The organism is Amycolatopsis sp. NPDC005003 (genome assembly GCF_053600695.1).
In genome coordinates this window covers 286715-327311 of the sequence record NZ_JBSGAI010000004.1, presented here as the reverse complement: position 1 = coordinate 327311, position 40597 = coordinate 286715, and the positions used below count along the sequence as shown (strand labels likewise).

General features: G+C 72.1%; 33 protein-coding genes and 1 pseudogene. 25 read left to right on the top strand and 9 right to left on the bottom strand.

Annotated elements, in window-relative coordinates; all coding sequences use genetic code 11:
- Together ACWED2_RS07370 and ACWED2_RS07365 are read right to left on the bottom strand one after the other, a co-directional pair.
- Positions 1-224, bottom strand: a pseudogene (locus tag ACWED2_RS07370) (hypothetical protein); the annotation flags it as partial.
- 159 nt (positions 225-383) lie between these two features.
- Positions 384-1079: a winged helix-turn-helix transcriptional regulator gene (locus ACWED2_RS07365; RefSeq protein ID WP_449689577.1), complete on the bottom strand. Its 696-nt coding sequence runs from the start codon at positions 1077-1079 to the stop codon at positions 384-386.
- A 314-nt stretch (positions 1080-1393) separates the two neighbouring features.
- Between ACWED2_RS07365 and ACWED2_RS07360 the strand changes: the two genes are divergently transcribed.
- Genes ACWED2_RS07360 through ACWED2_RS07350 form a run of 3 tightly spaced genes read left to right on the top strand, consistent with a single transcriptional unit; the run spans position 1394 to position 6549 of the window.
- On the top strand, positions 1394-3709 hold the full coding sequence (locus tag ACWED2_RS07360; protein ID WP_449689576.1) for a TOMM precursor leader peptide-binding protein: 2316 nt from the start codon (positions 1394-1396) through the stop codon (positions 3707-3709).
- Positions 3710-3753: 44 nt separating this feature from the next.
- Complete coding sequence (locus tag ACWED2_RS07355) at positions 3754-5199, top strand: SagB/ThcOx family dehydrogenase (RefSeq protein WP_449689575.1); 1446 nt, start codon at positions 3754-3756, stop codon at positions 5197-5199.
- Positions 5200-5256: 57 nt separating this feature from the next.
- Complete coding sequence (locus ACWED2_RS07350; protein WP_449689574.1) at positions 5257-6549, top strand: sensor histidine kinase; 1293 nt, start codon at positions 5257-5259, stop codon at positions 6547-6549.
- Positions 6550-6556: 7 nt separating this feature from the next.
- Here the strand turns inward: ACWED2_RS07350 and ACWED2_RS07345 are convergent, their stop codons facing one another.
- A complete protein-coding gene (locus tag ACWED2_RS07345) occupies positions 6557-7162 on the bottom strand; it encodes a response regulator transcription factor (protein WP_449689573.1) in 606 nt (201 codons plus the stop codon).
- 201 nt (positions 7163-7363) lie between these two features.
- Positions 7364-8116, bottom strand: a complete 753-nt coding sequence (locus ACWED2_RS07340) for a helix-turn-helix domain-containing protein (RefSeq protein WP_449689572.1) — start codon at positions 8114-8116, stop codon at positions 7364-7366.
- 457 nt (positions 8117-8573) lie between these two features.
- On the opposite strand from ACWED2_RS07340, the gene ACWED2_RS07335 reads away from it, so the two are divergent.
- On the top strand, positions 8574-8753 hold the full coding sequence (locus ACWED2_RS07335; protein WP_449689571.1) for a hypothetical protein: 180 nt from the start codon (positions 8574-8576) through the stop codon (positions 8751-8753).
- Between the two features lie 292 nt (positions 8754-9045).
- A complete protein-coding gene (locus ACWED2_RS07330; RefSeq protein WP_449689570.1) occupies positions 9046-9651 on the top strand; it encodes a response regulator transcription factor in 606 nt (201 codons plus the stop codon).
- Between the two features lie 43 nt (positions 9652-9694).
- Here the strand turns inward: ACWED2_RS07330 and ACWED2_RS07325 are convergent, their stop codons facing one another.
- On the bottom strand, positions 9695-12073 hold the full coding sequence (locus ACWED2_RS07325; protein WP_449689569.1) for a sensor histidine kinase: 2379 nt from the start codon (positions 12071-12073) through the stop codon (positions 9695-9697).
- A 157-nt stretch (positions 12074-12230) separates the two neighbouring features.
- Positions 12231-12746 carry a DUF899 family protein gene (locus ACWED2_RS07320; protein ID WP_449689568.1) on the bottom strand — a complete coding sequence of 172 codons (516 nt, stop codon included), beginning with the start codon at positions 12744-12746 and terminating at the stop codon, positions 12231-12233.
- A gap of 285 nt (positions 12747-13031) precedes the next feature.
- Here ACWED2_RS07320 and ACWED2_RS07315 point away from each other — a divergent pair, with 285 nt between their 5' ends.
- Entirely contained in the window at positions 13032-13652 is a 621-nt protein-coding gene (locus tag ACWED2_RS07315) for an L-threonylcarbamoyladenylate synthase (protein ID WP_449689567.1), read from the top strand.
- Between the two features lie 6 nt (positions 13653-13658).
- On the opposite strand, the gene ACWED2_RS07310 is transcribed toward ACWED2_RS07315, so the two are convergent.
- Positions 13659-14324, bottom strand: a complete 666-nt coding sequence (locus tag ACWED2_RS07310) for a maleylpyruvate isomerase family mycothiol-dependent enzyme (RefSeq protein ID WP_449689566.1) — start codon at positions 14322-14324, stop codon at positions 13659-13661.
- A 146-nt stretch (positions 14325-14470) separates the two neighbouring features.
- On the opposite strand from ACWED2_RS07310, the gene ACWED2_RS07305 reads away from it, so the two are divergent.
- Positions 14471-14854: a YciI family protein gene (locus ACWED2_RS07305; protein ID WP_449689565.1), complete on the top strand. Its 384-nt coding sequence runs from the start codon at positions 14471-14473 to the stop codon at positions 14852-14854.
- 1 nt (position 14855) lies between these two features.
- Positions 14856-16088, top strand: coding sequence for an RNA polymerase sigma factor (locus ACWED2_RS07300; protein ID WP_449689564.1), 1233 nt, complete (start codon positions 14856-14858; stop codon positions 16086-16088).
- Positions 16089-16146: 58 nt separating this feature from the next.
- Here the strand turns inward: ACWED2_RS07300 and ACWED2_RS07295 are convergent, their stop codons facing one another.
- Both ACWED2_RS07295 and ACWED2_RS07290 read right to left on the bottom strand, forming a co-directional pair.
- A complete protein-coding gene (locus ACWED2_RS07295) occupies positions 16147-16845 on the bottom strand; it encodes a winged helix-turn-helix transcriptional regulator (RefSeq protein ID WP_449689563.1) in 699 nt (232 codons plus the stop codon).
- 61 nt (positions 16846-16906) lie between these two features.
- Positions 16907-17722 (bottom strand): AfsR/SARP family transcriptional regulator, encoded by an 816-nt coding sequence (locus ACWED2_RS07290; RefSeq protein ID WP_449689562.1) that lies wholly within the window; start codon positions 17720-17722, stop codon positions 16907-16909.
- A 483-nt stretch (positions 17723-18205) separates the two neighbouring features.
- Here ACWED2_RS07290 and ACWED2_RS07285 point away from each other — a divergent pair, with 483 nt between their 5' ends.
- From ACWED2_RS07285 to ACWED2_RS07205, 17 genes are all read left to right on the top strand, one after another.
- Positions 18206-19111, top strand: coding sequence for a helix-turn-helix transcriptional regulator (locus ACWED2_RS07285; RefSeq protein WP_449689561.1), 906 nt, complete (start codon positions 18206-18208; stop codon positions 19109-19111).
- 29 nt (positions 19112-19140) lie between these two features.
- A complete protein-coding gene (locus ACWED2_RS07280) occupies positions 19141-20136 on the top strand; it encodes a DUF1702 family protein (protein ID WP_449689560.1) in 996 nt (331 codons plus the stop codon).
- Positions 20137-20232: 96 nt separating this feature from the next.
- The gene (locus tag ACWED2_RS07275; protein WP_449689559.1) at positions 20233-21216 is read left to right on the top strand and encodes a DUF1702 family protein; all 984 of its coding nucleotides are present in this window, start codon (positions 20233-20235) and stop codon (positions 21214-21216) included.
- Positions 21213-23186, top strand: a complete 1974-nt coding sequence (locus ACWED2_RS07270) for a CRTAC1 family protein (RefSeq protein WP_449689558.1) — start codon at positions 21213-21215, stop codon at positions 23184-23186. The genes ACWED2_RS07275 and ACWED2_RS07270 overlap by 4 nt, the downstream gene beginning before the upstream one ends.
- 1 nt (position 23187) lies before the next feature.
- Positions 23188-24192: an enediyne biosynthesis protein gene (locus ACWED2_RS07265; RefSeq protein ID WP_449689557.1), complete on the top strand. Its 1005-nt coding sequence runs from the start codon at positions 23188-23190 to the stop codon at positions 24190-24192.
- On the top strand, positions 24189-25565 hold the full coding sequence (locus ACWED2_RS07260) for a cytochrome P450 (RefSeq protein WP_449689556.1): 1377 nt from the start codon (positions 24189-24191) through the stop codon (positions 25563-25565). The genes ACWED2_RS07265 and ACWED2_RS07260 overlap by 4 nt, the downstream gene beginning before the upstream one ends.
- 35 nt (positions 25566-25600) lie before the next feature.
- Positions 25601-26170 carry a DUF5987 family protein gene (locus ACWED2_RS07255; protein ID WP_449689555.1) on the top strand — a complete coding sequence of 190 codons (570 nt, stop codon included), beginning with the start codon at positions 25601-25603 and terminating at the stop codon, positions 26168-26170.
- Entirely contained in the window at positions 26167-27819 is a 1653-nt protein-coding gene (locus ACWED2_RS07250; RefSeq protein WP_449689554.1) for a GMC family oxidoreductase N-terminal domain-containing protein, read from the top strand. Before ACWED2_RS07255 ends, ACWED2_RS07250 begins: the two co-directional genes overlap by 4 nt.
- Positions 27820-27960: 141 nt before the next feature.
- Complete coding sequence (locus tag ACWED2_RS07245; RefSeq protein WP_449689553.1) at positions 27961-29019, top strand: carboxymuconolactone decarboxylase family protein; 1059 nt, start codon at positions 27961-27963, stop codon at positions 29017-29019.
- Positions 29020-29241: 222 nt separating this feature from the next.
- Positions 29242-30039: a TIGR03084 family metal-binding protein gene (locus ACWED2_RS07240; RefSeq protein ID WP_449689552.1), complete on the top strand. Its 798-nt coding sequence runs from the start codon at positions 29242-29244 to the stop codon at positions 30037-30039.
- A gap of 252 nt (positions 30040-30291) precedes the next feature.
- Positions 30292-36117 (top strand): type I polyketide synthase, encoded by a 5826-nt coding sequence (locus ACWED2_RS07235; RefSeq protein ID WP_449689551.1) that lies wholly within the window; start codon positions 30292-30294, stop codon positions 36115-36117.
- Positions 36118-36119: 2 nt separating this feature from the next.
- The gene (locus ACWED2_RS07230) at positions 36120-36569 is read left to right on the top strand and encodes an acyl-CoA thioesterase (protein ID WP_449689550.1); all 450 of its coding nucleotides are present in this window, start codon (positions 36120-36122) and stop codon (positions 36567-36569) included.
- Between the two features lie 2 nt (positions 36570-36571).
- Positions 36572-37135, top strand: a complete 564-nt coding sequence (locus ACWED2_RS07225; RefSeq protein WP_449689549.1) for a flavin reductase family protein — start codon at positions 36572-36574, stop codon at positions 37133-37135.
- Positions 37136-37148: 13 nt separating this feature from the next.
- Complete coding sequence (locus ACWED2_RS07220; protein ID WP_449689548.1) at positions 37149-38213, top strand: SDR family NAD(P)-dependent oxidoreductase; 1065 nt, start codon at positions 37149-37151, stop codon at positions 38211-38213.
- Positions 38214-38331: 118 nt separating this feature from the next.
- Positions 38332-38517, top strand: a complete 186-nt coding sequence (locus ACWED2_RS07215) for a DUF6222 family protein (RefSeq protein WP_449689547.1) — start codon at positions 38332-38334, stop codon at positions 38515-38517.
- Complete coding sequence (locus tag ACWED2_RS07210) at positions 38514-40226, top strand: acyl-CoA carboxylase subunit beta (protein ID WP_449689546.1); 1713 nt, start codon at positions 38514-38516, stop codon at positions 40224-40226. The genes ACWED2_RS07215 and ACWED2_RS07210 overlap by 4 nt, the downstream gene beginning before the upstream one ends.
- 19 nt (positions 40227-40245) lie before the next feature.
- Positions 40246-40431, top strand: coding sequence for an acyl-CoA carboxylase epsilon subunit (locus ACWED2_RS07205; RefSeq protein ID WP_449689545.1), 186 nt, complete (start codon positions 40246-40248; stop codon positions 40429-40431).
- Positions 40432-40597 lie beyond the last annotated feature (166 nt).

The window sequence follows — 40597 nt, the reverse complement described above, 5'->3', positions numbered from 1 at the left end:
TAGTGCAGCCATTCCTGCGAAATCAGCCACGGGAACGGCATCCCGAGCACCCCACGCGCCTTCGGCGCCGGCCAGCCCAGCGCGTAGATCTGGACGGCCTGCACGATGTGCTCGGCCCAGTGGGCGATCACGATCACCATGAACACCGCGAGCGCGCGGTGGTGCCACCGGCTGTTGAGCTGACCGAGGAACCCGGACGGACGAGCGAGTTCGGACGTCGACATGGTGACCCCAGTTTCCCTAAGCGGCAAGAACGTTGATGCGTCGACGATATCCGGTCGGCGCGGTGGCCCTGTTACTCCGAATTGCTGATCTGCGGGGAGAATTGCGCTGCCGGTCGCCTCCCGGTCCCGGCGGCGGCACTGACGCCGGGACCGGGAGCGTCAGTGCAGTGCCAGTCCGGTGGCGCGATCCGGGGCCGGCGGGATGTGGAACAGGCGGGTGAACAACTCGAGGTGGGCCGGGTCGCCGTCGATGCGGACCTTGCCGCTGTCGAGGGCGTCCCGGGCGGACAGGTTCCCGTTGAGCAGGTCGAGGATCGCCGGGCCCTGCGGCTCGATCACCAGGTCGGCGGCGGGCAACGCGCCCGAGGAGGCCTTGAGCGAGCCGTTGTCGACCATCGCGTGCACGATGATCTCGCCGCCGAGGTGGTGCAGCTCGTAGTTGACGCGCACGCCGGCCGCGGCCTCCTCCTGGAAGGTCGTGTACAGCGAGATGATCGCGGTGTCGAGGGTGAAAACGTCGTCGGGCCGCGGGTAGGTGAGCGAGCGGGCACCCCACAGGCCGAGGTCGAGGACGATGTGGTCGAGTTCGCAACCGTATTCGGTCAGTTCGTAGACGACACCGGCGTCGAGCTGCGACAGCACGCGGCGCCGGACGACACCGCACTCCTCGAGTTCGTTCAGCCGGGAGGTCAGGATGCTGACGGGGATCCGCGGCAGGGTGCGCTGCAGGTCGGTGAACCGCTTCGGGCCGAGCATGAGGTCACGCACGACGAGCAGCGACCACCGTTCGCCGACGATCTCGAGCGCCCGGGCCAGGCCGCAGAACTGTCCGTAGGTGCGAGCGGAAGTAGGCATACTCGGGTCCTCACTTGTCTCGGTGTGCCGGACCGGGCGCCGCCCGATTCGCGCGGGGCCGCGAGGTCGGTTACGGTCCCCGTGACGCCGCGAGGGCCCGCGCTGCCGGGTCGCCCCGGGCGTCGTCGTCTACGGTGACGGTTCGCCGCCGTGCCCGGCCAGTGCGCGGTACACGGCCCGCATGTGCGTTTCTCACGCCGGACCATGCGTTTCGCACGACTTCCCCGTGCTCACGGCACTGGTCGAGTTGACGTCGCCTGGAGCACGATTCCCTGGTCTCTCGTCCCGCCCATCGACGACTGGCAGGAGAGCCGATGCGCACGGCAGCAGTGGACGCTCCGGTCCCGGACCACGGCGCCGGGTCGGCGCCGGTACCCCCGCGGGCCCCGGCATTCCGGCGGCACCTGCGAGCGGAGGTCCACTCGGGCAAGGGCGCGTACTTGTTCTCCGAGCAGGGCGTGATCGCCATGCGCGGGGAGAAGATCGAGTCGCTGGCCGCGCTGCTGGACGGCACGCACGACCTCGACCGGCTGCTGCGCGGGCGCCCCGGCGGCATGGCGCCGCAGGAGGTGGCCGCCCTGCTGGCCCAGCTCGTCGACGCCGGCCTGGTGACGTTGCGCAGCCGGCGCGAGGACACCCGGGCCGGCGACGAGCGCGCGCTGGCCTACTGGGACGCCTGCGGCGTCGACGCCGACGTGGTGGCCGCACGGCAGGGCACCGTGCGGCTGGCCGCGGTCGGGGACAGCGCCGACGGCATCGAGGCGGGCGCGGTCGGCCGGGCGCTGGCCGGCGCCGGCCTCGAAGTGGTTCCCCCGGACGCCGGCGCCGCCGACCTGTCGGTGGTGCTGTGCGCCGACTACCTCGACCCGCGGCTGGCCCGCGTCGACGCGGAACACCGGCGCGCGGGGCGGCCGTGGCTGCTGGCGCGCCCGTTCGGCGCCCAGGTGTGGATCGGGCCGGTGCTGCAGCCCGGCGGCGCGTGCTGGCGCTGCCTGACCCACCGGCTGTGGGGCCACCGCCACGCTGAGGCGTGCGTCCAGGAGGAGCTCGGCCACGCCGGCCCGGCGCGCCGCCCGGTCTCGGCGCTGCCGCCCCTCACCTCGGCCGCGGCACACCTCATCGCGCTGGAAGCGGTCAAGTGGGTGGCCGGTTACCGCCACCACGGCCAGCAGTGCGTGTGGACGCTGGACACGCTCGACCTGCAGGGCAGGCTGCACGAACTGCGCCGTCGCCCGCAGTGCCCCTGTTGCGGCGACCCGTGGCTGGTCGCGTGGCGTTCGACGCGCCCGGTCGCGCTGCAGCCGGCCAAGAAGGCGACGACCGGGGGCGGCGGGCACCGCACGGCGACACCGGCGCAGATGCTCGAACGGCACCGGCACCTCGTCAGCCCGGTGACCGGGATCATCAAGGAGATCCAGCCCGATCCGGCCGCGCCCCCGTTCGCCAACGCCTACCGCTCCGGGCCCAACGTCGCCCGCGGTGTCACCGGCATGGCCGCGTTGCGCGCCGGGCTGCGCTCCGAGAGCGGCGGCAAGGGCGTCAGCCCGCTCGACGCGGAGGTCAGCGCGCTCTGCGAAGCCGCGGAACGGTTTTCCGGCAACTTCCAGGGCGACGAACTGCGCATCCGCGGCTCGTACGAGGAGCTGGGCGAGGAAGCGCTCCACCCCAACGAGTGCATGCTCTTCGCCGACCGGCAATACCGGGACCGGGCCGCCTGGAACGCCGCGCACGGGCCGTTCCAGCAGGTCTGCGAGCCGTTCGACCCGACGGCCCGGATCGACTGGACGCCGGTGTGGTCGCGGTCGGGGCGCCGCCGCCTCCTGCCGACGTCCTACCTGTACTACGGAACTCCGCGCGAAGGCGCGGCGCGCGGGGTGCGGGCCGACTCGAACGGCGCCGCGGCCGGCAGCAGCCTGGAGGACGCCATCCTGCAGGGCACGCTGGAGCTCGTCGAACGCGATGCCGTCGCGTTGTGGTGGTACAACCGGACGCCGGTGCCGGGGGTCGACCTCGCGTCCTTCGCCGACCCGTGGCTGGACGAGATGTCCGGCAGCTACGCGGGGATCGGCCGGGAGTTCTGGGTCCTCGACGTGACCAGCGACCTGGACATCCCGGTGACCGTCGCGTTGTCGCGGCGGGTCGACGGCCCGCACGAGGAGATCATGCTGGGCTTCGGCGCGCACCTCGACCCGCGGATCGCGGTGCGCCGCGCGGTGACCGAGCTCAACCAGATGCTGCCGATCGTGCGGTCCTCTGGCCACGAGCTCGACGACCCGGACGCGCGGCGCTGGCTCGAGTACGCCACCGTCGCCAACCAGCCCTACCTGCGGCCGGCGGCCGGGCAGCGGATGCGGACCGCGGCGGACTTCCGGTTCGTGAACCGGGCGGACGTCCGCGACGACGTCGAGGCCCTCGGCGCGGTGTTCGACCGCGCCGGCCTGGACCTGCTGGTGCTCGACCAGACGCGGCCCGACGTCGGGATCCCGGTGGTCAAGGTGCTCGCACCGGGGCTGCGCCCGTTCTGGACCCGGTTCGCGCCCGGCCGGCTCTTCGACGTCCCGGTCCGGCTCGGCCGGCTCGACGCACCGATCCCGTACGAGCGCCTCAACCCGTTCCCGATGTTCCTCTGAACGCCCCCGGCGCTCGGTTTTCGCTGTTGCTTGAGGAGTTGGCCTTGCCTGCTTATCCCCCGGAGGGGAACCCGGAGACCGTCCGGCTCTGGTCCCTCACCGAAGACACTCTGCTGGAGGCGGGGGACGACGACACGCTCGTCGCGATCACCTGGTGGGGCGAGTACGAGCTGGCGGACATCCCCCGGCCGGTCCGCGAGTCGCTGGGCCGGATGGCGCTCGGCCCGGTTTCGATGGGCAACTTCGCGTCGGCGAGCGGCGGGGTCGAGGCGTGGGCGGGCGTGCTGCGCAACGTCCTCAACCGGCTCTCCGGCTCGGTCGTGCACTCGCTGGCGCTGACCGACGGCCGCGGGCCCGTGCTCTCGGCGATCCCGGTGACCCAGTCGCCGATCTTCCCGACCGACCCGGTGCCGCCCGGAAGGCTGATCAAGCTGTCGCGCTACTCGGCGATGCGGCCGAACGACGGCGGCCTGCTCCTCGAGTCACCCCGGGCCCGGTACCGGGTCGCGCTGCTGCGCTCGCCCGCGGTGACCGTGGCGTCGTCGCTGGCCGGCCCGGTCACCGTCGCGCAGGTCGCCGAGACCACCGGGCTGGCCGAGCCGCTCGTCGCCGACCTCGTCGCGTTCCTGGTGGCCGCGGGCGTGGTTCTGGTGGCCGACGACTGGGCGGCCTTCGCCGAGGACACCGACGCCGAACTGGCCGTCTGGTCGCCCGAAGACCTGATGTTCCACACCCGCAGCCGGACGTGGCAGAAGGGCGGGCAGCGGGAGGCGAACCGAGGGTGGGCCGAGCCGCCGGTGGTCAAGCAGATCACCGCCGGGCCGACCTTCCCGCTGCACCGCCCGGACCAGGCGGCGCTGCGGGCCACCGACCCGACGCTGACGAAGTTGCTCGAGCAGGAGCACAGCTGCCCCGAGGTCACCGACCGGGCCCTGTCCGCGGAGCAGGTCGGAGACCTGCTCTACCGGGCGGCGCGGGTGCGCTCGATCGGACCGGCCTACCTGCCCGGCGGGCCCGGTCACGAGGCGTCCCAGCGGCCGTACTTCAGCATCGCCTGCCTGTACGAGCTCGAGATCTACGTGGTGATCAACCGCTGCACGGGCTTGGGGCGGGGGATCTACCACTACGACCCGCTGTGGCACACGCTGACGCTGATCAACGACGACATGGGCGTCCTGGACGCCATGCTCGACGTGGCGATGATCGGGGCCGGCAGCCATCGCAGGCCCTCGGTGCTGCTGACGATGACCGCGCGGATGTCGCGGATCGCCTGGGTGCTCGGCAGCGCCGCGTACGCGACGACGCTGGTGCACGTCGGTGCGCTGCAGCAGGTCCTCTACCTCACCGCGAAGGCGATGGGACTGACCGCGCACGCCGTGCCGGTGGACGCCGGCGACCGCGTCGACCGCTCCCTGAAGCTGGAGTGGCCGGCCGAGGTGAGCGTCGGGGAGTGCGTGCTGGACTTCCCCGGCGACGCGGTTCCGGCCTGACAAGGGGGTCTGCCGGGGCCACCGGCCCCTGTACCTTGGTGTCACTGAGGTGCGGTGATGGGGGAAGGGGTCGTGGTCCGTCGGGTGCGGGTTCGGGGAACGGGACTCGGTGGCGGGGCCGGTGCGCTGGCCCGCCGGCAGACGCACCCGTCCGGGGACGAACGGCCCGGCTTTCCCGCGATCGTGGCCGGCGCGCAGGCGGTGGCCGCCTTCGCCGTGGCGGTGCCGGCCGTGCTGCCGGTGGTGACCGGGCGTGCGTCGTGGCCGGCGCAGCTGGTCGCGGTGGCCTGCGCCGCGGCGCTCGTCTGCGCGCACCTGACCTGGCGCACCTTCGGCCTTGCCTGGCATCCGGCGCCCGTCCTGGCCGGCGAGGCCGCGCTCGGCTTCCTGCCGTTGCCGCTGCTGGGCACGCCGTGGGCGCCGGCGAGCGGGTTCTTCGCCGGCGGGATGCTGCTGGTGTGGCGGCCGGCCCGGTCGGTGCCCGTCGCCTTGCTCGCGTGCGTCGCGGCGGGCTTCGTCCCGGCTCTCGCCGGCGTGCCCGGTGGCCGGGTGGAGGCGGCCGTGGCCGGTGCGGTGGCCGCCGGCGTGGGGGCGCTCGCGCTGTTCGGGCTCGGCACGGCCGTGCGGCTGGTGGCCGAACGCGACGACGAGGTTCGCGAACTGCAGCGCCGGGTCGTCGCCGACGAACGCGAGCGGTTCGCGCGCGACCTGCACGATCTGCTGGGGCTCAGCCTTTCGGCGATCACCCTCAAAGGTGAGCTCGTCGACCGGCTGCTGCTCGACCGCCCGGCGCACGCCAAGGAGGAACTGGCGGACCTGCTGGTGATGTCGCGGCGCGCGCTGGCCGACGTCCGGACGGTGGCCGCGGGCTACCGCGAACTGTCGCTCGACGACGAATGCCGGGCCGCGGCGGAGGTGCTGAGCGCCGCCTCGACCCGCGTGACGATCGCCCGCGCCGGCATCGAAGACCTGCCGCCGCCGGTGGCCACCGTCCTCGCCATGGTGCTGCGCGAAGGCGTGACGAACGTGGTCCGGCACAGCACCGCCAGCTGGTGCGCGCTCTCCGTGAGCGCCGGAAACGGGACGGCGTGGCTGGAGATCGTCAACGACGGCGCGGGCGGCGCGGACGGCGGCGGCGTGGATTCGGGGGCCGGGCTGCGCAATCTCCTGGACCGGGTCGAGGCCCTCAACGGCACGCTGACGACCGAAACGGACGCCGAGGACGGCACCCACCGGTTGCTCGTGGCGATCCCGCTGCGCCCGGTCGATCCGCGGCGTCGGCGGGCGGGCGAACGTGGTAAACGCTTTCCCGGTGGGGTGCCTCCGGCGACCCGGTCCGGTTCGGGGTGACCGCGGCTCAGAGCCACTCGGCTTCGGTGGCGATGCGGATGGCGTGGACCCGGTTGCGGGCGTTCAGCTTCGTCACCACCGCGGCCAGGTAGTTGCGGACCGTGCCGGCCGAAAGGAAGAGCTGCGAGGCTATGTCGGCGACGGTGCGCCCCTTCGCCGCCAAGGCCAGGATCTCGATCTCGCGGGGGGTGAGCGGGCAGTCGTCGGTTTCCCAGGCCGCCAGCGCGAGTTCGCTGTCGATCACCCGGCGGCCGACCGCGACCGAGCGGACGGCGTTCGCCAGCTTGTCCGAGGGCGCGTCCTTCAGCAGGAAGCCGTTGACCTTGGCGTCCAGCGCCCGGCGCACCGTGCCCGGGCGGCCGAGACTGGTCAGGATCAACGTGTGGACGTCGGGCAGGCTCTCGTGGATCTCGATCGCCGCGGACAACCCGTCCTTGCCCGGCAGGTCGATGTCGATGACCGCGACGTCGGGCTGGGCCGCTTTGGCGGCGGGCAGGATCTGGTCGCCCGAGGACACCTCGGCGACCACTTCGATGTCGGACTCCAGGTTCAGCAGGGCGACCAGAGCACCGCGGACCATGTGCATGTCTTCAGCCAGCAAGACCTTGATCACGACGGTACCTCGCACCCCAGTCCGGCGACTCCGACGGCAATTGTACGCCATTGCCCGGCGGTACCGGCGTTTTCGCAAGCACATCGGCGAATGCGACGGAAATAGCCGGAATCGGCATCGCGCGGACGGCCGCGCGATGCGGCGAGTCCGCCGCCGGTGGATCGGCGGGCGGCGGACCTGGCGGCCGGAATCGCGCGCCGGTCAGCTGGCCCTCGGGCGCGCGAGGGCGGCCTGGCGGAGGTCGGGCAGGGCCAGCAGGACCGGCGGGTCGAAGCCCTGCCGCGGGCGCAGCCGGACGTCGGCGAGGCTCGCGGTGACCCCGCCCTGGACGGTCACCGGCCCGGCGAGGCCGGTGAACGGCCGCTGCGTGCGGTGGTGGTCGAGGGGGGTGGTGCCCTGGGCGTGCGCCAGCACGTACCACGAGCCCAGCGGGACGTCCGCCAGCGTGAACGGCCCCGGTCCCGGCAGGATGGCGTGCCGGGCCGGCACACCCTCCGCGATCCGGGCCGCGAAGAGCCCGACGAACACCGGCCCGGCCTCGGCCTCCGGGGCCACGCGGACCTGCCCGCGCAGGGTGGTCCCCGAACCGGGTTCGTCCCGCCGCTCGGGGATCATCGGCGACCTGCCGCGCAGCTGGCGGTAGCCGGACGGCGAGACGCCGACGCTGCAGCTGAAGCGCGCGCTGAACGTGCCGACGCTGTTGTAGCCGACCTGGTGACTGATGTCGGCGACCGAGATCACGGTGGTCGTGAGCAGGCGTTTGGCCTCGGCCAGCCGCAGGGCGGACAGGAACCGGCCCGGCGACAGCCCGGTGACCCGCAGGAACACCCGCGTGAAGTGGAACTTGCTGAACATGGCCGCGCGGGCGAGGTCGTCGATCGTGAGCCGTTCACCCAGGTTGTCTCGCATGGTCACGATGGCGCGTGCCACGGCTTGCCGGACGATCTCATCCATGGTGGGCCGTCCCCTCAGCTTGACGAAGCCGCCCGATCGCCTTCCGGTGCGGGCATCGGTGCGGAGAATTGATTCCGGCTGAAACTGTAGGTCCGCGGCCGTCTACTTCTTAAGTGCTCTGTGCACCGGTCGGCGTGGGTTTCACCGGTGGTCGACATGCGTTTTGCACATGCGTCGTTTCGGCGCCCCGGTGCCGGGTACCCGCGCATGAACAGCCTCGACTCCCAGCCGGCGAATGATCACTCAGTGTATATGTATGCTCGCCGATGGTGATCGAACCGGGCCTGTCGGGCGCCCGTTCGACGATTTGCTGGGCCATTCGGAGTCCTGGTGGGAACCGCGCGGAGTATGTGGAAACCACAACGTCCCGATGATTCGGACACTGGCTGCTGCGTAAGTGCTTTGCGAAGATTCGAAGGCATCCGAAAAATTCATCTTCGCCGCTGGGGAGTACATTATGTCTGCACGAGTTTCCGTTGATGTCCGCGCGCTTTTCGCCGATATGGGTATCGAGTGCGAATCGGCGGCCACCGACCTCGTCATCGATCGGTTCGGGCAGTGGGCCGACGACGTCTCGGCCGACGTCTCGCCCATCCGGGCGAGTGTCTGCCGGTTCGACGTCCTCGAGGCAGCCTGAACCGGGTTTCCGCAGTTCCCCACCCGCGCCGAGCCGGTTCCGCCGTGTCACTGGCACGCCGCGGGACCGGCTCGGCGCGGGTGGAGCGCGGGGTCCGCGGCGGCCTGCCGCGCGCCCCGGGTGGTCACCGCCAGTAGTCGGCCGGCCGCGCGGGTCGACATTCTCAACCTGGTGCTTACCTCTGTATGCGGATTTGCTGCCGCAACGGCGAAAGGTGCCCGATCGGTGCAACCGATTCGCCGAGCAGAATGTTTAACTGAGCTCCTGGGGAATCGTGAGTGCGGAGGCACCCTTGATCAGAGTGCTGGTTGCCGAGGACATGCACATCGTGCGGGGTGCACTGGTCGCCCTGCTCCGGCTGGAGCCTGACATCGATGTCGTCGCGGAGGTCGCGTCGGGACTCGACATCCTGCCCGCGGCGAGGGCGGAGCGGGCCCAGGTGGCGGTCATCGACATCGACCTGCCGGGCAAGGACGGCCTCACCGCGGCCGGTGAGCTGCACGAACAGCTGCCGGAGTGCCGGACCCTCATCCTCACCAGCCTCGGCCGGCCGGGCACGCTGCGGCGCGCCCTGGACGCCAAGGTGGGCGGTTTCCTGCTGAAGGACGCGCCTCCCGGCAACCTGGCCAACGCCGTGCGCGGGGTGCTCGCCGGCCGCCGCATGGTCGACGGTGCCCTCGCACTGGCCGCCTGGGACACGGCGGACTGCCCGCTCACCGGCCGGGAGCTGGACGTGCTGCGGATGACCGCGCAGGGGTACGGAACCGTCGAGGTGGCCGCGCGGCTCTACCTGTCGGCGGGCACGGTCCGCAACTACCTGACGACGGTCGTGACGAAGCTGAACGCCCGCAACCGGGTGGACGCCATCCGGATCGCGGAGGACTCCGGCTGGCTGTGATCGCCGCACGGACCGCGCGCCGGCGAGCTCGCCGGCCAGTGGTTCAGACCGGCACGACCGCCCGCAGCCGGAACCGGCCGTCCGGCTCCACGCGGGCCGTCAGTTCGCCGCCGAGATCGGTGACCCGGTGCGACAGGTTGCCGATGCCGCTGCCGGACGAGGGGTCCGGGCCGGGCACCGCGAGCTCTTCGCTCCCGGCCGGTTTCCCTTGTCCGGACGACGACCCGTTGTGGCCGGCCCCGTTCCGCTCCACGCCGTCGTTCACGATGTCGAGGCTGATCCCGCCGTCGGTCCGGCGCATCGCGATCTCACAGCTCTCCACTTTGCTGTGTCGCAGCACGTTCGTGACGCCCTCGCGCAGGACCACGGCCAGCACCGTCTTGACCGGTACCGGCAGGTCCTCTTCGAGCATCTCCATGCGCACCCGGACATCGGCGGCCACCAGCACCGACTGCGCGGTGCGGGACTCGTTGTCGAGAGACAGTTCCCGGTAACCGCTGGCGACGGACCGGACATCGGAGAGGGCCTGCCGGGTCAGGCCGAGGACCTCCCCGAGCTCTTCGGCGGCGCGGTCGCGGTCGAGCGGCAGCACCCGGGCCGTCAGCTCGCTCTTCAGCGCGATCGCGGAGAGGCTCATGCCGAGCAGGTCGTGCAGGTCGCGGGCGAAGCGCAGACGCTCTTCGGCGAGGGCCATCTCGGCCAGCCGCCGCCGGGTCTCGTCCAGCTCGGTGACCAGCCGGACCAGCCACAGCAGCCCGAACACCGACAGCCCGGTCAGCACGGTCGCGGCGGTGTAGAAGACGGTGGACGTGATGTCCGCGCCCGAGATCCGCTGTATCTCCGCGTAGGCGGCGATGTTGAGCACGAAGAAGATCCAGCCCGCCACGGGCGGCAGCACCAGCAGCGCGCTGCCGATCAGCAGCCCCGGCACGCTGACCCAGTGCGGGCCCAGCGGCAGCAGCGGGAGGTAGGTCAGGCAGGCCTGGACGAACAGCATGCCGTAGCTCTGGGCCGAGCGCAGGTGGGTGGTGGGCCGGTTGAAGTACGAGAACTGCAGCGCCAGCAACGCCACGATCGAGCCGACGACCAGCACCACTTCCCACGGCCGGGTGGTCAGATCGAGCACGTGCACCGTGGCGCCGCAGCCCATCAAGCCCATCACGACCGCCAGCAGCCTGCCGATCCGGCGGGACTCGGTCTCCGATCCCCCCTCGGCGCCGGGCCCGGCCGCGGTGCCGGAGCGTTCGGGCACGGGCAGCTCGACGCGCAGCCGGAAGCGGCCGTCCACGGTTTTCGCGCTCGCCGTGCCGCCGAGCGCCGCGACGTCCTCGGGCAGGGTCGTCAGGCCGCTGCCCGGCTCGAGCGCGGGGTCGTCCGCCGCCACTCCGTCGTTGACGATCTCCAGGGTGACCTTGCCGTCGTGGTGCCGGACGTCGATCTCGCAGTGTTCGACGTCGCTGTAGCGCAGGACGTTCGTGACCCCTTCGCGAAGCACTTTCGCCAGCAGCGTGCGGGCTTGGACCGGCAGGTCGCCCTGGTCGAGGTGGATCCGCACGGCGATCTCGGACGCCGACAGCAGCGATTGGGCCGTCCGGGACTCCTTTTCCAGCGACAGCTCGCGGTAGCCGTGGGACACCGCGCGGACGTCGGACAGGGTGCGTTGGGCGGTGGCGCTGATCTCGCTGAGCACGGCCTTCGCGCTCGCCACGGACTTGCGCATCAGCCGGTGCACGAGCTCGCCCTTGAGCGCGATCGCCGACAGGTTCAGCCCGAGCAGGTCGTGCAGGTCGCGGGCGAAGGCGAGCCGCTGCTCGGCGACCGCGCGCTGGGCCAGCTCGGTGCGCGCCCGGTGTAGCTCGTGGACCATCCGCGAGAGCCGGGCCAGCAGGTAGAAGAGGATGCTGTAGAAGCCGGCCGCGATGACGCCGCCGTAGATGCTGGTCAGCAGGGGCGCATCGAAGGCGAGGTAGACCCCGACGACGCTGAGGCAGACCGCGCCGAGCGCGGGCCAGGCGTACCGGGGCGGCAGGATGAGCAGGACCGCGCCACCGACGAAATCGGGCATGTCCGCCCAGAAGATGCCGAAGGTCGGGATCGGAACGTAGGCCAGGACGATCACGACGGCCAGCAGGATCCGGCTGGTCTTCGAGTCGAGCCGGGCGGTCGGGCGGCTGAACCACAGCAGCTGGATCGCCAGCAGCCCGGCGACGGCGGCGATGGCGTACGCGACGTGGAAGGCGTCGACCGAGGACGGCAGCAGGCTCACCACGCCGATCACGCCGAACCCGGTGATGACCACGATGATGATCGCGGACGCCAGGTAGGTGGCCAGCCGTGGGCGACGGTCCGCCGCGGTGGTGCCGCGAGGCTCGGCGGTGGCCGAGCGCGCCGGCGCGGGCTCGAGTGCGGCGACCGGAGACATCAGTGCGGACCCCCGGAATCTGCGCGGCAGACCTGGCCCCGCGCCGGCTCGGTCTGGGCGCTGCGTGCGTGCTGTGGCTTGATCCTAACCCACCGCAGCGCGGTGGAAGGGATGTGAAAGCGGCCCGGACGGCGGCGGGGCGGGCGCTGCTGTCCGGTCAGCGGTGGCCGGAGGCGGGCGGGAACCCGGCACGGCCGTCGAGCAGGCTCAGGAAGTCCAGTGGCGGCACGGCGACCGACCCGGTGTGCAGCACGGAACGGTCCACCAGCCGGAAGAAGCTCAGTCCGGCCGCGTCCTCGTCCCACGGATCGCCGCCGGCGTCGGCGGGCAGGTGCCGGGTGGCCGGGAAGTCGTCGGTGAACGCGGTGCCCGCGACCGAGTACGCGGCGATGTCCCAGCCGAGGTGCCGCCGGTACTGTTCGAGCTTGGCGTAGGGCACGCGGGAGACGAGGACCAACCGCAGATCCGGATCGTGCAGCGCGGCGGCGAGGTCGGCGGCCGGCACCACGTCGGCGGGGCCGCTGTGGTCGGCCATGGGGTGATGCACGGCCAGCCTCGGCCGCCCGCCGAACAGCTCCGCCAGCGAAACGCGCCCGCGCAGGCCTTCGAACAGGTACTTCCCCCCGGCCACGGCTCGGGGGCGGTCCAGCTCCGGCACGGTCAGCTCCGTCATGACTGGTCCCTCCCTGGCAGCGGTCTCACAGCGGATTGTGGCCGTCCCGCCCGGCCGGGCCCAGGATCCGGCCCGGAAAGCGCAAACTGGGAGACGCGCCGACGGCCGCGGCGCCACGGGCCGGCGCTGCCGCCTCGTTCGGGCCGCTTCGGACGGACACCGAGGTGGGGCGGCCGGGTTCCGGGGTGAGCGGGCCGGCCGCGGTGGCCGTTCGGCGTCCGCGGTGGGCGGTGCCGGCCGGGCCCGCCGTGCCGGGCGTGGCCGGCGCGCCTAGGCTTTGCGGTCATGGCACGCTACTTCGACCTGCACCCGGAGAACCCCCAGCGGCGGTCGCTGGGCCAGGTCGCCGAAATCCTGCGCGGCGACGGGCTGATCGCCTACCCGACCGATTCGTGCTTCGCGCTCGGGTGCCGGCCGGGCAACCGGACCGGGCTCGACCGGATCCGTGCCATCCGCAAGCTGGACCACCGGCACCACTTCACCCTGGTGTGCCAGGACTTCGCGCAGCTGGGGCAGTTCGTCCACATCGACAACGCCGTGTTCCGCGCGATCAAGGCGGCGACCCCGGGCCGCTACACCTTCATCCTGCCCGCCACCAAGGAGGTGCCGCGGCGGCTGATCCACGAGAAGAAGAAGACGGTGGGCGTGCGCATCCCCGACCACCACGTCACCCAGGCACTGCTGGCCGAGCTCGGCGAACCACTGCTGTCGAGCACGCTCCTGCTGCCGGGCGAGGGCGAGCCGATGACGCAGGGCTGGGAGATCAAGGAAGAGCTGGACCACCAGCTCGACGCGGTGCTCGACTCCGGTGACTGCGGCGTCGAGCCGACGACCGTGGTCGACTTCTCGTCGGGGGAAGCGGAGATCCTCCGCGTCGGCGCGGGAGACCCGGCCCCGTTCGAGTGACGCCGGTCAGCTTTCCAGCAGGTCCAGCCACTCGGCGGTGCGCCGGCCGGTGAAGGTCAGCGAAAGCGCTTCCGCGAACCGGCGCCCGGTCACCAGGAGGCAGAAGTCCTCGGCGGAGCCGGTGACTCGCCCGGCGGCGTCGGCCGGCCCGAAGTCGAACCGCGCCCCGGACGGGGCCAGCAGCTCGAACCGGAACGGCTCGGCGGGCGGCGTCAGCCCGTGCCTCCGGTAGGCCTGGTCGCGGTTGCGCACCCCGAAGTAGGCGACGTGACCGATGGCGTCGTCGCGCCGGATCCGGACCCCGAAGGTGTCGGCGATGTCCTGGCCGCCGGCGAAGAGTTCGCTCAGCGCGGCGGCGGCGAGCACCGACGGCCGCAACGGCCCCTCCCGCCAGGGAAGCTGCGCGTCCGGGGCGGCGGAGGCGAGGAGGGCGTTGGCTTTCCGCTGCTCGACCAGCCACCCCAGGATCGCCTCGTCGAGGCCGTCGAAGGACACCTGGGCGGTGACCCCGAACGAATCCGGGCTCTCGACGCTCAGCCTCAGCAGCCGGGCGGTCGAGGTCAAGCGGGCGAAGTGCGTGGTGACGTCCGGGGCCGTGCCGTAGCCGTGCCGTTCCGCCAGCGCGGCGAGCGCTTCGGTCTCCGCTTCCAGGTCCGTGAACACGTCCGGCATGGGGGTCGCCTCTCGTCCGCAGCCGCTGGTGCACCTGGCGCGAGCGTGCCACGTCCGGGCCGCGGAAGGCGTCTCTCCGTTTGCTCCGTGCCAGGTCGGCTATGTTCGTCACGACGGTGCGCAGGCGGGACGAAAGGGAATCAGCCGTGAAATTTCTGCTGGTCATGCACAACCGGCCGGAAGTGATGAGCCGGTTGTCCGAGCAGGACATGAACGCCGTGATGACCGGGCACCAGGACTTCATCCGGCGGATCCGCGAGTCGGGCGAGCTGCTCAACACCCAGGCGCTGGCCGAACCCGGTGCCGCTGCCGTCGTCCGGGTGCGCGACGGCCTGCCCGCGGTCACCGACGGGCCCTTCCTGGAGTCCAAGGAGTTCCTCGCCGGTTTCTACCTCGTCGAGTGCGCGAGCCGCGAGCGCGCCTACGAGCTCGCGGCGATGATCCCGGACGCCGGCATCGAGGGGCTCGGCATCGAGGTGCGGGAGGTCGTCTACTTCGCGGACGCCGGATCCGAAGCGCCCGGTTCCTGACGTGCCCGCCGAAGCCGCCCTCACCGAGGTACTGCGCCCGCTCGTGCCGCAGGTGCTCGGCGCGCTGGTCGGCCGCTACGGCCAGTTCGAGGCCTGTGAGGACGCCGTGCAGGAGGCGCTGCTCGCGGCGACGCAGCAGTGGCCGGACGAGGGGGTTCCGGCGAACCCGCGCGGCTGGCTCGTCGCGGTCGCCACGCGCCGGCTCACCGACCTGTGGCGCAGCGAAAGCGCGCGACGGCGGCGTGAGACGGCGGTCGCCGTCCAGGAGGAAAGCGTCGACGGCCCGGACCCGGACCGGCCGCCCGACCAGGACGACACCCTGACCCTGCTGTTCCTCTGCTGCCACCCCGCGGTCTCGGCGCCGTCCCAGGTCGCGCTGACCCTGCGTGCTGTCGGCGGGCTGACGACCGCGGAGATCGCGCGGGCGTTCCTGGTTCCCGAGGCGACGATGACCCGGCGGATCACCCGGGCGAAGGAAAGCATCGCGGCCGCCGGCTCGACGTTCCACCCGCCGTCCGCGGCGGAGTTCCCGGACCGGCTGCGGGTCGTCCTCCAGGTGCTGTACCTGATTTTCAACGAGGGCTACACCGCGACGTCGGGAGACGAACTCCGGCGCGGTGAACTGGCCGTCGAGGCGATCCGGCTGACCCGGGCGGTGCACGCGCTGCTGCCCGCGGAGGGCGAGGTGGCCGGCCTGCTGGCCCTGATGCTGCTCACCGACGCGCGCGAGAACGCGCGCACGGGGCCGGACGGCGAACTGATCCCGCTGCCGGAGCAGGACCGGAGCCGCTGGGACGCGGCGATGATCGCCGAGGGCTGCGAGCTGATCGACCGCGTCCTCGGTCGCTCGCCGGTCGGGCCGTACCAGGTGCAGGCCGCGATCGCCGCGCTGCACGACCGCGCGCCGAGCACCGCGGAGACCGACTGGCCGCAGATCGTCGAACTCTACGAGGTGCTCCAGGAGCTGATGCCGGGGTCCGTGGTGACCTTGAACCACGCGATCGCCGTGGCCCAGGTGCACGGCCCGGCCCGCGGTCTCGAACTCCTCGGCTCGATCGACGGCACGCAGGACCTGGCCCGGCGGCTCGACGCGGTCCGGGCGCACCTGCTCGAACTCGCCGGTGAGCACGACCTGGCCCGCCGGCACTACGAGCGGGCGGCGGAGCGGTCGGCGAGCCTGCCCGAGCGGCGCTACCTGATGGCGCAGGCCCGCCGGATCGGGCTCACTCCGTGACGCGGCGTGTCCCGGTTCCTCCGGGACACGCCGCCGCGGCGAAGGCGGGTTCGCGTCCTCAGCGGACGCTGATGCCCGAGGGCGGTTCGGGCGCGGCCGGGACGTGGAAGAGGCGGCCGAACAGCTCGAGGTCGGCCAGACCCCCTTCGATCGCCACCCGGCCGGACCGGACCGCTTCCGCGGCCGTCACCTGACCGCTCATCAGGTCGATGATCGCCGGCCCGTGGGCGGCGCGGATCACCAGGTCGACCCCGGCGAAGCGGCCCTCGGCCACCTTGACGGCGCCGTCCTCCACCAAGGCGTGGACGACCATCCGGTCGTTGTAGTGGATCTCGAAGTTGATCTGCACGCCTTCGGCCTCCTCGGCGCGGAAGGTCGTGTACAGCGAAAGGATCGCCGAGTCGAGGGTGAAGACGTCGTCCGGGCCGGGGCGGTTCAGCGAGCGGGCGCCCCACAGGCCCAGATCGAGCAGCACCTGGTCGAGTTCGCTGCCGTACTGGGTGAGTTCGTACACCAGGCCGGCGTCGAGCTCGGCGCGGACCCGGCGGCGGATCACGCCGTTCGCCTCCAGCTCGTTCAGGCGGGCCGAGAGGATGCTCGGCGGGATCTTCGGCAGGCCGGCCTGCAGTTCGTCGTAACGCTTCGGCCCGAGCACGAGGTCCCGGACGACGAGCAGCGACCAGCGCTCACCGATGATCTCGAGGGCGCGGGCGAGGCCGCAGAACTGGCCGTAGGCGCGGGTTTGCGGAGCGGGCATCGAACTTCCTCACTTCTGGGTCGGGCACTGCGTCGGACGGGTACGGCGGGTGCCTGGGCGGTCAGCGGTGGTCACCTTCGGAGATCAGGTCCCGGTGCAGCATCTGGATGTCGTCGCACGGTTCGACACCCAGCTCGTCGGCCAGCCGGGAGCGCAGCCTGCGGTAGACGGTCATCGCGTCCGATCGGCGGCCGCTGCGCCCGAGGACGCGCATGAGCTGGCCGTGCAGGGCTTCGTCGAGCGGACTGCGCGTGCTCAGCGAGCGCAGCTCGCCGATCAGCTCGCGGTGGTGGCCTTCGGTGATTTCGGCTTCGATGCGCAGGTGCAGCACCGTGCGGCGCAGCTCCAGCAGCTCGGTGCGGTACGCCGAGAGCACCGGCCCGCACGGGAGGTTCGCCAGTGGCGTGCCGGACCAGAGGGCGAGTGCCGACCGGTAGGCCCCGGCGGCCGCGGCCTGGTCGCCTTCGTCCTGCCGGTCGCGGCCGAGGCGGTGCAGGTCTTCGAACTCGTGGACGTCGACCTGGGACGGTTCGATGTGCAGCGTGTACCCGGACGGCTTGGTCACCAGCATCTTGTCCGCGTCGGGCGCCAGCATGTTCTGCTGGATGCACCGGCGGAGGTGGTAGACGTAGGTGTGCAACGTGGTCCGCGCCGTCCGCGGCGGGTTCTCGGACCAGAGTTCCTGGATCAACGTGTCGATGTGTACCATCCGGCCCGGACGCATCACCAGGACCGCAAGCAGCTGCAGGATCTTCGGCGTCGTGGGTGCGTGGTCCACACCATTGCTGAGCACTTCCAGCGGACCGAGCACCGTGAAGCGCACACCCCGCTCCAGTGCACGCACCGTGCCTTGGGTTCGCCGCTCGGCGGAGTACATGGCAGCCTCCAGCTTTTTCGATGTCCGCGCGATCCCCAGTTCGTGCTCACAGGTCGGTGGACGGCCGACTCCGGGCTTCCTGTCGAATGTGACAGAGTGCCGGAACCGCGGCCAGTGAACCGCCCACCAGAGTCGTTGTGCGTTCTTCCGGGGCGGCACCTGCGTTTCGCACGTCCTCCGGGTGCGCGGCGCACCCGGGGCGCCCGGGCGAACCTGGGCCGACGCCGTGGCCGCGTTCCCCGGAACGGACCAGGCGTCGCCGCGGCCGGACCGGAAGCGGCCCGCCGCACCGGCATCCGGCACACCGCGACCGTGCGTTCCGCACACCGCGGCCGAGCGAACGGCACCGGTGCCGGTGGCGACCGCACGCGGCCTCGTCTTCTTCCGGCCCGATCCTCCATCGCTCGTCCATCGAACTGCGACGGCGCCCGTTTTCCCTGGCAGCAGGAGAACTGCCGCGAGGGGAAACCAGAGGTAGGACTGATGATGTTGCGATCGGTTGCGGCCGTGGGCCAGGACTGGGATTTCGACGACCGGCGGGGCGAGCCGGCCCTGGAACGAGTGGAAAAGTCCGTCCGGCCTGCGGTGCTGCAGGCGATCTCTTCGATACAGGAACGGTACTTCGAGCCGATCACGCTCGCGGACCTGGCGTCGGAGGTGTTCGTCAGCAGGTTCCACTTCTCCCGGATGTTCGCCGACGCGACCGGGGTGACTCCCGGGCGCTTCCTCACCGCGGTGCGCCTGTTCGAGGCGAAACGGTTGCTGCTGACGACGTCGCTGAACGTCTCCGACATCGTGTGCAGCGTCGGCTACAGCAGTGTCGGCACCTTCACCAGCCGGTTCTCGCGCGCCGTCGGCATGACGCCGACGCAGTACCGGGAACCGCAGGTGGCCGAGCTGCTCGTGGCGATTTCGCCCACGTACCAACGGCTGCCGTCGCTGCGGACGCTGCGGGCCGCGGGCCGCAGCTGTGCTTCGCTGCAGTCCGGCACGGGTGTCCTCTCGCTCCAGGTGGACATGCCGATCGGCGCGGGACCCGCGGACCTGCTCGTCGGGCTCTTCGCCGACCCGGTGCCGCAGTGCGGGCCGGTGGCCTTCGGCGGCCAGGCGAACGCGGGCCCGGGCGAGCTGGCCGTGCACGGCGTGCCCGCCGGGCGGTGGACCGCGATCGCGGTCGCGCAGCACCGGCCCGGCGCCGCCGGACCGCGGTTCTCGATCGGCTACTCGGCCGTGCAGGTCTCGCCGTACGGCCAGTCCACCGGCCGGGTCGTCCTGCGGGCCCCGGCCCCGACCGACGCGCCGATCGCGATCACGCTCGCGTCCAAGCAGTCGCCGTTCACCCAGCGGATGCTCGCCGCGCAGCGGCCGCACCTGCGCTCCGTCGCCTGATTCCCCGACCGACGAAGGACGAAATCACGATGTCCACTGTTATTGGAGTGCTGCGCAAGCGCTTGCTCGCCCCCTCGCTCGCCTCCGTCGGGTTCGCCGACCGCGGCTTCCCGGTCACCCACACCGACGCGACGGCCCGGCTCGAAGCGGTGCCGCAGGCGGTCGTGGTCGGGTTCGAGTGGGCCATCGAAGGCGCGTCGCTGTGGGAGATCGAGCGGCGGCTCGCGCTGATCGAGCCCGAGCAGCGCGGCTTCGCCTACGAGGGCGCGACGATGGGTTACACGATCCTCGACGCCATGCCCGGCGGCGGCCGTGACCGCACCCGCGCCCTGCTCGAAGGTCCGGCCCGCCCGCACATCTTCCTGACCTACATCGGGATCGGCTTCGCGATGGCGCGGCTGCCGCGTCCACTGTGGAAGAACATCCTGCCCGAGCTGACCGGGATCGCCTACCACCCGGTGATGAGCTGGCTGGCCGTCGACGGCTTCGGCTTCGACCGCGCCTACTTCGACACGAAGAAGTGGGTCGAGGAGCAGGCCGAGCCGGAGCCCTACCCGTGGGCGGGCCGCCCGGAGTACTTCGGCCGGGCGTTCGACCAGGGCGTCGGCCGCGCGCTGTGGTTCATCAACGGCGGCAACCCGGACGCCGTCGCCGCGGCGGTCGGGCGCTTCGCCGAGCACCGCCGCGCGGACCTGTGGAGCGGGGTCGGGCTGGCCGCGACGTTCGCCGGCGGCAGCGACCAGGGCGGGCTGGCCCGGCTGCGCCGGGCGTCCGGGGAGCACTACGACGAGCTCGCGCTCGGCGTCGTGTTCGCGGTGAAGGCGCGGACGTACTCCTCGTACGTGCCCGCCCACACCCACCTCGCCGCCGGCGTCCTCATCGACCTTTCCGTGCAGGGCACGCAGAACCTCGCCGATCGCACCGAACAGGCCGACGGCGACGACGGCCCGGTGCCGCCCTACGAGCTGTGGCGGCAGCGGATCCGGGCGGAGTTCGACCCGGCCGCGCGCCGGCGCACCGCGTGACCGGCGTGATCACGGGCAACCGCGGAGTAGAGCACCGACCAGCGAATCTGTGACCGTAGAAGGAACATCCCAGTCGACCCGAAGGGGGAGAGTGCGTTGGGCAATGGCTGGCGTACGCTCAGGCGCCGCATCCTGACACCGAACGTCTCGGAAACCTTGCTGGAGAAGCGGGGCTTCCACCGGAAGAGCCCAGCCGCACAGGAGCGGCTCGAGACCGTCGGGGAGAAGTTCCTCCTCGGGTACGCGCACGCGGTCGAAGCGAAGTCGGTCGGGCAGGCCGAGGAGTGGCTCGAGCGCATCCCCCCGCAGTTCCGCGGATTCGCCTACGAGGGCGCGGGAATGGGGTACGGCGTGCTGGACGGCCTGCCGTTCGGCAAGAGCACGAACATCGCCGAGTTCCTCGCCGGCCCCGGCGAGAAGCACGACTACATCATCTACGTCGGGGTGGGCTGGGCCATGTGCCGGCTCCCGCGGTTCGCGTGGCCCAAGGCGTCGGCCTTCGACCCGCTGCTGCGCTGGCTGGTCCTCGACGGCTACGGCTTCCACCAGGCGTACTTCAAGACCGAAAAGTACATCCGGAACCAGTACCAGGAGCCGGGTTTCTCCTGGCCGGACCGCCGTTACGACGGTTACGCGCTGCGGGCCATCGACCAGGGCATCGGCCGGGCGCTGTGGTTCATCTGCGGCACCGACGTCGAGCTGGTGACCAAGACGATCGAGGAGTTCCCCGAGTCGCGCCACGGCGATCTGTACGCCGGGGTGGGGCTGGCCTCGACCTACGCGTGCGGCGTCACCGCCGACGAGCTGGCGGAACTGGTCGACCGGGCCGGGATCCACCACGGGCCGCTGGCGCAGGGAAGCGCTTTCGCCGCCGAGTGCCGGGTGCGCTCGGGCCTGCTGATCCCGGAGACCGAGATGGCGGCCCGGGCGATCTGCGGACTGTCCGCCGAGCGCGCCGCGGCCATCACCCAGGAGGTGCGGCCGGCCGTGGTCGTCGACGGTGACGACGTCCCGGCCTTCGAAATCTGGCGGCAGCGGATCGCCGAAGAAGTGCTGACCCACGGAGGGAAGAAGAAATGACCGCGACCTTCGGCTGGCTGCGCAGGCAGCTGGCGGGCATCGTGGCGCTGGTGCTGATCCTCGGCCTGTTCCTGGTCGCCCGGCTGCCCAGCGTCTCCGCCGCCGAACAAGACTCCCTGGCGGGCAAGTTCCACTTCACCCCGATGACGATCGCGCTGCCGGCGGCCAAGAAGTCGCAGTCGATCCGGACGGTGAACAAGGAGTACGAGAAGATCGCGGCCTGGATCTCCTCGGTGGGCGCCGCCATCGCGATCAACGACATCAGCGGCAGCGGCAAGCCCAACGACCTCTGCCTGGTCGACCCGCGCAGCGACCAGGTCGTCATCACGCCGGCGCCGGACTCCGGCCCGCGGTACGCGCCCTTCGCGCTCGACCCCGCGCCCGCCCTGCCGACGTGGGACTACATGGCACCGATGGGCTGCGTCCCCGGTGACTACAACGAAGACGGCCGCACCGACGTGCTGGCCTACTACTGGGGCCGGTCCCCGGTCCTGTTCCTGCAGAAGGCCACCGCGACGAAGTTCGACGCCTCGGCGTTCCAGCCCACCGAGCTGCTGCCGGGCAACCACCGCGGCCCGGACGGCAAGTACAACGGTCCGCTGTGGAACACCGACTCGGTCACCATCGGCGACTTCGACGGCGACGGGCACGTCGACGTCTTCGTCGGCAACTACTTCCCGGACAGCAAGGTCCTGGACCCGAACGCCGACGGCGGCATCACGCTGAACCAGTCGATGTCGCACGCGACGAACTCGGGCGCCAAGTACGTCTTCCGCTGGACCGGCGCGACGTCCGGAGCGAACCCGGGCGCGACGTTCGTCGACGCTTCCCAGGGCATCCCCGAGTCCGCGCGGCTGGGCTGGACGCTGGCCTCCAGCGCGACCGACGTCAACGGCGACAGCCTGCCGGAGCTCTACATCGCCAACGACTTCGGGCACGACCACTTCCTGTACAACAAGTCCACGCCGGGCCACATCGAGTTCGTCGAGGTCACCGGGGTCCGCGGGATCGCCGACCCGAAGTCGAAGGTGCTGGGCCACGACTCCTTCAAGGGGATGGGCGTCGACTTCGGCGACCTGAACCACGACGGCCTCTACGACCTGTTCGTCAGCAACATCACGACGTCGTGGGGCATCGAAGAGTCGAACTTCCAGTTCATGAACGAGGCCAAGGACAACGCGGACCTGACCAAGCAGTTCGAGAACGGTGTCGCGCCGTTCCACGACGACAGCGCCGAGAAGGGTACGGCGTGGTCCGGCTGGGGCTGGGACGTCAAGATCCAGGACTTCAACAACAGCGGCGAGAACCAGATCGCCCAGGCGACCGGGTTCGTCAAGGGCCAGGTCAACCGCTGGCCGAACCTGCAGGAGATCGCCACGGCCCACGACGGCCTGCTGTCCAACCCGTTCTGGTGGCCGAACGCCCGCGCCGGTGACGACATCGGCGGCGACCAGACGCTGCACTTCTTCGTGAAGAGCGCCGACGGCCGGTACACCGACCTCGCGCCGAAGCTGGGGCTCGCGGTCCCGGTGCCCACCCGCGGCATCGCCGTCGGCGACACCGACTCCGACGGCCTGCCCGAGTTCGCCGTGGCCCGGCAGTGGGAAGAACCGATCTTCTACCACAACGACAGCCCGAACCCCGGCAAGTACCTGCAGCTGAAGCTGACCACCGACGCCCCGGTGGCGCCCGGCCCGCTGCCCGCGGCCGGCGTGCCCGCGATCGGCGCCCAGGTCACCGTGACGACCTCGGACGGCAAGAAGTACCTCGGCCGGGTCGACGGCAGCAGCGGCGAGGCCGGCCGGCGCAGCTTCGACGTCCAGATCGGTCTCGGCCAGAACGTCAGCGGCCCGCTCGACGTGCACCTGCAGTGGCGCGACCGGACCGGGCAGCTGCGGACGCAGGACCTGAAGCTCGAACCAGGCTGCCACATGTACCAGCTCGGCTCCACGGCGAAGGAAGCGATGTGACATGACCACCCCGACTCTGACCAAGGTGGACAGTGCGCCACCGAAGCGGACCAACAAGGTCATCACCGCGCTGCGGCGCTTCGCGATCTCGATCACGATCTTCAACATCGTCGGCTACACCGTGCTCGGCTTCGAGCAGCCGTGGCTGTACCCGTTCGTCGCGCTGGCGACCGCGTACACCACGGAGATCGCCCTCGAGATCATCAACGCCCGGGTGACGCACCGCGACGTCCGGTTCCGGGGCAACGGGTTCAAGGGCCTGATGGAGTTCCTGCTGCCGGCGCACATCACCGGCCTGGCCCTGAACATGCTGACCTACGTCAACGACCAGATCCTGGTGATGATGTTCGGCGTCGCCGTCGCGGTCGGCACCAAGTGGATCCTGCAGGCGCCGGTGTACGGCCGCATGCGCCACTACATGAACCCGTCGAACTTCGGCATCACGATCATCCTGCTCGTGTTCCCGTGGGCCAGCATCGCCCCGCCGTACCACTTCACCGAGCAGATCCCCACCTGGGGCGGCTGGCTGATCGTCGGCATCATCCTCGCGTCGGGCACCGTGCTCAACGCGATGCTGACCGGCCGGATGTTCCTGATCGCGGGCTGGCTGAGCTTCTTCGTCGTCCAGGCCTTCGTCCGCGGCTGGATCTTCGGCACGTCGATCTCCGGCGCGCTGGCGATGGGCACCGGCGTCGCGTTCGTGCTCTACACCAACTACATGGTGACCGACCCGGGCACGTCGCCGTCGAAGCCGGCTTCGCAGTTCCTCTTCGGGTCCGGCGTGGCGCTCGCGTACGGCTTCTTCACCGCCGTGCACGTGGCCTACGGTCTCTTCCTGGCCACCGCGACCATCTGCCTGATCCGCGGGATGTTCCTGTGGGGCCTGCACTTCTCGAACAAGGCCCGGATCAGGTTCGAGGCGGACCAGGCCGCGCAGAAGGCCAAGCTGGAACTCGCGTCGGCGCCACCGGCCGGCGACGAGAAGCCCGGGGCTGTCGCGGCATGACCGCCGGATCGGACCAGGCCCGGGCGGCGCGCACCGCGCCGCCCGGGCCACCGCGCCGGGCGACGTTCCGGTTGCTGAAGCAGCTCTTCACCGACCGGCTCGCGCTCATGGGCGACAACGCCGAGACCTACGGCGACGTCGTCCGCATCGCCATCGGACCGAAGGCGATGTACCTGGTGAACCACCCCGACCTGGCGAAGCACGTCCTCGCCGACAACGCCGCGAACTACCACAAGGGCATCGGCCTGCAGGAGGCCCGCCGGGCCCTCGGCGACGGCCTGCTCACCAGCGACGGTGAGACCTGGAAGCAGCAGCGCCGGACCATCCAGCCGGTGTTCCAGCCCAAGCGGATCTCGCGCCAGGCCGCGGTGGTCGCGTCCGAAGTGGACGGACTCGTGAAGCGGCTGGCCGAGCACGACGGGCCGGTCGAGATCCTGCACGAGATGACCGGCCTGACGCTGGGCGTGCTCGGCAAGACGTTGCTCGACGCCGAGCTGGGCGGCTACGAAACGCTGGGCCACTCGTTCGAGGCGGTGCAGGACCAGGCCATGTTCGAGGCGGTCACGCTCAGCATGGTCCCGCAGTGGGTGCCGCTGAAGAAGCAGGTGGAGTTCCGGACCGCGCGTGATGACCTGCGCCGGATCGCCGACGAGCTGGTGGACCAGCGGTTCGCGAACCCGGTGGAGAACGGCGAGGACGTGCTGTCCCGGCTCATCGCGTCCGGGTCCGGGCAGGGTGCGTCGCGCGAGCGGATGCGGGACGAGCTGATCACCCTGCTGCTGGCCGGGCACGAGACCACCGCGAGCACCCTCGGCTGGGCGTTCCACCTGATCGACGAGCACCCGGAGGTCGGCGATCGGCTGCACGCCGAGGCCGTGGAGGTGCTCGGCGACCGGCTGCCCGAGTACGAGGACCTGCGGCGGCTGACGTTCACCGTCGCCGTCGTCGAGGAGGTCATGCGGCTGTACCCGCCGGTGTGGCTGCTGCCGCGGATCGCGCAGGCCGACGACGAGATCGGCGGGTACCACGTGCCGGCCGGGTCCGACGTCGTGGTCGTGCCCTACACGCTGCACCGGCACCCGGAGTTCTGGACCGACCCGGAGCGCTTCGACCCGGGGCGGTTCACCGCCGCGGAGCGGCCGCCGCGGTACGCCTACCTGCCCTTCGGGGCCGGGCCGAGGTTCTGCATCGGCAACAGCCTCGGGGTGATGGAGGCGGTGTTCGTGCTCGCCATGGCCGCGCGCGACCTGGAACTGCGCAAGGTGGCGGGCAAGGTCGTCGAGCCCGAGGCGATGCTCTCGCTGCGGGTGCGCGGCGGGCTGCCGATGACGGTGCACCGCCGGGAGCGGCTGCGGCGGTCCGAAGCCGCCTGAGTTCACTGTGGACCTTTCGATGAGGAGGTAGGCCGGTGCAACCCGAGGCCACCGAAGAAGAACGCTTCAAGAACATGACCCTCGAGGCCTACGCGGACACGATCGTCCCGGGGGAGAAGCGGTCCCCCGAAGACCGGGCGATCGCCGGGGCCGCGCCCGGTCCCGGCTCGGTGGCGGCGGGCGCGCTCGACCTGCTGAACTTCGACGCGACCGGCGTCACGGCCGGCCTGCCGTACCTCGCGCAGTCGCTCAACGACCACGCGAAGTCCTACGCGGGCGAGGTGGAGCTGGAGCTCGACCACGACGTCCCGCCGTTCGTCGCGCTGCCGTACGAGCACCGCCGCGAGCTGGTGCACCGGCTGACCACGCCGGGGCACCCGGAGAAGGACGGCTGGGTCAGCCTCGCGCTGTTCTGCAACATGGCCTTCGACAGCGCCGCGCACCGGCACACCGCCGAGGCCATCCGCGACGGCCACCCCGGCCTGCTGGCGCTGGGGTACACCCCGCCGGACGCGGACGGGTTCTGGCGGTTCCCGAAGTACGGCTACGGCCGCAAGCTGGCCGAACTCCACCCCGACACGACTGCTTCCGGGAGCCCGGCATGACTGCCATCGACAAGACCGACGTCGTCATCGTCGGCAGCGGCTTCGGCGGGTCCATCCCGGCCTACCACCTCGCCGCCGGCGGGGCCAAGGTGACCGTGCTGGAGCGCGGGCCGTGGCTGGCGGCCGACGACTTCGAGCACGACTACCTGCTCGGCTCGTCCTACACCCGCGCGTTCGACTTCGTCGTCGGCGACGGGATGAGCGTGCTGGGCGGCAACTGCGTCGGCGGCGGCAGCGTGGTGTACTTCGCCGCGATGCCGCGGGCGCCCCGCTTCGTGTTCGAGCGCCACGGCAGCATCGGGCGGCGGATGTGGCCCTCGGTCATCTCCCGCGACACGCTGGAGCCGTGGTACGACCGCGTCGACGAGTCGATTCCGGTGTCCAAACAGGACTGGAGTGACGTCTCCTACGCCGGTGGCCTGTGGGCCGCGGCCTGCAACCACTCCGGGCGCACGGCGAACCCGGCGCCGGTCGCCGTCGACAACGCCACCTGCGTCAACTGCAACTTCATGATGGCGGGCTGCAAGTTCGACGCCAAGCGGTCGATGCTGACGAACTACCTGCCCGCCGCGCTGGCGCACGGCGCGCAGATCCGGCCGCTGCACGAGGTCCAGCGGCTCGAGCGCACCGAGGACGGCGGCTACCGCGTCCACTTCGACATCGTCGACGACGAGGACTACCGGATCCACACCGGCAGCGGAGTGATCGAGGCGAAGGTCGTCATCATCGCCGCCGGCGCCGGGGCCACCCCGGTGATCCTGCAGCGGTCGGAGGCGGCGCTGGGTGAGATGCCGCACGGCGTCGGCCGGTACTTCTCCGGCAACGGCGAGCGGCTCAACACCGCGATCATCGACGAGGACCGCGTCCGCGAGGTGCTCGGCCTGTCCCGTGAGGACGGGCCGGTGTACTCGGCCAACCACATCGGCAAGGGCCCGACCGTCGCGAACTGGGACAAGCTCGACGGGTCGCTGCCGGAGTACGAGCGGTACTCGCTGGAGCAGCTGTACTTCCCGCCGGGACTGGGCACCATCCTCGCCCAGGTGCCCGGCGGCGAGGAGCCGCGGTGGTACGGGGCGGAGAAGAAGGAGATCCTCAAGCAGTGGGCCAACTGGCTCACGATCTTCCTGATGACCGAGGACGACAACGAAGGCGTCTTCGGCGCCCCGCCGCCGACCGGCAACGCCTACCGGATCTCGCAGCAGATGCTCGGGCGCGGCCCGCTGCGCTACGACCCGACCGAGAACACCCGGCACGGCTGGGCGCTCGCGGACGCCGACTGCAAGGCGATCATCGAGAAGGACGGCCTGGCTCGCGTGGCCCCGTGGACGAACGACGTCGTCGGGGCGTACACGGTGCACCCGCTGGCGTCCTGCCGGATCGGGGACGACGCGGCGACGTCCGCGCTGCACCCGAACCACGAGCTGCGCAACCACCCGGGCATCTTCGTCACCGACAGCGCGTCGGTGCCGGGGGCCTTGACGGTGAACCCGGCGATGACCATCGCGGCGCTGGCCGAGCGTTCGATCCCGGGCATCGTCCGGGAGCTGCAGGCCCGCGGCGTCGACGTCAAGTACGGCGCCCCGGCTCCGGACGGCTCGATCACCGGCCGCCGCGCGGTGTCCAAACTGGACCTGGTCGCCGGAAACTGAGGTCCGAAAAGGTCGACACGCGTGATTGGAGGGACGACACGCCGGGGTGAGGTGCGCCGGCCGTGTCGTCCCTCCAATCACGTGAGCTGACCCTTCAATCACGCGTGTCGGCGTTCTGATCACACTGGTTTGGAGGCATTCATGGCACCGGGGTTGGTGCGGGTTGCGTTGCGGCGGACTTTGCGGGACGTGAAGTACGTCGATGTGGTCCGGCCGAGACGGGCGCGGGGGCTCGTGCGGGACGTCTACCGGCAGGTGGAACGGGACTTCGGGATGCTCGCCCCGCCGATCGCGCTGCACTCGCCCGCGCCGGACGTGCTCGCCGCCGCGTGGCTGGTGCTGCGGGAGTCGCTGGTCGCGGCCGGGACGGCGAGCCGGGCGGACAAGGAGGTCGTCGCGGCCGCGGTGTCGGCGGCGAACTCGTGCCCCTACTGCGTCGAAGTGCACGGCATGGCGCTCGGTTCGCTGGGCGAGCCCGACGCCGCCGCGGCCATCGAGGCCGGCGACACCGGGGCCATCCCGGACCGGGACACGCGCGCGCTGGCGGCGTGGGCGCGGGGCGAGGGCCGGTTGCCGTCGGACGTCCCCGCCGGCACCGCGGCCGAGTTCACCGCCGTGGCCGTCGCGTTCCACTACCTCAACCGGGTGGTCAGCGTGTTCCTCGGCCCGTCGCCGTTGCCGGAGGCGGTTCCGGCGCAGGCGCGCCCGAAGGCCAAGGCGGTACTGGGACACCTGCTCAAACCGGGGGCCGCGCCGCCGGCCGGGGCGGCGTTGCCGCTGCTGCCCGCGGCCGTCACCGACGGCCCGGGCTGGGCACCGCCGGGCAGCACCCTGGCCGGCGCCTTCGCGCGCGCCACGGCGGCGATCGAAGCCGCCGGGGAACGCTCGGTGCCGCCCGGCGTGCGCGAGCTGGTCCGCCGGGAAGTCAAGGCGTGGGACGGCCGACCACCCGGGCTCAGCCGGGCGTGGGCCGAACCGGTGCTCGCCGAGCTGCCCACCCGCGAGCGCGCGGCCGGCCGGCTGGCGCTCTTCACCGCCAAGGCGGCGTACCAGGCCGACGCCGGCGTCCGTCCGGAAGGGATGGACGATCGCGCACTGGTGGAGCTGGTGTCGTGGGCGGCTCTCACCGCGGCCGTGGCGGCCGGTGAGCGGCTGCCGCACCGCCCGCGAAGAGAAGACTCCCCAGGTCGGCGCGGGTGATGATCGAAAGGTCAGATCGCCCGCCGGGGCGCGCAGCACCGGGACACGACGAATCTCCGGTCCGTACGCCGCCCCGGCCGGTCTGCCGGACGGCGGTCGCCGCGACGGTGGCCTCCTTTGGCCCGCCACCGCGGCGGTCGCCGTCCCACCATCTTCCGGGGGTCCGGGTGGCGGAGCCCCGAAAGTCACGAGAAGACGACGCACCGGTGAAAGGACAGACAGGTGACTGACACCACGGGCGTGATCGCCGACCTGACCGCCGAGGCCGCCGAGGTGGACGCGCTCGTCGCCGGGCTGCCCGAAGCGGGCTGGGACACCCCGACCCCGGCGCCGGGCTGGGCGGTCAAGCACCAGATCGCGCACCTCGCGTTCATCTTCCGGATCGCCGGCCTCGCCGCCGCGCAGCCGGAAGCCTTCGTCCAGCTGACCCGTGTCACGGCCGAGATCGGCTTCGAGAACGCGGTCGAAGGCGCGCTGCAGGAGTTCATCCACGACCCGGCCGAGGTGCTGCTGACCCGCTGGCGCGCCGAGCGCGACGCGGGCATCAAGGCGTTGGCGGCCGTGCCCGGCGACCGGCTGGTGCCGTGGCTGGTGAACCCGCTGCCGCCGTACGTGCTGGCCTGTGCCGGGATGATGGAGCTGTTCGGCCACGGCCAGGACGTCGCCGACGCGCTCGGCGTCCGCCTCGTGCGCACCGACCGGATCAGGCACCTGGCCGGTTTCGCGGTGCGGGTCCGGGACTTCGGCTACGAGGCGCGGAACCTGACGCCGCCGGCGGAGGAGTTCCGCTACGAGCTCACCGCGCCTTCGGGTGAGCTCTGGACGTACGGGCCCGCCGACGCGACCCAGCGGATCAGCGGCAGCGCCGAGGACTTCTGCCTGCTCGTCACCCGGCGGCGGCACCGGTACGACCTCGACGTCCGGGCGACGGGCACGCTGGCGGACCAGTGGCTCGACATCGCCCAGGCCTATCGCGGGCCGGCCGGCCAAGGCCGCCGCCCCGGGCAGTTCGACACCTGAAGAGTCCACAGTAGACGGTGAAAATCGTTGTCCCAGCGTGCTGATGTGCCGGCCGGGGGCAGGGAGAAAGAAGACGGTCCGCGCCGCCCGGGAGATGCTGGACCCAGGCGGCCCGGCGGGCCGGGCGAACCGGGCGGCGCCGCCGCCCGAGGACGACAGACCGGCGGCGGGACCCCGTCCCGCGCCGGAGGACAGCGGGGACCTGATGGTTCCGGTGATACGGGGCTCGAGAGCCAGTGGGAGTGCGGTGGCATGAGCGTAGAGCGGATTTCGATCGTCGGTATCGGTCTCCGGTACCCCGACGCGAGTTCTCCGGAGGAGCTCTGGGAAAACGTGCTGGCCGGGCGCCGGGCGTTCCGCAGGCTGCCGGACGAGCGGATGAACCGGGCGGACTACTACTCGCCCGACCCGAAGGCGCCGGACCGCTTCTACGCGCAGAAGGCGGCCGTGCTGCGGGACTACGAGTTCGACCGGGTCGCGCACAAGGTCGCCGGCAGCACGTTCCGGGCGACCGACACGACGCACTGGCTCGCCCTCGACGTCGCCGCCGCGGCCCTCGCGGACGCCGGCTTCGGTGAGGGCGATGGTGCCCCGCGGCAGAGCACCGGTGTCGTCATCGGCAACAGCCTCACCGGCGAGTTCTCCCGCGCGAACATCATGCGGCTGCGCTGGCCGTACGTGCGCCGCACGGTCGCGGCCGCGCTGTCCTCCCGCGGCTGGGAGGACGAGGAGACCGCGAGCTTCCTGCGGGAACTGGAGATCCAGTACAAGGAGCCGTTCCCCGAGATCAACGAGGACACCCTCGCCGGCGGCCTGGCGAACACCATCGCCGGCCGCGTCTGCAACCACTTCGACTTCGCCGGCGGCGGGTACACCGTCGACGGCGCCTGCTCGTCCTCGCTGCTGTCCGTGGTGACCGCGGCCAACGCGCTCGTCCAGGGCGACCTCGACCTCGCCATCGCCGGCGGTGTCGACCTCTCGATCGACCCGTTCGAGGTGATCGGCTTCGCGAAGACCGGCGCGCTGGCCAAGCGCGAGATGAAGGTCTACGACGCCGACTCCAACGGCTTCTGGCCCGGCGAGGGCTCGGGCATGCTCGTCCTGATGCGCGAGAGCGACGCGCTGGAGCAGGGCAAGCGGATCTACGCGTCGATCGGCGGCTGGGGCGTCTCCTCCGACGGCAAGGGCGGCATCACCCGGCCCGAGGCCGCCGGGCACCGGCTGGCCCTGAAGCGCGCCTACGACCGCGCGGGCTACGGCGTCGAGACCGTCTCCTACTTCGAGGGCCACGGCACCGGCACCGCGCTGGGCGACGCCACCGAGATCGAGGCGCTGTCCACCGCCCGCCGCGACGCCGACCCGCTGGCCAAGCAGGCCGCGCTGTCGACCATCAAGGGCAACATCGGGCACACCAAGGCCGCGGCCGGGGTGGCCGGCCTGATCAAGGCGACGCTGGCGGTGTACCACCAGGTCATCCCGCCCGCCACCGGCCACTACGAGCCGCACGAGTCGCTGACCGGCACGTCGGCGCGGATGTACGTCCCGCGCGACGCGTCGCTCTGGCCCGAGGACCAGCCGGTCCGCGCCGGCGTCTCGGCGATGGGCTTCGGCGGCATCAACTCCCACGTCACGGTCACCGAGGCACCGACCGCGGCCCGCCGCCGCGAACTCGACGAGCGGGCCCGCACGCTGACGGCCGGCCGGCAGGACGCCGAACTGCTGCTGTTCGACGCCGACGACGTCGCGACCCTGCGCGGGAACATCGCCGCGACGCTGGAGGTCGTGCCGAAGCTTTCGTTCGCCGAGCTGACCGACCTCGCGGGAACCTTGGCGAAGGACCTGCCGGGCAAGCCGGTGCGCGCCGCGGTCGTCGCGGCCAACCCGGAGCACGCCGAGCGCAAGCTGACGAAGCTGCTCGAACAGCTCGAGTCGGGCGACTCGGTCTTCGACGCCGCCGACGGCATCTTCGCGAGTGGCCGCGGCACCGCGCCGAAGATCGGCTACCTGTTCCCCGGCCAGGGGTCCGGGCGCGGTGGCGACAGCGCCCTGCGCCGCCGGTTCCCCGTGGCCGACGAGATCTTCCGGGCCGCCGGGCTGCCGGTCGCCGGCGACCAGGTCGCCACCGAGGTGGCCCAGCCCCGGATCGTCACCGGCTCGCTGGCCGCGCTGCGGGTGCTGCACGCCTGCGGCATCGAGGCGTCGACCGCCACCGGCCACAGCCTCGGTGAGCTGACCGCCCTGCACTGGGGCGGCGCGCTCGACGAGCGCGGGCTGCTCGAGCTGGCCAAGGTCCGCGGCAAGGTGATGGCGTCGACGACCGGCGACGGCACCGGCGCGATGGCGGGTATCGCCGCTTCGCCGGGCCGGGTGGAAGAGCTCGGCCTGGGCGACGACGTCGTCATCGCCGGGTACAACGCCCCCGAGCAGACCGTGATCTCCGGGCCGGCCGGGTCGATCGACCGGATCGTCTCCCGGGCCAAGGCCCAGGGGGTCGGCGCGACCCGCATCAAGGTCTCGCACGCCTTCCACTCGCCGGCCGTCGAGCCGGCGGCGAACGCCATGACCGAGCGGCTGGGCGAGTTCACCTTCGCCCGGCTGGAGCGCCCGGTCGTCTCGACGGTCAGCGGCGACGTGCTGCACACCGCCGAGAACCTGCCCGAGCTGCTGCGCGACCAGATCGTGCTCCCGGTCCGCTTCCGCGAGGCCGCCGCCAAGGTGGCCGAGCGCAGCGACCTGGTGATCGAGGTCGGCCCCGGCCGGGTGCTCACCGGGCTCTTCGAAGAGATCGCACCGGAGACGCCGGTGCTGGCGCTCGACTCGGACAACGCGTCGCTGCAGGCCCTGCTGCGGGTCGTCGGCGCGGCGTTCGCGCTCGGCGCGCCGGTCTCGGTGGACGCGCTGTTCGAGGGCCGCGTCGTGCGCGCCCTGCCCGCCGACGGTGAGTACAACTTCCTCGCCAGCCCGTGCGAGGCGGCGCCGTCGATCGACAGCGAGCTGGCCGCCGAGCTCGCCGCGGAGAAGGCCCAGGCCGCCGAGGCCGACGCCGCCGCGGGCGAGTCCGACTCCGGGTCGACCCTGGACCTGCTGCGCAAGCTCGCCGCCGAGCGCGTCGAGCTGCCCCTGGAGGCGGTCACCGCCGACACCCACCCGCTCGACGACCTGCACCTGTCGTCGATCACGGTCGGGCAGCTGGTCAACGACGTCACCCGGGCGCTGGGCCGGCCCGCGCTGGAGGGCATGCCGAACTTCGCGACGGTGTGCCTCGGTGAGCTCGCCGAGATGATCGACGAGCTGGCGCAGACGGCGAAGCCGACCGACAGCCAGGCCGGCGAGGCCTCGGGCGTCGGGCCGTGGGTCCGGCCGTTCGCGGTCGAATACGTGCCCGCGCCGCGCCCCACCGCGGACCTCACCCCGGGTGCGGGCAACGCCGAGTGGCAGGTCTTCGCCACGGCCCGGCACCCGCTGGCCGAACCGCTGCGGGCGGCGCTGGCCAAGTCCGGTGCCGGTGACGGTGTGCTGCTGTGCCTGCCGGCGGACTGCGACTCCAGCCACGTCGGCCTGTTCCTCGACGCCGGCCGCGCCGTCATGGCCGCCCCCAACGGCACGCGGTTCGTGGTCGTGCACCACGGCTACGGCGCGGCCGGCCTGGCCAGGACCCTGCGGCTCGAGGACCCGTCGGCGAAGACGACGATCATCGACTTCGCCGACCCGACACCGTCCGATGTGGACGCCATCGCCGAAGCCGTGCGCACGGTGGTGGCCGAGGTCGCCGCGACCACGGACTTCACCGAAGCCCGCTACGGCGCCGATGGCGGGCGCACGGTGCCGCGGCTGTCCGCGCTGCCGGCGCCCAAGGCCGGGCCGATCCGCGACTCGCTGGACACTTCCGACGTCCTGCTCGTCACCGGTGGCGGCAAGGGCATCACGGCCGAAAGCGCGCTGGCGCTGGCCAAGGACTCCGGGGCGCGGCTGGCCCTGCTCGGCCGGTCGGACCCCGAGTCCGACACCGAGCTGGCGGAGAACCTCGACCGCATGGAGGCGGCGGGCATCCGCTACCGCTACGAACGCGCCGACGTCACCAGCGCCCCGCAGATCGCCGAGGCGGTCGCCCGGGTCGAGGCCGACCTCGGCCCGGTCACGGCGATCCTCCACGGCGCGGGCCGCAACGAGCCGGCCGCCCTCTTCTCCCTCACCGAGGACAGCTTCCGCAAGACCCTCGCGCCGAAGATCGGCGGGCTGAACGCGGTGCTCGCCGCGGTCGACCAGGACCGGATCAAGCTCCTGGTCACCTTCGGCAGCATCATCGGCCGGGCCGGCCTGCGCGGTGAAGCGCACTACGCCACGGCGAACGACTGGATGACCGAGCTGACCCTGCGCTTCGGCCAGGAGCACCCGAAGGCGCGGGCGATCGCGCTGGAGTGGTCGGTCTGGTCGGGCACCGGCATGGGCGAGAAGCTCGGCGTGGTCAGCGCCCTGATGCGCGACGGCATCACGCCGATCCCGACCGAGGAGGGCATCACCATCCTGCGCCAGGTGCTGGCCGACCCGGCCGCGCCGCCGGTGCTGGTGGTCTGCGGCCGCACGTCGGGCCTGGCCACGCTGCCGATCCAGAAGCGGGAGCTGCCGCTGAGCCGGTTCGTCGACCGCGCGGTCGTGCACTACCCGGGCGTCGAGCTGATCACCGAGGCCGACCTCTCCGACGGTGCCGACCCGTACCTGACCGACCACCTGCTCGACGGGCAGCTGCTGTTCCCGGCGGTGCTCGGCATGGAGGCCATGACGCAGGCCGCGGCGGCGACGCTGGACCGCACCGGCACGCCGGTGCTCTCCGACGTCGAGTTCCTCCGGCCGATTATCGTCTCGCCCGGCGGGTCGACCACGGTCCGGCTGGCCACGCTGGCCCGCGACGCGGACACCGTCGACGTCGTGATCCGCAGTGACGAGACCGGCTTCAGCGCCGACCACTTCAAGGCCCGGCTGAGCTTCGCCCGGCCGGCGGAGATCGGCGAGCGCGTGCCGCGCGACGTCGCGCTGCCGCCGGTGCCGGTGGAGCCGATCAGCGAGCTGTACGGCTCGGTCCTGTTCCAGGGCAAGCGGTTCCAGCGGGTCCTCGGCTACCGCCGGGCGAGCGCCCGGCACGCCGTCGCCGAGATCTCGACGAACGCCAACCACTACTGGTTCGCGCCGTTCCTCCCGCAGGAGCGGCTGCTGGCCGACCCCGGCACCCGGGACGCGATGATGCACGCGATCCAGTGCTGCGTCCCCGACGCGACGCTGCTGCCGCAGGGCATCGAGAAGCTGTACCTGGCCGAGCCGGGCAAGCAGCACGACGAGTACGTCCTGCTGGACGCGAAGGAGCGTTTCCAGGACGGCGACAGCTACGTCTACGACCTCGACGTGCGCAACCCGGACGGGACGCTGGTCGAGCGCTGGGAAGGCCTGAAGCTGCGCGCGGTCCGCAAGCGCGACGGCGCCGGGCCGTGGGTCCCCTCGATGCTGGGGTCCTATGTGGAGCGTGCCTGTGAGCGGCTGCTCGGCGGGACGCGGTCGGTCGTGCTCGAGCCGGACCCGGCCGGGCGCCCGGCGGAGGGCATCGCCGAGCGGAGGGCGCAGACCGCGCTCGCCGCGGGACGTGCGCTCGACAAGCCGGTCGAGGTGCGCTACCGCCCGGACGGCAAGCCGGAGTGCGACGACGTCCAGGTCACCGCGTCGCACACCTCGGAGCTGACCCTCGTGGTCGCCGGCGCCGACCAGGTCGCCTGCGACATCGAGACGGCGATCGAACGCACCGAGGAGGACTGGGCCGGCCTGCTCGGCGAAGAGCTCCTCGCCCTCGGCCGGCTGCTGGCCGCCGACACCGGGGAACCGATCAGCGTGGCCAACACCCGGGTGTGGAGCGCGCTGGAGTGCGTGCGCAAGACCGGCTCGATGACCCAGGCGCTGACCGTGCGCCAGGTCGACGCCGACGGGTGGGCGCTGCTGGCCTCCGGCAACACCCGGATCGCCACCTGGTCGACCACCGTCAACGACCGGACCGCCCCGATCGTCTTCGCCGTGCTCCACGCAGAGGGGAACTGAAGATGTCCGACTACTACGAGATCCGCCACACGGTCGGCTTCGAAGAGACCAACCTGGTGGGCAACGTCTACTACGTGAACTACGTGCGCTGGCAGGGCCGGTGCCGCGAGATGTTCCTCAAGGAAAAGGCGCCGGCGGTGCTGGAAGAGGTCCGGCACGACCTCAAGCTGTTCACCCTCAAGGTGGAGTGCGAGTTCTTCGCCGAGATCACCGCGTTCGACGAGCTGTCCATCCGGCTGCGGCTGGAGGAGCTCACCTCGACGCAGATCCAGTTCGCCTTCGACTACGTCCACCTGCGTGCGGAGGGCGAAGTGCTGGTGGCCAGGGGACGGCAGCGCATCGCCTGCATGCGCGGGCCCAACACGGCCACCGTGCCGTCGCGGGTCCCCGAGCAGCTGCGCGAAGCCCTGGCGCCCTATGCGACGGCCGCGGTCAACGGCAAGGGAGTCTGACTGTGGGCTACGAATCGGAGCCTCACGTGCTGAAGCGGCTGCCGAAGTCGCCCGCCCGTCGCGGCCTCTCGGCCCAGCCGGGCCTGCGGCAGGTGCTGGCGCAGTTCGCCACCGGGGTCACGGTGCTGACGGCGGGCGGGGAGGACGCGCACGGCATGACCGCCAACGCGTTCTCGTCGGTTTCGCTGGAGCCGCCGATGGTGCTGTGCTGCGTGTCGAAGGCGGCCCGGATGCACGCGGCGATCGTCACGGCCGGCTCGTTCGGGGTGAACATCCTGGCGGCGGATCAGCAGGAGACGTCGAAGTACTTCGCCGACTGGCGCCGGCCCGACGGGATGGCCCAGTTCGAGGCCGTCGGCTACACGCCGGGCGCCAAGACCGGGGCCCCGCTGCTGGACGGGGCGCTGGCCTGGCTGGAGTGCGAGCTGACGCAGGTGCTGGAGGGCGGTGACCACTCGATCTTCCTGGGCCGGGTGCTCGCCACCAGCCGCGGCACCGGCGAGCACGCGCTGGTCTTCTACGGCGGGGCCTACCACCACGTGGACGGGAAGGCACGCGCGGCCTGAGGGAGGGAACGACATGCTGATCGCGGTCACCGGCGGCACCGGCTTCCTCGGTGCGCACACGGTCGCGGCGCTGCTGCGGCGGGGGCACCGGGTCCGGCTGCTCGCCCGCGACCCTGGCGGCGTGCCCCGCGCGCTGGCGCCGCTCGGCGCCGACCCGTCCACTGTGGACGTCGAGGTCGGCGACGTGACGGACCCCGCGGCGGCGGCCAGGCTGGTCGCCGGGGCGGACGCGCTGCTGCACGCGGCCGGCGTCTACACCTTCGACAGCAGGCGGCGCGGCGAGCTGTGGCGGGTGAACGCCCGCGGCACCGAGGTCGTCCTCGGTGCCGCGCGGCGGGCGGGCACCGGGCGGATCGTGCACGTGTCGACGGTCGGTGCGCTGTACCCGACGGACGCGCCGTCGATCGGGGCGGCGAGCCCGGTCGGCGAGCCGCGGGAGCCCTACCTGGCGTCGAAGGCCGAAGCCGAGCGGATCGCGCGGCGGCACCGGGCCGAGGGCGCGCCGGTCACCGTCACCTACCCGCCGGCGCTGCTCGGCCCGCACGACCCGCACCTGGGCGACCAGAACGCGCGGTTGCGGGACCTGCTGCGCGGGCTCATGCCGATCTGGCCGGGCCGCGGGCTGCCGCTCGGCGACGTCCGCGACTCGGCGCAGGCGCACGCGGAGCTGTTCGCCGGCCCGGTGCGGCCCGCGTGCTTCGGGCCGGGGCACCACCTGGCCACCCGCGCCTACCTGGCGACGGTCCGGGCCGCGACCGGGCGGCCCGTGCCGGCGGTGTTCCTGCCGCCGCGGGCGATGTTCCCGGTCGGCCGGGCCGCCGACCTGCTGCAGCGCGTCTGGCCGTGGCACGTCCCGGCGCAGTACGGCGCGCTCTACGTCTGCGCCACCGCCGTTCCGGTCGCCGCGGACGCCCCCACCGGCGGCGTCCCGGCGCGCCCGGCCGTCGACACGGTGCGCGACACGGTGGCCTGGTTGCACGCGACCGGGCGCCTCACCGACCGGCAGGCCGGCGCGGCCGCCCTGCCCACGGTGGTCCCGATCCGGCCGAACGCGGACCGGGCCCCACACGGCACGTAGCCGTTGCCACGAAGCCGTCCGGCCGTGCTGCGGCCGGGTCGGCAACCACCTGCACGGTGTCCGTTCCGGACACCGGTCCCGGCCCAGCCGGGACCGTCCAGACCGAGGAGGTCCTGCCATGACCGCCAGCGAGGGCGTCGAGCCCACCCGGCCCGGCTCCCAACCGGCCCTTGTCCCGCCGGTGATCGCACCGGAGAGCTCGCCGGTCCGGCCGATGCCCCGGCTGGGCCGGGGCGTCGTCTGGTCCGACATCGTCGCCGAGATCGAGCACGACCACCGGGTGCGGGCGAGGGATGCCGCGTGAGCGGAGGTCACGAGTCCCGTGCCCAGCGCGTGGACATCGCGGCGGTGGTGCCGGTCCCCGAGGGGTTGCGGCCGGGCCGCCGTCGGCTCACCCGGCCCGCGGACCCCGGTGACGCCCAGGTCATCCCGCTGGACCGGACGGCCGCACCGGCGCCGTCGGACGCGGGCATGCCGCTGCTGCTGCGCCGGCACGAGGAACTGCGCGCCCACATCGTGGACGGCAAGCTCGAGGCGGTCCGGCGGCAGCACTCCCTGGGCAAGCTGACCGCGCGCGAGCGGATCGCGCTGCTGCTCGACGACGACTCGTTCATCGAGCTCGAGCCCTACCGCAGGCACCAGTCGAGCGGTCCCGGCCTGACCGGCAACCGGCCGCACACCGACGGGGTGATCGCCGGGTCCGGGACCATCGACGGGCGCCGCGTGTTCGTCTACGCCCAGGACTTCACGGTCTTCGGCGGATCGCTGGGCGAGGCGCACGCGAGCAAGATCCACAAGGTGCTCGACCTCGCGGTGGCCAACGGCGCGCCGGTGATCGGGCTCAACGACAGCGGCGGGGCCCGCATCCAGGAGGGCGTGCTCGCGCTGCACGGGTACGGCGGCATCTTCCGGCGCCAGGTCGAGGCCTCGGGGGTCGTTCCGCAGATCAGCGTCATCCTGGGACCGTGCGCCGGCGGCGCCGCCTATTCCCCGGCGCTGGCCGACTTCACCTTCATGGTGCGCGACACCTCGCGGATGTACCTGACCGGTCCGGACGTCGTGGAGGCCGTGAGCGGCCAGCGGGTGACCCACGAGGAGCTCGGCGGCGCCGACGTGCACGGCTCCTGTTCCGGCGTCGCGACGGTCGTCCACGACGACGAGGAGTCCTGCCTGGCGGACGTCCGCTACCTGGTTTCCCTGCTGCCGTCGAACTACCTCGAACTGCCGCCGCCCGTCGCGCCGACCGGCGCCGGCGACGACTACCGGCCGCGGCTCGCCGAGATCGTGCCGGTCGAGCCGAACCACCCCTACGACATGCGCGAGGTGATCGCCGAGATCGTCGACGACGGCGAGTTCTTCGAACTCCACGAGGGCTGGGCCCGCAACGTGCTCTGCGTGCTCGCCCGCATCGACGGCCGGGTCGTCGGGCTGGTCGGCAACCAGCCCGCGGTGTTCGCCGGCGTGCTCGACGGACCGGCGTCGCAGAAGGCGGCGCGGTTCGTGCGGTTCTGCGACGCGTTCGGCATCCCGCTGGTCAGCCTGGTCGACGTGCCGGGGTTCCTGCCCGGCGCCGACCAGGAGCGCAGCGGCATCATCCGGCAGGGCGCGCAGCTGCTGCACGCCTACTGCGAAGCGACGGTCCCGCGGATCCAGGTCATCCTGCGCAAGGCCTACGGCGGGGCGTACATCGTGATGGATTCGCGCTCGATCGGCACCGACCTGTCCCTCGCGTGGCCGACCAACCAGATCGCGGTGATGGGCGCCGAAGGCGCGGTGAACGTGCTGCACCGCCGGGCCCTCGCCGCCGCGGCGGACCCGGCCGCCCTGCGGGCCGAACTCGTCGCGGAGTACACCGAGGAGTACCTGAACCCGCAGTACGCCGCCGAACGCGGTCTCGTCGACGACATCATCGAACCGGCGGAGACGCGCTCCGCCCTCGCCCGCGGGCTGGCGATGCTCCAGGACAAGCGCAAGCCCGGGCCCGCGCGCAAGCACGGGAACCAGCCGATCTGAGAGGGCCGGTGTGTCTGCCATGGAGAGTCTGCGGATCACGCGCGGCCTGCCGTCCGCGTTCGAGATCGCGGCGCTGGTGGCCGTCCTCGCGCGGTGCGGGAGCCCGGCGACGGCCGGCCCGCCGGCCCGCCGGGCCTGGGCGGGACCCGGCCGGGATCCCCGCGCCCGGCCGGGGGCCTGGCGGCTCTCCGGCCTGCCCACCTGACCCGGACGGCCGCCGGTCCACGGCGGTTCCCGGAGGCGGTTGCGACACCTGAGTGTTCGGGAGCTGCTTTGTGCCCGGACGGAATCGAGAGCGTGCCCCCGGTTGCTGTCGCGGGGGCTTGACCGGCGTGGCCGGGCGTCGACCGCCGAGCGGGCGGCCTGTTTCC

What these genes read in the sequence shown, in the direction of transcription:
- ACWED2_RS07325 (WP_449689569.1), bottom strand. Translation starts at nt 12,073, where the DNA reads ATGTCTCCGGTCGCCGCACTCGAGCCCGCGCCGGCGCGCTCGGCCACC.
- ACWED2_RS07350 (WP_449689574.1), top strand. Translation starts at nt 5,257, where the DNA reads ATGGGGGAAGGGGTCGTGGTCCGTCGGGTGCGGGTTCGGGGAACGGGA.
- ACWED2_RS07340 (WP_449689572.1), bottom strand. Translation starts at nt 8,116, where the DNA reads ATGGATGAGATCGTCCGGCAAGCCGTGGCACGCGCCATCGTGACCATG.
- ACWED2_RS07260 (WP_449689556.1), top strand. Translation starts at nt 24,189, where the DNA reads ATGACCGCCGGATCGGACCAGGCCCGGGCGGCGCGCACCGCGCCGCCC.
- ACWED2_RS07230 (WP_449689550.1), top strand. Translation starts at nt 36,120, where the DNA reads ATGTCCGACTACTACGAGATCCGCCACACGGTCGGCTTCGAAGAGACC.
- ACWED2_RS07250 (WP_449689554.1), top strand. Translation starts at nt 26,167, where the DNA reads ATGACTGCCATCGACAAGACCGACGTCGTCATCGTCGGCAGCGGCTTC.
- ACWED2_RS07265 (WP_449689557.1), top strand. Translation starts at nt 23,188, where the DNA reads ATGACCACCCCGACTCTGACCAAGGTGGACAGTGCGCCACCGAAGCGG.
- ACWED2_RS07285 (WP_449689561.1), top strand. Translation starts at nt 18,206, where the DNA reads ATGATGTTGCGATCGGTTGCGGCCGTGGGCCAGGACTGGGATTTCGAC.
- ACWED2_RS07365 (WP_449689577.1), bottom strand. Translation starts at nt 1,079, where the DNA reads ATGCCTACTTCCGCTCGCACCTACGGACAGTTCTGCGGCCTGGCCCGG.
- ACWED2_RS07235 (WP_449689551.1), top strand. Translation starts at nt 30,292, where the DNA reads ATGAGCGTAGAGCGGATTTCGATCGTCGGTATCGGTCTCCGGTACCCC.
- ACWED2_RS07270 (WP_449689558.1), top strand. Translation starts at nt 21,213, where the DNA reads ATGACCGCGACCTTCGGCTGGCTGCGCAGGCAGCTGGCGGGCATCGTG.
- ACWED2_RS07215 (WP_449689547.1), top strand. Translation starts at nt 38,332, where the DNA reads ATGACCGCCAGCGAGGGCGTCGAGCCCACCCGGCCCGGCTCCCAACCG.
- ACWED2_RS07315 (WP_449689567.1), top strand. Translation starts at nt 13,032, where the DNA reads ATGGCACGCTACTTCGACCTGCACCCGGAGAACCCCCAGCGGCGGTCG.
- ACWED2_RS07245 (WP_449689553.1), top strand. Translation starts at nt 27,961, where the DNA reads ATGGCACCGGGGTTGGTGCGGGTTGCGTTGCGGCGGACTTTGCGGGAC.
- ACWED2_RS07290 (WP_449689562.1), bottom strand. Translation starts at nt 17,722, where the DNA reads ATGTACTCCGCCGAGCGGCGAACCCAAGGCACGGTGCGTGCACTGGAG.
- ACWED2_RS07335 (WP_449689571.1), top strand. Translation starts at nt 8,574, where the DNA reads ATGTCTGCACGAGTTTCCGTTGATGTCCGCGCGCTTTTCGCCGATATG.
- ACWED2_RS07295 (WP_449689563.1), bottom strand. Translation starts at nt 16,845, where the DNA reads ATGCCCGCTCCGCAAACCCGCGCCTACGGCCAGTTCTGCGGCCTCGCC.
- ACWED2_RS07310 (WP_449689566.1), bottom strand. Translation starts at nt 14,324, where the DNA reads ATGCCGGACGTGTTCACGGACCTGGAAGCGGAGACCGAAGCGCTCGCC.
- ACWED2_RS07220 (WP_449689548.1), top strand. Translation starts at nt 37,149, where the DNA reads ATGCTGATCGCGGTCACCGGCGGCACCGGCTTCCTCGGTGCGCACACG.
- ACWED2_RS07320 (WP_449689568.1), bottom strand. Translation starts at nt 12,746, where the DNA reads ATGACGGAGCTGACCGTGCCGGAGCTGGACCGCCCCCGAGCCGTGGCC.
- ACWED2_RS07205 (WP_449689545.1), top strand. Translation starts at nt 40,246, where the DNA reads ATGGAGAGTCTGCGGATCACGCGCGGCCTGCCGTCCGCGTTCGAGATC.
- ACWED2_RS07280 (WP_449689560.1), top strand. Translation starts at nt 19,141, where the DNA reads ATGTCCACTGTTATTGGAGTGCTGCGCAAGCGCTTGCTCGCCCCCTCG.
- ACWED2_RS07360 (WP_449689576.1), top strand. Translation starts at nt 1,394, where the DNA reads ATGCGCACGGCAGCAGTGGACGCTCCGGTCCCGGACCACGGCGCCGGG.